This is a genomic window from Myxococcus llanfairpwllgwyngyllgogerychwyrndrobwllllantysiliogogogochensis, assembly GCF_006636215.1.
Taxonomy (GTDB): domain Bacteria; phylum Myxococcota; class Myxococcia; order Myxococcales; family Myxococcaceae; genus Myxococcus; species Myxococcus llanfairpwllgwyngyllgogerychwyrndrobwllllantysiliogogogochensis.
In genome coordinates, this window is sequence record NZ_VIFM01000028.1 from 1 (window position 1) to 56,461 (window position 56,461).

The 56,461-nt window shown below is 69.4% G+C and carries 51 protein-coding genes (1 of these 51 cut by a window edge); 26 read left to right on the plus strand and 25 right to left on the minus strand.

Annotated elements, in window-relative coordinates:
* Positions 1-62: 62 nt before the first annotated feature.
* Positions 63-2,132 carry a sensor histidine kinase gene (locus FJV41_RS09575; RefSeq protein ID WP_181790525.1) on the minus strand — a complete coding sequence of 690 codons (2,070 nt, stop codon included), beginning with the start codon at positions 2,130-2,132 and terminating at the stop codon, positions 63-65.
* Between the two features lie 142 nt (positions 2,133-2,274).
* Here FJV41_RS09575 and FJV41_RS09580 point away from each other — a divergent pair, with 142 nt between their 5' ends.
* The 3 genes from FJV41_RS09580 to FJV41_RS09590 all read left to right on the plus strand — a co-directional run bounded on the left by FJV41_RS09580 (position 2,275) and on the right by FJV41_RS09590 (position 6,853).
* A complete protein-coding gene (locus FJV41_RS09580) occupies positions 2,275-2,814 on the plus strand; it encodes a hypothetical protein (protein WP_141642132.1) in 540 nt (179 codons plus the stop codon).
* A gap of 103 nt (positions 2,815-2,917) precedes the next feature.
* Positions 2,918-5,470 (plus strand): M1 family metallopeptidase, encoded by a 2,553-nt coding sequence (locus FJV41_RS09585; RefSeq protein WP_141642133.1) that lies wholly within the window; start codon positions 2,918-2,920, stop codon positions 5,468-5,470.
* Between the two features lie 24 nt (positions 5,471-5,494).
* Entirely contained in the window at positions 5,495-6,853 is a 1,359-nt protein-coding gene (locus FJV41_RS09590; protein WP_141642134.1) for a DUF6986 family protein, read from the plus strand.
* 30 nt (positions 6,854-6,883) lie between these two features.
* On the opposite strand, the gene FJV41_RS09595 is transcribed toward FJV41_RS09590, so the two are convergent.
* Positions 6,884-7,999 carry a zinc ribbon domain-containing protein gene (locus FJV41_RS09595; protein ID WP_181790527.1) on the minus strand — a complete coding sequence of 372 codons (1,116 nt, stop codon included), beginning with the start codon at positions 7,997-7,999 and terminating at the stop codon, positions 6,884-6,886.
* A gap of 59 nt (positions 8,000-8,058) precedes the next feature.
* Positions 8,059-8,688 carry a hypothetical protein gene (locus tag FJV41_RS09600; protein ID WP_141642135.1) on the minus strand — a complete coding sequence of 210 codons (630 nt, stop codon included), beginning with the start codon at positions 8,686-8,688 and terminating at the stop codon, positions 8,059-8,061.
* 448 nt (positions 8,689-9,136) lie between these two features.
* Here FJV41_RS09600 and FJV41_RS09605 point away from each other — a divergent pair, with 448 nt between their 5' ends.
* From FJV41_RS09605 to FJV41_RS09615, 3 genes are read left to right on the plus strand one after another with little or no spacing between them, the layout of a single operon-like run.
* Positions 9,137-10,819, plus strand: coding sequence for a toxin-antitoxin system YwqK family antitoxin (locus FJV41_RS09605; protein WP_220137846.1), 1,683 nt, complete (start codon positions 9,137-9,139; stop codon positions 10,817-10,819).
* Positions 10,816-12,123, plus strand: a complete 1,308-nt coding sequence (locus FJV41_RS09610; RefSeq protein WP_141642137.1) for a peptidase M16 family protein — start codon at positions 10,816-10,818, stop codon at positions 12,121-12,123. The genes FJV41_RS09605 and FJV41_RS09610 overlap by 4 nt, the downstream gene beginning before the upstream one ends.
* A gap of 2 nt (positions 12,124-12,125) precedes the next feature.
* The gene (locus FJV41_RS09615) at positions 12,126-13,412 is read left to right on the plus strand and encodes a M16 family metallopeptidase (protein WP_141642138.1); all 1,287 of its coding nucleotides are present in this window, start codon (positions 12,126-12,128) and stop codon (positions 13,410-13,412) included.
* A 3-nt stretch (positions 13,413-13,415) separates the two neighbouring features.
* On the opposite strand, the gene FJV41_RS09620 is transcribed toward FJV41_RS09615, so the two are convergent.
* From FJV41_RS09620 to FJV41_RS09635, 4 genes are all read right to left on the minus strand, one after another.
* Complete coding sequence (locus FJV41_RS09620) at positions 13,416-14,483, minus strand: DUF2804 domain-containing protein (protein ID WP_141642139.1); 1,068 nt, start codon at positions 14,481-14,483, stop codon at positions 13,416-13,418.
* A 95-nt stretch (positions 14,484-14,578) separates the two neighbouring features.
* Positions 14,579-15,748, minus strand: coding sequence for an ABC transporter permease (locus FJV41_RS09625; protein ID WP_141642140.1), 1,170 nt, complete (start codon positions 15,746-15,748; stop codon positions 14,579-14,581).
* Positions 15,745-16,479: an ABC transporter ATP-binding protein gene (locus tag FJV41_RS09630; RefSeq protein WP_141642141.1), complete on the minus strand. Its 735-nt coding sequence runs from the start codon at positions 16,477-16,479 to the stop codon at positions 15,745-15,747. The genes FJV41_RS09625 and FJV41_RS09630 overlap by 4 nt, the downstream gene beginning before the upstream one ends.
* Before the next feature lie 13 nt (positions 16,480-16,492).
* Positions 16,493-17,938, minus strand: a complete 1,446-nt coding sequence (locus tag FJV41_RS09635; protein WP_246137114.1) for an alpha/beta hydrolase — start codon at positions 17,936-17,938, stop codon at positions 16,493-16,495.
* Positions 17,939-18,112: 174 nt separating this feature from the next.
* Here FJV41_RS09635 and FJV41_RS09640 point away from each other — a divergent pair, with 174 nt between their 5' ends.
* The 12 genes from FJV41_RS09640 to FJV41_RS09695 all read left to right on the plus strand — a co-directional run bounded on the left by FJV41_RS09640 (position 18,113) and on the right by FJV41_RS09695 (position 28,329).
* The gene (locus FJV41_RS09640) at positions 18,113-18,955 is read left to right on the plus strand and encodes an LEA/WHy family protein (protein WP_141642143.1); all 843 of its coding nucleotides are present in this window, start codon (positions 18,113-18,115) and stop codon (positions 18,953-18,955) included.
* Between the two features lie 94 nt (positions 18,956-19,049).
* Complete coding sequence (gene panD / locus FJV41_RS09645) at positions 19,050-19,442, plus strand: aspartate 1-decarboxylase (protein ID WP_141642144.1); 393 nt, start codon at positions 19,050-19,052, stop codon at positions 19,440-19,442.
* A gap of 102 nt (positions 19,443-19,544) precedes the next feature.
* The gene (locus FJV41_RS09650; RefSeq protein ID WP_141642145.1) at positions 19,545-19,988 is read left to right on the plus strand and encodes a hypothetical protein; all 444 of its coding nucleotides are present in this window, start codon (positions 19,545-19,547) and stop codon (positions 19,986-19,988) included.
* A gap of 38 nt (positions 19,989-20,026) precedes the next feature.
* The gene (locus tag FJV41_RS09655; RefSeq protein WP_141642146.1) at positions 20,027-20,656 is read left to right on the plus strand and encodes an EcsC family protein; all 630 of its coding nucleotides are present in this window, start codon (positions 20,027-20,029) and stop codon (positions 20,654-20,656) included.
* A gap of 188 nt (positions 20,657-20,844) precedes the next feature.
* The gene (locus FJV41_RS09660; RefSeq protein ID WP_141642147.1) at positions 20,845-21,414 is read left to right on the plus strand and encodes a MarR family winged helix-turn-helix transcriptional regulator; all 570 of its coding nucleotides are present in this window, start codon (positions 20,845-20,847) and stop codon (positions 21,412-21,414) included.
* Positions 21,415-21,483: 69 nt separating this feature from the next.
* A complete protein-coding gene (locus tag FJV41_RS09665) occupies positions 21,484-22,935 on the plus strand; it encodes a sulfatase family protein (RefSeq protein ID WP_141642148.1) in 1,452 nt (483 codons plus the stop codon).
* Between the two features lie 311 nt (positions 22,936-23,246).
* Entirely contained in the window at positions 23,247-23,903 is a 657-nt protein-coding gene (locus FJV41_RS09670) for a hypothetical protein (protein WP_141642149.1), read from the plus strand.
* Positions 23,904-23,954: 51 nt separating this feature from the next.
* Positions 23,955-24,560 (plus strand): hypothetical protein, encoded by a 606-nt coding sequence (locus FJV41_RS09675; RefSeq protein WP_181790529.1) that lies wholly within the window; start codon positions 23,955-23,957, stop codon positions 24,558-24,560.
* Between the two features lie 140 nt (positions 24,561-24,700).
* Positions 24,701-25,345, plus strand: coding sequence for a hypothetical protein (locus FJV41_RS09680; protein WP_141642150.1), 645 nt, complete (start codon positions 24,701-24,703; stop codon positions 25,343-25,345).
* A 155-nt stretch (positions 25,346-25,500) separates the two neighbouring features.
* Positions 25,501-26,208 carry an immunoglobulin domain-containing protein gene (locus tag FJV41_RS09685; protein WP_141642151.1) on the plus strand — a complete coding sequence of 236 codons (708 nt, stop codon included), beginning with the start codon at positions 25,501-25,503 and terminating at the stop codon, positions 26,206-26,208.
* Between the two features lie 120 nt (positions 26,209-26,328).
* Positions 26,329-27,321, plus strand: coding sequence for an Ig-like domain-containing domain (locus FJV41_RS09690; protein ID WP_141642152.1), 993 nt, complete (start codon positions 26,329-26,331; stop codon positions 27,319-27,321).
* Positions 27,322-27,360: 39 nt separating this feature from the next.
* Positions 27,361-28,329: a WD40 repeat domain-containing protein gene (locus FJV41_RS09695; protein WP_246137115.1), complete on the plus strand. Its 969-nt coding sequence runs from the start codon at positions 27,361-27,363 to the stop codon at positions 28,327-28,329.
* Between the two features lie 14 nt (positions 28,330-28,343).
* Here the strand turns inward: FJV41_RS09695 and FJV41_RS09700 are convergent, their stop codons facing one another.
* On the minus strand, positions 28,344-28,931 hold the full coding sequence (locus FJV41_RS09700) for a Crp/Fnr family transcriptional regulator (protein WP_141642153.1): 588 nt from the start codon (positions 28,929-28,931) through the stop codon (positions 28,344-28,346).
* A gap of 66 nt (positions 28,932-28,997) precedes the next feature.
* Here FJV41_RS09700 and FJV41_RS09705 point away from each other — a divergent pair, with 66 nt between their 5' ends.
* Positions 28,998-30,245 (plus strand): sterol desaturase family protein, encoded by a 1,248-nt coding sequence (locus tag FJV41_RS09705; protein WP_141642154.1) that lies wholly within the window; start codon positions 28,998-29,000, stop codon positions 30,243-30,245.
* 10 nt (positions 30,246-30,255) lie between these two features.
* Here FJV41_RS09705 and FJV41_RS09710 read toward each other — a convergent pair whose 3' ends face one another.
* Together FJV41_RS09710 and FJV41_RS09715 are read right to left on the minus strand one after the other, a co-directional pair.
* Positions 30,256-31,095 (minus strand): hypothetical protein, encoded by an 840-nt coding sequence (locus FJV41_RS09710; protein ID WP_141642155.1) that lies wholly within the window; start codon positions 31,093-31,095, stop codon positions 30,256-30,258.
* A 229-nt stretch (positions 31,096-31,324) separates the two neighbouring features.
* Entirely contained in the window at positions 31,325-33,880 is a 2,556-nt protein-coding gene (locus tag FJV41_RS09715) for a TonB family protein (protein ID WP_246137116.1), read from the minus strand.
* Positions 33,881-34,003: 123 nt separating this feature from the next.
* On the opposite strand from FJV41_RS09715, the gene FJV41_RS09720 reads away from it, so the two are divergent.
* Together FJV41_RS09720 and FJV41_RS09725 are read left to right on the plus strand one after the other, a co-directional pair.
* Positions 34,004-34,882 (plus strand): hypothetical protein, encoded by an 879-nt coding sequence (locus FJV41_RS09720; protein WP_246137117.1) that lies wholly within the window; start codon positions 34,004-34,006, stop codon positions 34,880-34,882.
* Positions 34,883-34,948: 66 nt separating this feature from the next.
* Complete coding sequence (locus FJV41_RS09725; RefSeq protein WP_141642156.1) at positions 34,949-35,542, plus strand: DUF2378 family protein; 594 nt, start codon at positions 34,949-34,951, stop codon at positions 35,540-35,542.
* A gap of 103 nt (positions 35,543-35,645) precedes the next feature.
* On the opposite strand, the gene trxA is transcribed toward FJV41_RS09725, so the two are convergent.
* The 6 genes from trxA to FJV41_RS09755 form a co-directional block, all read right to left on the minus strand.
* Complete coding sequence (trxA, locus tag FJV41_RS09730) at positions 35,646-36,026, minus strand: thioredoxin (RefSeq protein ID WP_141642157.1); 381 nt, start codon at positions 36,024-36,026, stop codon at positions 35,646-35,648.
* Between the two features lie 39 nt (positions 36,027-36,065).
* Positions 36,066-36,389 carry an FKBP-type peptidyl-prolyl cis-trans isomerase gene (locus tag FJV41_RS09735; protein ID WP_141642158.1) on the minus strand — a complete coding sequence of 108 codons (324 nt, stop codon included), beginning with the start codon at positions 36,387-36,389 and terminating at the stop codon, positions 36,066-36,068.
* 146 nt (positions 36,390-36,535) lie between these two features.
* Positions 36,536-37,705 (minus strand): outer membrane protein, encoded by a 1,170-nt coding sequence (locus FJV41_RS09740; RefSeq protein WP_141642159.1) that lies wholly within the window; start codon positions 37,703-37,705, stop codon positions 36,536-36,538.
* Positions 37,706-37,851: 146 nt separating this feature from the next.
* On the minus strand, positions 37,852-39,744 hold the full coding sequence (nadE, locus tag FJV41_RS09745) for an NAD(+) synthase (RefSeq protein WP_141642160.1): 1,893 nt from the start codon (positions 39,742-39,744) through the stop codon (positions 37,852-37,854).
* A 95-nt stretch (positions 39,745-39,839) separates the two neighbouring features.
* Complete coding sequence (locus tag FJV41_RS09750) at positions 39,840-40,499, minus strand: LON peptidase substrate-binding domain-containing protein (RefSeq protein WP_141642161.1); 660 nt, start codon at positions 40,497-40,499, stop codon at positions 39,840-39,842.
* A gap of 143 nt (positions 40,500-40,642) precedes the next feature.
* Positions 40,643-41,284 carry a TetR/AcrR family transcriptional regulator gene (locus FJV41_RS09755; protein WP_141642162.1) on the minus strand — a complete coding sequence of 214 codons (642 nt, stop codon included), beginning with the start codon at positions 41,282-41,284 and terminating at the stop codon, positions 40,643-40,645.
* 75 nt (positions 41,285-41,359) lie between these two features.
* Here FJV41_RS09755 and FJV41_RS09760 point away from each other — a divergent pair, with 75 nt between their 5' ends.
* Positions 41,360-42,646, plus strand: coding sequence for a serine hydrolase domain-containing protein (locus FJV41_RS09760; protein ID WP_141642163.1), 1,287 nt, complete (start codon positions 41,360-41,362; stop codon positions 42,644-42,646).
* Positions 42,647-42,665: 19 nt separating this feature from the next.
* On the opposite strand, the gene FJV41_RS09765 is transcribed toward FJV41_RS09760, so the two are convergent.
* Complete coding sequence (locus FJV41_RS09765; protein WP_141642164.1) at positions 42,666-43,631, minus strand: AraC family transcriptional regulator; 966 nt, start codon at positions 43,629-43,631, stop codon at positions 42,666-42,668.
* Between the two features lie 98 nt (positions 43,632-43,729).
* Between FJV41_RS09765 and FJV41_RS09770 the strand changes: the two genes are divergently transcribed.
* Both FJV41_RS09770 and FJV41_RS09775 read left to right on the plus strand, forming a co-directional pair.
* On the plus strand, positions 43,730-44,713 hold the full coding sequence (locus tag FJV41_RS09770; protein WP_141642165.1) for a quinone oxidoreductase family protein: 984 nt from the start codon (positions 43,730-43,732) through the stop codon (positions 44,711-44,713).
* Between the two features lie 129 nt (positions 44,714-44,842).
* Positions 44,843-47,134: a PKD domain-containing protein gene (locus FJV41_RS09775; RefSeq protein WP_141642166.1), complete on the plus strand. Its 2,292-nt coding sequence runs from the start codon at positions 44,843-44,845 to the stop codon at positions 47,132-47,134.
* A 25-nt stretch (positions 47,135-47,159) separates the two neighbouring features.
* Here FJV41_RS09775 and espC read toward each other — a convergent pair whose 3' ends face one another.
* Positions 47,160-49,568: a serine histidine kinase EspC gene (espC, locus tag FJV41_RS09780; RefSeq protein ID WP_141642183.1), complete on the minus strand. Its 2,409-nt coding sequence runs from the start codon at positions 49,566-49,568 to the stop codon at positions 47,160-47,162.
* A gap of 263 nt (positions 49,569-49,831) precedes the next feature.
* On the opposite strand from espC, the gene FJV41_RS09785 reads away from it, so the two are divergent.
* Positions 49,832-50,053, plus strand: coding sequence for a DUF5683 domain-containing protein (locus tag FJV41_RS09785; protein ID WP_141642167.1), 222 nt, complete (start codon positions 49,832-49,834; stop codon positions 50,051-50,053).
* Between the two features lie 64 nt (positions 50,054-50,117).
* On the opposite strand, the gene FJV41_RS09790 is transcribed toward FJV41_RS09785, so the two are convergent.
* The 7 genes from FJV41_RS09790 to FJV41_RS09820 all read right to left on the minus strand — a co-directional run bounded on the left by FJV41_RS09790 (position 50,118) and on the right by FJV41_RS09820 (position 55,266).
* A complete protein-coding gene (locus tag FJV41_RS09790) occupies positions 50,118-51,224 on the minus strand; it encodes a hypothetical protein (RefSeq protein ID WP_246137118.1) in 1,107 nt (368 codons plus the stop codon).
* Positions 51,225-51,226: 2 nt separating this feature from the next.
* The gene (locus tag FJV41_RS09795; protein ID WP_141642168.1) at positions 51,227-51,646 is read right to left on the minus strand and encodes a hypothetical protein; all 420 of its coding nucleotides are present in this window, start codon (positions 51,644-51,646) and stop codon (positions 51,227-51,229) included.
* Positions 51,647-51,790: 144 nt separating this feature from the next.
* Complete coding sequence (locus FJV41_RS09800; RefSeq protein WP_141642169.1) at positions 51,791-52,399, minus strand: putative glycolipid-binding domain-containing protein; 609 nt, start codon at positions 52,397-52,399, stop codon at positions 51,791-51,793.
* 160 nt (positions 52,400-52,559) lie between these two features.
* Positions 52,560-53,219, minus strand: a complete 660-nt coding sequence (locus FJV41_RS09805; protein WP_141642170.1) for an HAD family hydrolase — start codon at positions 53,217-53,219, stop codon at positions 52,560-52,562.
* 84 nt (positions 53,220-53,303) lie between these two features.
* Positions 53,304-53,882 carry an ExbD/TolR family protein gene (locus FJV41_RS09810; protein ID WP_141642171.1) on the minus strand — a complete coding sequence of 193 codons (579 nt, stop codon included), beginning with the start codon at positions 53,880-53,882 and terminating at the stop codon, positions 53,304-53,306.
* Between the two features lie 24 nt (positions 53,883-53,906).
* A complete protein-coding gene (locus tag FJV41_RS09815; protein ID WP_141642172.1) occupies positions 53,907-54,395 on the minus strand; it encodes an ExbD/TolR family protein in 489 nt (162 codons plus the stop codon).
* Positions 54,396-54,525: 130 nt separating this feature from the next.
* Complete coding sequence (locus FJV41_RS09820; RefSeq protein ID WP_141642173.1) at positions 54,526-55,266, minus strand: MotA/TolQ/ExbB proton channel family protein; 741 nt, start codon at positions 55,264-55,266, stop codon at positions 54,526-54,528.
* Between the two features lie 322 nt (positions 55,267-55,588).
* On the opposite strand from FJV41_RS09820, the gene FJV41_RS09825 reads away from it, so the two are divergent.
* Positions 55,589-56,461 carry the 5' portion of a GspE/PulE/PilB domain-containing protein gene (locus FJV41_RS09825; RefSeq protein ID WP_141642174.1) on the plus strand. It continues 6 nt past the right edge of the window, so the window shows 873 of its 879 coding nt (coding positions 1-873); its start codon is at positions 55,589-55,591; its stop codon lies beyond the right edge, outside the window.

Below are 56,461 nucleotides of genomic sequence, written 5' to 3' on the forward strand. Positions count from 1 at the left end.
CCCTTTCCCACCCTGTGCCGTGAAGTCGCCCCACTGGCGCCTCCGGCACCCAGCGACTCGCCTCAGGCGCCCGCGCGAGGCTGCCGCGCCGGGTCTTCGTTCAGGAGCGGAAGCGACGGCTCCACCGGCAGCTCCAGCACGAAGGAAGCGCCCGCCCCCCGGGTGCTGCTGACCTGGACGGAGCCACCATGTGCCTCCGCGATGCGGCGCGTGAGATACAGCCCCAGGCCCAGGCCTCCGTACTCCTGCGTGGAGACCGCCCGTTCGAAGGGGCCGAAGATGCGCTCCACCGCTTCGGGAGGGACGCCGATGCCCCGGTCCGTGACGACGAGCCGGGCGCGGCCTCCCACCTGACTCAGCGCCACGTCCACCTCTCCCCCCGCGCCGAACTTGATGGCGTTGGACACCAGGTTGGAGAGGGCCTGCTCCACGCGCCCCGGGTCCAACCACCCGCGCACCCGCTGGGCCGTGGCCGTCAGTCGCAGCGGTGTCCCGGCGCGCGTCGCCTCTTCCATGGAGCGCTCCAGCACGTCATCCACCAGCGCGGTGAGGTCCACCCACTCGCGCCGCAACTCCAGCCCGCCCGCCTTGAACAAGCCGACGTCCAGCACGTTCTCCACCAGGCGCGTCAACCGCCGCGACTGTCGGGCAATGGCCTCCAGTCGCTCCAGCAGGAAGCCGTTCTCGGTGCCTCCGCGCAGCAGCGCCATCAACCCCTGCACCCGCAGGGTGAGCGTGGCCAGCGGCGTGCGCAGCTCGTGCGCCGCCACGGCGATGAAGTCCTCACGCACGGCGACGGCCTCACGGGCCTCTTCCAGCAGTCGCGCGTTCTCCAGCGCCATCGCGCACCTGCGCGCCACGTCGTCCGCCAGCACATGCTCCCGTCTGCGTCGCCCTGTCCCCTCCAGGTCCATGGCCACCGCCAGCGCGCCCACCACCTGTCCGCGCACTCGCAGCGGCACCAGCACCCCTGCGCCCTCCGGGCCCGTCCATTCGCTCGCCTGCGCTGGCAACGGAGGAAACCGTCCTCGCAGCCCCACTTCGCGCGCGGGCGTCCAGCCCGCCGCCGCCACCCGCTCCACCACGCCGTCGGTGTTCTGCAACCAGATGGCGACACCTGTCGCGAGCTCGGGCACGAGCAGCCGCGCCACCCGAGGCAGCGTGACGCTCCATTCAGGGGACTCGGCGAGCACCCCGCCCACGGTGGCCAACACGCGCTGCGCCGCCTCCGCGCGCCGCCGTTCCGCCACCACGGCCGCCACCGTCAGCGCCGTCAGGCTGAGCACGGACATGAACACCTGCACGGACAGGACGCGCTCCGACGCGGACACGGACAGCGCCCCGAAGGGCCCTATGTCCAGGCGCGTGTACTCCACCGCCACCGCGCTCATCACCGCGGACGCGCTCGCCGCCCCCCGAGGCCCCAGCCGCAGCGCCGCGGCGATGACCAGGGGAAACGCCGCGTAGGGCAGCGTGGTGGAGAGCGCCGCGGACCCCGTCGTGCCCTCGACACTGAAGACCAGGACGCCGACGAGCGCCACCACCGCTATCATGAAGACGGACTCCACCAGTCGTCTCGGCGGAGAGGTCGCGCGCGCCACGGGCCACCACGTCAGCAGCAGCGGCGCGACGAGCACCGTGCCCAGCGCGTCACTCAGCCACCAGACAATCCATTCGCTCGCGAACGACGCGGAGCCCAACCACCTCGTCGCGCCGAGCGCGCCCAGCGTGGCGCTCGGCAGCGCCCCCACCACCGCCCCGAGCACCAGCAGCCCCGTGACATCTCGCACGCGATGGAAGCGGACGATTCCACCCAGCAAGCGACGCATCAGCGCCGCCCCCAGCCAGGTGCGCAGCACGTTGCCCAGCCCCCACGTCGCGGCAAGCCCCCAGGGCAGGCCCTGGGACAGCACCGAGCCCAGCTCCGCGGCGAACACGGCGGCCAGCAGGGCGGGCCACATGCGCGTGGGCGAGCGCATGAGGAACGCCAGCGTCAGCCCCGCGGGCAGCCAGAGGATGGCGCTGCTCAGGGGCGGAAACACGAAGTGGGAGCTGACGACCTTCAGGACCTCGAAGGACACCGCGAGCAGTACCGCTCGCTCCCAGGCGGCGCGCCCCAGCGTGAGTGCCATTCCGACCCCCATCGCAAGGTAAACAGCCAGGGCGGGGAAGCGCGGCCGGGCCAAAGGAGCAGGAGGGCCCCCGTCCGCCCAGGCCGGCCTGGAGTCGGAGGCAGGCACTCACGCGCCGTGCTCGCTAGAGTGCCGCCGCCCCGTGCCCTTCGCCTACTACGAGAGCCTCAATCCCGAGCAGCGACGCACCTATCGGATGAGCGATGGAGTGACGGCCCTCCGGGTGAGGGAGCCCACCGCCCTGCATCCCCTGGTGGACGAGGTCCGGGAGGCGCTGGCCATGGGTGAACGCGGCCCGCTGGAGCGCGCCACGACGCGGCTGGGCAAGGCGCTGTGCGAGCGGCTGGATGTCCCCGGCGTCCGGGTGGAGGTGCTGGACGTGCGCCCCTCTTCCGAGGAGGGCGAGCTGCACGGCCTCTACACCTGGGAGCCGGGACGCCGGCCGCGACTCCAGGTCTGGATGCGCACCGCGAAGCAGGCGCGCGTGGTGGCCTTCCGCACGTACCTGCGCACCTTCCTCCACGAGCTGTGTCACCACCTGGACTTCCTGCTGCTGGAGCTGCCCCACTCGTTCCACACGGACGGCTTCTTCCAGCGGGAGTCCAGCCTCTTCCAGCAGCTCGTCCCGGGCCGTGGCCCTCGCGGACGGAGGGCGGGCCCGGACGGGGAGCCGGGGCGGTAAGGGTGTGGCGGACGACACCCCACCCGGCGGACGACAGGTTTCTTGCACCCGCGTGACAGAAGTGGGAACGCGCGCCGCGAGCGAGGCTAGATTCCGCCTCCCTATGGCGCATCCGACCGAAGACAAGAACTTCCGGCTCCCCACCGCCGTTCGCCCCCACCGCTACGCGGCCACGCTGACCCTGGACCTGGACGCGAAGTCCTTCTCCGGACAGCAGACCATCGAAGTGGAGCTGGCCGAGCCCACGCGCGAAATCATCCTCCACGCCATCGCCCTGAAGCTGGGCGAGGTGTCCTTCCGCTCGGGCAACGCGCGGCACCAGCCCACGTCCATCCGGCCCGTGGAGGTGAGCGAGACGGTGGTGTTGAGCTTCGACGCCCCGCTGCCCAAGGGGCCCGCCACGCTGGAGCTCGGGTGGACGGGGTCCTTCACGGACGGCCTGCGCGGCCTGTACCTGGCGGGCAAGGTGGCCGCCACCCAGTTCGAGGCCGCCGACGCGCGCCGCGTCTTCCCCTGTTTCGACGAGCCCGCCTTCAAGGCGAAATGGTCGCTCAGCGTGCGCGTGCCCGAAGGGCTCGCCGTGCTGGGCAACGGCCCCATCGTCAAGGAGGAGAAGGACGGCGCGCTGACGAAGGTGACGTTCCAGGAGACGGAGGTGCTCAGCAGCTACCTCGTCGCGCTGGTGGTGGGCCCCTTGGTGGGCACGCCGGCGCAGCTGGTGGGGGGCGTGCCGGTGCGCACCTGGTCGCTGAAGGAGAAGGAGCACCTGACGCGCTTTGGCCAGGACGTGGCGCTGGCGGTGCTGCCCCTGCTCCAGGACTACTTCGGCCTGCCGTATGCCTTCACCAAGCTGGACCAGGTGGGCATCCCGGACTTCGAGGCGGGCGCGATGGAGAACGCCGGCCTGATTACCTATCGCGAGGTCACCCTGCTGCTGGACCCGGCCACCGCGCCCCTGTCGGTGCAGAAGCGCGTGGCGGAAGTCGTGACGCACGAGCTGGCGCACCAGTGGTTCGGCAACTGGGTCACCATGGTGTGGTGGGACGACCTCTGGCTCAACGAGGCGTTCGCCACGTGGATGGCCTTCAAGATTGTCGACCAGTGGCGCCCCGAGTGGCGCATGTGGCTGGACTTCGACTCGCACCGCACCAGCGCGCTGTACCTGGACGCACTCAAGTCGACGCACCCCATCCACGGCGAGGTGCGCAACGCGGGCGAGGCCGGTGAGAGCTTCGACGCGATTACGTACGAGAAGGGCGGCGCGGTGCTGCGGATGATTGAGGGCTTCCTCGGGGAAGGCCCCTTCCGCGATGGCATCCGCCTGTACATGCGCAAGCACGCGCGCGCCAACGCGGTGAAGGAAGACCTGTGGAACGCGCTGGGCGCGGCCGCGAAGCAGCCGGTGGAGGAGCTGGCCACCGCGTGGGTGGGCCAGAGCGGCTTCCCGCTGGTGACGGCGCATGTGGAGGGACGCGAGGTGGCGCTGTCGCAGCAGCGCTTCTATTCGGAGCCGGGCGTGGAGAGCGGCGAGAAGTGGCCGGTGCCCATGGTGCTGCGCTACGAGGACGCCTCCGGCGTGCGGGAGCAGCGCGTGCTGTTCCGCGACAAGCAGGCCACCGTGAAGCTGGAGGGCACTGGCGCGGTGAAGTGGCTGTGCGCCAACGCGGGCTCCACCGGCTTCTACCGCATGGCCTACGACAAGGCGTCGCTCGCGGCCCTGGCGTCGAACCTCCAGGTTCTGGCGCCCTCGGAGCGCATCGCCCTGCTGGAGGACCAGTGGGCGCTGGTGCGCTCGGGCCGGGGCTCGGTGGCGGACCTGTTGGACCTGGCGGCGCGCTTCGGGAACGAGGAGGACGACTCCGTCCTGGACGAGCTGGTGGGCAGGCTCGCGTACGTGGAGAACCGGCTGGTGGATGGCGAGGACCAGGCGCGCGTGCGTGCGTGGGTGGAGAAGCTGTTGAGCCCGGGGCTCAAGAAGCTGGGCTGGCAGGCGGCATCCGGTGAGTCGGACCGGGTGAAGCTGCGCCGCTCCGCGCTGGTGCGCGCGGTGGGAGGCCTGGCTCGCAGCCCGGAGGCGCTCGCGGAGGCCCGCCCGCGCGTGGCGCGCATGCTCCAGGGAGAGCGTGACGCGTTGGAGCCCAACCTGCTCGACGTGGCGGTGGCCATGGTGGCGCGCGCGGGAGACTCGGCCCTCTTCGACACGTTCCTCCAGAAGGTGCCGAAGGAGCCGGACCCGGCCACGCAGCGCCGCTACCTGATGGCGCTCACCGCCTTCGAGGACCCGGCGCTGGCCGAGCGCGCGCAGGGGCTGCTCTTCTCGGAGACGGTGAAGACGCAGGACGTGGCCAGCTTCGTGACGGGGCTTTTGGCCAACCGCACCGGCCGCGACGCGTGGTGGGCGCAGATGCGCAAGCAGTGGAAGGACGTCGTCGCGCGCACGGGCGGCGCGCCCATGCTGGTGCGGCGCATCGTGGAATCGCTGGGCATGCTGCGCACGCGCGAGCACCTGGAGGCGGTGAAGGCGCTGCTGCGAGACAACCCGGTGAGCGACGCGAACCAGGCCACCGCGCAGACGCTGGAGCGGCTGTCGCAGGACGTGGAGCTGCGCGAGCGCTGCGGCCCGGAGGTCTCCGCGTGGCTGAAGCGCCAGCCCTGACGCACCCCTCTTGAGAGGCTCCCGATGAAGACCACCCTGACGCCCGCAAGCCTCTCCAGCGCGCGCGAGTCCCTCCGGCGGGCCAACGCCGAGCTCGCGCGCGAGTACCCGGGGGAGTCCCCCCGTCGCCAGCCGGTGCACGTCGTGTACGGCGGCGCCCACCTCTTCCGCGCGGAGGCGGCGCGGAAGCTGGGGGACCTCGCCCTGGGGGCCATGAAGACCTACGCGCCGGACGCGGCGGAGCTGGCCCACGGCTTGGGCCTTCCCCAGCGCGGGCGCTTCGCCCAGCGCGTCTACGAGCGGGTGTTGGACAAGCTCGGAAGCGAGCCGGTGGAGGACTATCGCATCGACTTCGAGGACGGCTATGGCCACCGTCCCGACGAGGAGGAGGACTCGCACGCCGTCGCCGCCGCCCAGGAGATGGCGCGGGGACTGGCCCAGGGCTCGCTGCCGCCGTACGTGGGCATCCGGGTGAAGTCCTTCACCGAGGAGCTGTTCGAGCGGGCCTCTCGCACCCTGGACCTCTTCGTCACCACGCTCCTGGAGCACAGCGGCGGAAAGCTGCCGCCGTCGTTCGTCGTCACCCTGCCCAAGGTCTCCGTGCCCGAGCAGGTGGCGGCGCTCGCCCGCATCCTGGAAGTGCTGGAGACGGAGCACGGCCTGACGCGCGGCGCGCTCGGGCTGGAGCTGATGGTGGAGACGCCCCAGGCCCTCTTCAACAAAGAAGGGAGCCTGCACCTGCCCGCGCTGGTGGCCGCGGGTGAGGGGCGCTGCTCCAGCGTGCACCTGGGGCTGTATGACTACACCGCCGCGCTCAGCGTCAGCGCCCACGTGCAGAGCATGCTGCACCCCGCCTGCGACTTCCTGCGGGATTTGGTGCAGGTCTGCCTCGCGGGCACCGGCATCCAGCTGGCCGACGGCGCGACGAACGTGATGCCCGTGCCGCCGAACAAGAAGCAGGGCGACCTGCCGCTGCTGCCCACGCAACTGCGTGAGAACAGCGAGGCGGTGCAGCGGGTGTGGCAGCTGTCCTATCGCCACATCCGTCACTCGCTGGAGCGTGGGTGGTATCAGGGCTGGGACTTGCACCCCGCGCAGCTGCCCGTACGCTACGCGGCCGTGTATGCCTTCTTCCTGGAGGGCCTGGACACCGCCACCCGGCGCCTCAAGGCCTTCATGGAGAAGGCGGCCCAGGCGACGCTGGTGGGTGACGTGTTCGACGACGCGGCGACGGGCCAGGGCCTGCTCAACTTCTTCCTCCGGGGCCTGAGCTGCGGCGCGCTCAGCCAGGACGAAGCGCTGGCCACCGGCCTCACGCTGGAGGAGCTGCGAAGCCGCTCCTTCCGCGCCATCGTCGAGTCACGTCGCGCCCGAGTCTCGTAGCCGGGCGAGCCCTTTTCCGCCGAGGGCGACTCAGCTCTCGGCGGAACCCGGGCCCGGCGGCGCATCCTCGCCCCCCGGAGGTGCGTCGCCTGCTCCGCTGCTCGCCGCGCGGTGCGCGCGCACCAGGGCCACGTCGATGGCCACCGCGCCGAGTAGGAAGAGGAGCGGGCCCGCGTGCAATCCCAGGCCGAGCAGTCCCCACAAGGTGACGACGCCGGCCAGGAGGTACGGGAGCATGGGCGGCACGGCGTCGCGGGCACGCGGCACGGCGGCCAGCAGCCCCAGGGACATGAGGGCCAGGACGACGAGCGGCGCACCGGGCCGGGCGCGTCCCGACTTCGCGAAGAAGGAGGACGTGTTGGTGAGGCCGGGCTTCCACGTGTACCTGCTGTCCGTATACGTGTGGCCCGTGGAGCGGCCGGTGTTGTCCACCTCGTACACGAGCTTGTCGTCGTAGCCGTAGCCGCCCAGGGACGTGGACGAGCGCATCCCCGTGCCCCAGGAGAACAGCATCGACACCGCGCACACGGCGGCGCCCGCGCACACCCAGAGCTTCAGTCGCGAGGCCTCCGGTGAAGGCCGCAGCTCGGGTGCCGAGGCGGAGGACGCCTGGAACACGCGCCACTGCACGTATCCCAGCACGACGGCGGCCCCCACCCAGACGAGCGGCACCAATCCGAAGCCCAGGGACAGGAACGCGAAGGTGACGGCCAGCGCGGTGAAGAGCGGCAGGAAGGCGGCGTGCGAGGCCACCTGGGCGAGCTTCTCCAGTGGCGGGGGAACGGGGCGGCCGGCGGCGCTCCACTCACGGGCACCGAGCAGGATGCTGCCCGCGAGCATCGTCACGGACCACGGCAGGCCAATGCTCCCGCCGATGATGGGAAGGCCCGGCAGGAGCACGGCGGCGGCGACCAGCCCCGAGCCGAGCAGCGGCAGCGAGCCGCCCGGCAGCCGCTCACGCAGACGAGGGTCCTCCAGAATCGACTGCACGGCGCGGCCCGCGGACTCGGCGGTGCGCCGGGCGGACTCGGCGGTGTCCTCGGAGAACAGCGGCTTGTCGAAGGAAGGCTTCACGTCCCGGCCACAGTGGGGACACGCGGCGATGCGCGCTTCGGGAAGTGGCTGACCGCAGTGCGGGCAGGACATGGGCTCACTCCTGACGACAGGATGGACCCAGGCAGCCTACCTCCGGCACGCGCCCGACGTCACAGCAGCTCGACGGAGAACACCAGGTCACAGGTGGAATAGGAGTCCTTGGACCGGGAGACCTCCAGCGTCATCCGCGTGGCCTCTTCATCCGTCGCGCTCGTCATCCGCCGAGGGTCATACGTGTCGTAGATGCTCAGTCGCGAGTCCCGCCAGTTCCATCGCGGAGCACAGGTCTCCATCAGGTACGAGGAATAGAGATGGAACCGGTCCTGCAAAGGCTTGCACTCCATGTTGCCTTGCACGCAGTAGATATAATCCCCCAGCGCGCGCGTGCTGTAGACAGTGCAGCGGAAGTCCTGGATGCCCTTCCTCGACTCCCAGACGGAGACGTCTTCCGAGTAGCTCTTCAACGGCGCGCCACGCAGGGATTGGAAGCCCTGACCGGCTCCGCGCAGCACCGCCTTCACTTCCTTGCAGAAGGCCGCGCGGTTGGGGAGCGCCGCGCCCTCGACGGCGCTGTCGACAGTCGTCACACCGACCTTGGAGTCGCGCGGAGGCAGTTGCTTGAAGGGCACCGTGCTCCGCGGACGATATCCCGACGTGGAGTACTGCGCGTGCGCGCCCCCACTCACCACCGTGAGGACGAGAGCAAGCCACGGCGATACACCAGCAGGTCGATGAAACATGGGTCCATTCCCCCTCTGAATGACTGAAGCCTCGGCGGACGCCGCCGTATACGCGACCTGACAGGCGCGTCAATCCCATGCCAATTCACGCACCGTGGGACACACCACGATTGTCAGAGTTTGATGACAGACCAGCTCATTCGGCTAGAGTGCGCACCGCTCGCCGTCGAGGGGGGAAATGTCCTCACCATCCGCAGCAAATCCAGAAACCCTGGACATTCCCAAGCAATCCCTGACAACCCGGCTTCTCAAACCAGACTTTCTGCTGAAGTCCTTGGCTTGCGTAGGATTTGTCTTTCTCGTCGCGCGGCTGGTTCAGCTCGCGGTCCCTGGGTCATTTCCACACGCGCTCCAGGCCTGGGTCCTCTGGCCAGTGCTCTGGGACGCGCCGCTCGAGCCGTGGCGGCCCTCGACGCTGGCATCTCTGCTCCCCGCGCTGTGTTGGGGCGTGCTGCTCCTGCTGTGGCGGGAGCTGTCCTGGGTGGCGCGCGGGCAGCAGGCGTGCTCGCGACTCCAGGTGCTCGCGCTGGCCTTCGTCCCAGGCTATTCGCTCGTGGGGCTGCCGCGCTTCTTCGCCACGCTGGTGGAGCCCCGCGCCCGCAGGGCCATCACGCCGTGGGCCATCCTGGTGGGGCTCGTCGGCCCTCACCTCCTGCTCATCGGCGCGCTCGTGGCGGAGGCCTGGACCTCCACGAGCGGGTGGACGCTGGCGGTGCCCCTGTTCGATGGGGCGCTGCTGCTCGCGCAGACGGTGCTGCTGCTCGGCGCCTATCGCGTCTTGAGTCAGCGCGCGTCCACGCCGCCCGCTCCGGAACCCCGGGCCGAGGAGGAGCTCGCCCCCGAAGCCCCGCCGGAGCCTCCGCCCACCGAGGACACGGGCCTCGACTGTCCCGAGTGCGTCTGGGCCGCCCGCCTGTACCGGGCCCCCGGACGCATCGGCGCGCACTGCCTGGGCTGCGAGGGGGACCTGCTGTCGCCCATGGAGCAGGCCCGCTGGCTTCCGGAGCTGGGCGCCACGGGCACTCCCCTCGAGGAGACGGGACGGCAGGTCCGCTGTGTCTCGTGCGAGGCGTACGTCACCACCGTGATGCTGCCTGGAGGCGCGGTGTCACCCTGCACCGCGTGCGGTGTGGTGTGGATGCGCGCGGGAATGCTGCACCGGCTCACCCAGGGACAGCAGGGCCGTCCCCGGGCGCGCCGTCCGGTCCCCGCGCCCGCTCGCGAACCCTGGATGCCGCCCCTGCTCTCTCCGCTCGCCAGCGGCGTGGTGGTGGCGGTGTGCGTGTTCGGAGGCGCTGCCTTCGTGACGATGCGTGCCCGGCCTCCCGTCTGTGACCCGGGCACCACGCTCCAGCGCGAGGAGCGCGAGGACGGCTGGGTGCTTCGCCAGTGCGTGAACGAGACGGGACAGCGGGATGGCGCCGCGTGGCTGCGAGACACGCGAGGAAGACTGCGCGAGAAGACCGCGTGGACGAAGGGGCGACGCTCGGGAGCGCATCACGCCTGGGACGCGACGGGGCAGTTGCGGACCGAGGGGCTGTATCAGGACGACCTGCCTCTCGGGGAGTGGAGCCGCTACACGGAGGAAGGGATGCGCTTCTCCCGAGCCTCCTGGTCGAAGGGCCTCCTGCATGGCGAGGTGGTGGACGTGGCCGACAGTGGCTTGCCCCACGAGCGCCGGAACTATTCGCAGGGCGTGCTCGACGGTCCCTACACGCTCTACTTCACGGGGGGCGGTCGGAAGGTGGAGGGGACGTATGCGCGGGGCCTGCGGCATGGAAGCTGGACGCGCTACGGGACGACGGGGGCGCCCCTCGAGTCGGTGCTGTGGAACCAGGGCGAACCCACGCTGGTGCTGGAGGATGAGCCAGGCACCTCGCTCGCGTCGCGGGGCGGCGCGCGGCGGGGGCCCGACGAGCTGCTCTACGGGGGACGTTCCCTGGACTGGTGGAACCGTCGGCTGCGACAGCTGTGGCCCCGGCGCGAGGAATCGGACCGGGCCGCGCGGTACTCGCTCACGGTGCACCGCGCGGGCCTCAACGGCCTGAAGGTGCAGGAGACGACCGCGGGGCCCAGGGTGCTGGTCGCCACGCCCGACCTGGAAACCCCTGTCTCGGTGGACACACCATGAAGTCACGTCAGCGCTGTTGGGCCCTGCTCCCCCTGCTGTGGGCGGGAATCTCCGTGGCCGCGCCCTTCGAGGTCCTCCGCTCACAAGAGTCCAGCGAGCACCCGCGGCTCGTGCTGGCTCCGCGTGAGGGCGCGAGGACGGCCACCCTCGTGGTGCTCTTCTCCACCGGACGCTTCGACGAGGGCGGCGACACCGGCCTCACGCGGCTCTCCCAGCACGCGCTGCTGGAGGCCAACCTGCGCGGCGACTACGGCAAGCTGACGCGGGAACTCTTCGGCGCGGACGCGTCTCTGGAGCTGTTCACCGGGCTGCGCCAGAGCGGCTTCGTCCTCGAGTCGAACTCCGGGGACTTCGACCGGCTCGCGCGCCAATTGCTCGAGACGCTGCTGGCCCCCAAGCTCATCCCCTCCAGACTGGAGGCGACCGCCGAGCGCACCACCCAGGACCCGGGACTGACGTCCTCGGAGGACTTCCTGGAGACGCGCCTCGCCATCGCGCTCTCGGACGACCCTCGCTATGCGGCCGCGCCGCCTGGCAACCCCAGCAGCGCGCAGAGCATCTCCCCGGAGACGGTGGAGCGGCACCTCGCGGGCGCCTTCTCTCCACGCAACGCCACCGTCATCGCGGCGGGGACCTTCGACGCCGTCGCGCTGCGCCGCACGCTGGCGCGCTTCAAGGGGGGAATCCCCTCGCCCGTGGCGAGACTGCAGATTCAGCTCCCGGTGAAGCGGCAGCTGCCGGCGCACAGCGACGTCAACGTCCTGGCCTTTCCGGTGAAGCTCACCACCGCGTCGGAGTCAGCGGCCTTGCGCGTCGTGGGGCCCATGCTGCGCCGGCGCATGGAGCAGCGCTTCCGCACCATGGGCGTGGGATATGCACAGGATGCGTCGCCCCTGCTGACACCGTGGATGGACGCGCTGGTGCTGACGCTTCCGGCGAGCGACCCTTCCGCGTTGGACCTGGGCCCCTATCTCCTCCAGGAAGTCGCGGAGGTGCGCGAGGGCCGGGTGACCGCCGACGAGTTCGCGGCGGCCCAGGGCGCGGCCCTCACGCGACTGCGCCTGGAAGACCAGCACCCGCGCGCGGTGGCCCTGACACTCGCCGGCAGCCTCCAGACGCCCGCGTGGTACTCGGCGGAGGTGGAGCACTCGCTCTCCTCGCTGTCGCCGGAGGGCCTCGCGCGACTGGTCGAACCCTGGTTGCGCGAGGACCGCCTCGTACACCTGCTCTTCAGTCCCCGGGCGCTCTCCCCTCCCCCTCGCAAGACCTTCAACAACGCGGGCACCCGCTCGCGGCGACGCTAGCCATGTCCTCCCTTCGCTCCTGGCTCCTGCTGTGCTGCGCTCTCGGGTCCACCCTGGCGCTCGCCGCCGCTCCCATCGCCCCCCTCTTCCATGCCGAGCTGCTCCAGGACGGCACGGAGCTGGTGGTGCTGTCCCGTCCCGAGTCCGCCACGGCCTCGCTGCGCCTGGTGGTGCGCTCGGGCTCGTCGAGAGACCCCAGCGGCAAGGAGGGCCTGGCGCACCTGCTCGAGCACCTCGTCTTCCAGGGCAGTCAGGACGTGCCGGGCAAGACACTGCGCGCGAGCATCGACACGGCCGGGGGCACGCTCAACGCCTTCACGTCGGCCCGGTCCACGGTGTACGCACTGGACACGCCCGGGACGGGCTTCCTTCCGCTCGCGAGGGATGTGCTGCGGATGGTGACCAGTCCCACGCTCCCCGGCGGCAAGCGACTGGAGCGGGAGCTGGGCATCATCACCACCGAGGGCCGCTATCACTTCTCGCGGCAGAGCCTGGCAAGCCAGGTGGAGGAGGCGATGTTCCAGGACATCACCCTCGAAGGCGCCCTCATCGGCACGCCCGCCACCCGAGCGCGCATCACCCGTGAGGACCTCCAGGAGTACTACGCGCGCAACTACGTCACCTCCAACGTGTCACTCGTCTTCACCGGGGCGGTGAGCGTCGAGCAGGCACGAGCCCTCGTGGAGGAGGCCTACCGCCTGCCGCCCGCGCTCCCGGAGGAGGCCGTCGCGCCCGCCATGCAGAGCGCGCAGTACCCCGTGGTGCAACAGACGCGGGCACACGTCACCTTCGTCACGCTGGGCTATCCCGTCCCCCGCGAGGAGCGGGCCACCTGTCGCGCGGTGGCGTCCCTGCTCCAGCTCCGGCTGTTGCAGCAGGTGCATGTGGAGGAGCCCATCGTCTCCGCGATGCGCGTGCTCTGCCTCAACCTGCGCGGCAATGACCTGCTGCTCGCCTTCGCATATACGCGCTCCATCGAGGGCTCGCGGTTGCCCTACCTCATGCAGGAGACCTTCGACGCGCTCGCCAAGAAGCCTCCCAGCGCGGCCGAGCGGAAGCTCCTGGAGAAGCGCGGCCAGCGCACCTCGGAGCGCTGGCGGGAGGCGGGGCCGGAGGTCGCGGACGCGGTCGCCTCACAGGCGGCGGAGCCCCGGCTGGAGTCCCTCACGGACCTGGGCTTCCTTCAGCCTCCGCCCATCCCCACGAGCGCCCAACTGAAGGACTTCGCGCGCCGCCACTTCGTGGAGGAGCAGGCGGTGCGCATCACCAGCTCGCCGCTGGAGGGGTGAGCTTCACCACAGCATGTCCTGGTCCTCGGTGACGCCGGGGACGTTGGAGAGCTGGAGCGTCTGGCCGCCCACCGTCACCGTGCCCTCGAAGAAGCCCACGGGCTGGGCGAAGTGGCTGATGATGAGGCGCAGGTTGCGCTCCTCGCGGTGGACGTAGAAGGGCTGGAAGCGCAGGTCCACCGCGCCGTCCACCGTCGTCAGCCGCCACGGCGCGAGCAGGTCCTTCGTGTCGTATTCGAAGCGCGCGCGGGCCAGCGGGTACAGCCGGTCCCCCAGCCACAGCGCGTTCTCATTGGCCTCGGTGTTGCTCTCGTTGAAGCCCTCGACGAGGTTGAGTCCCACGGGCGTGCCATCCGCCAGCCGGCCCGCGGCGAAGGCCCAGCGCCACGCCGTATGCCGCGCCAGATAGCCCTGCGTGTAGTCGATGCCGCCCACGCCCCCGTCCAGTCGGAAGCGCTTGCCGCCCGCCTCCAGGCTGCCAAAGGACAACAGGCCGTTGCGCTTCATCGTGACATTCACGAGCCCGTCACCCTGCACGGGCGCAATCACCGTCAGCGCGGGAGGGCCACCCGCGACGAGCAGCTCGCCGGCCCACTGGAAGGTGTTGAGGCTGCCGGTGCGCACGCGGCTGACGTCCACCTCCACCTGGTAGCGCTCGTCCGTCTCGCCCCGGCGGATGGCCAGCTTGCCGCCCAGCGTCCTGAAGGAAGCGGACAGTCCCGCGCCGGGCTTGTCTCCCAGCGACAACATGGGCCCCGGCGCGCCCAGGAAGCTCACGTCACACAAGGGCTTGCGCGCGGCCAGGTCGAGCGCCACCGCGAAGGCACTGGACGAGTAGCCCAGGTCCACCACCGCGAAGAGCGCGGCCACCTCCGGCGTCGCCACGAAGGTGTAGTGCCACCGCTTGCGCTTGAGCAGCCGGGTGGCGCGGGCCGGAGCCCACCGTCCCAGCAGCTTGGGCAGGTCCACTTCGGGCAACTCACCCTGGTACGTGCCAAATCGGGGCTCACCTTGCGAGGTGGCCACGGAGGCCGGCGCCAGGGGCAGGAGGGCTTCTCTCTCGGGCGTCATCCGCGCCCATTGGAAGCCAACCGCCGGCCGAAGTCACCCAGGCTCGACGACCCGAGGCGCCAACCGACGCCTCGGCGACACTGTCGGTGGGCCTCTCAGCTCCGGCCGAAGACGATGCGCTCCTGGGAGAGCAGCCCCGTGGTGACACGCAGGGACACCAGCGTCACCGCGACACAGGAGGCCGCGGCGATGAGGAAGGGCATTGGCCCCAGCACCTCGCCGCGAAGGACTTCGCCCGCCAGCAGCTGCTGGCCCACCACCGGCACGGCGAACATCCACAACTTCGTCTGCATGGGCGACAGCATCAACATCATGCCCGGCAACATGGGCACCACCATCAGCATGGACTGGTACATCTGTGCTTCCTTGAAGGAGCGCGCATAGGTGGCCACCCACATCTGCAGGGCGGAGACGGCCAGCGCCAGCGGCAGGATGGCCGCGACCATGCCCAGGGTGGCGGCGGCGTCGAAGCGGGCTCTCACGCCCAGGTCCTCCAGCGGGACATGTCGCACCACCACGATAAAGCACGCCAGCGACCCCAACACGGTGACCCCCGCCATGGCGACGGTGGCGAGCCACTTGCCAGTGACCAGGGCACCGTGCGGCACGGGGTTGAGCAGCAAGGGCTCCAGCGAGCCCCGCTCGCGCTCACCCGCCATGGTGTCACTCGCCAGCTGCATGCCTCCTCCGAAGGCGGCCATCACCAGGAAGAAGGGCAGCATGTTGAGCACCATGGCGGCGGTGCGCTCCGGCGTGGACAGGTCCAGCTCCTCCACGCGCACCGGCATCGCCAGCTCCGGCGCCATGCCGCGCGCATACAACCGCTGGTCGCCCACGTGCCGCGAGTACCCCTGCAGCAGCCGCTGCGCCCGCTGCACCGACCGCTGGGCGGACTGGCGCGAGCTGTCCATGATGAGATTCACATCCGCGGTGCGCCCGGAGGAGAAGTCCCGGCCGTAGTCCTGGGGCACCAACAGCACCACGTCCAGCGAGCCCGCGCGGATGCGCTCCTCGTAGTCCTCCGGGGCGTCCTTGAGCGTCACACCCAGGCGACTCAGGAAGGCCATCAGGCTGGGGGCATGCTCGCGCCCCACCACGGGCAGCTCCAGCGGCTTGTCCTTCCTCCAGGAGGCCATCACGTTGATCAACACCAGGAAGAGGAGCGGAGCCAGCAACGCCCACAGCAGGGAGGTGGAGGCCGTCCTCCGGTCCCGCAGGTAGTCCCTCAGCTCCTTGCGAAAGACAGTGCCAATCAGGCGCCTCATTGCATCAACCCCTGCTCACTGCCGATGGTCGCGACGAAGGCCTCTTCCAGGCTGTCCTTGCCGGTGCTCGCGCGCAGGGCATCCGGCGTCCCCTCCGCCACCACGCGGCCATGCGCCACCACGACGATGCGCTCACACAGCGCGGCGACCTCCTGCATGATGTGACTGGAGAAGACGACGCAGCGCCCCTCGTCCTTCAGTCGCCGCAACAGCGTGCGCACCGCGCGGGTGCTCATGACGTCCAGGCCGTTGGTCGGCTCGTCCAGCAGCACGTTGCGAGGCCCATGCACCAGCGCACGCGCCAGCGCCACCTTCACCCGCTCGCCCTGGCTGAAGCCCTCCGCGCGCCGGTCCGCGAGTTCCTTCATGTCCAGCAGGTCCACCAGCTCGTCCACGCACTTGTCCAACGCGGCGCCAGACAGCCCATGCAGCTCGCCGTAGTAGCGCGCGTGCTCGCGGGCGGTGAGGCGCGGATAGAGGCCCCGCGCATCCGGCAGCACCCCCAGCACACGCCGGGCGTCCTCTGGGCGGGCCGTCACGTCCACGCCGTCCACCGTCGCGGTTCCCCGGTCCGGGCGCACCAGCGTGTAGAGCATGCGCAGCGTCGTCGTCTTCCCTGCGCCGTTGGGACCCAGGAGGCCGGTAATCATCCCGTCCTCGGCGGTGAAGGACACGTCCTCCACGGCCGTCACCTTCCCGAAGCGCTTGTGCAGGTTCGTGGCTCGTATCATCGACGCTGCGTCCTCAGGGCACGGGGCCGGCGAAAGAGGTGAAGAAGGGGGGCCGCGAGAGGCTCCCGCCGCACGAGGGCTTCAGGCCCTCCCCGCTGCCCTTGGCCACGAACTCCACCATCAGCGAGCGGGCACAGTCGGCGACCAGCGCGTTGTGGCCCACCCCGGGCACCACGACGTGGAGACCGTTCTTCAACGTGCGCTTCGCCTCCTCCCCCCAGGCAGGCGGCGTCACCGGATCCAGCTCTCCGGACAACAGCAGCGTGGGCACGTCCGACACCACCGCGTCGCGGTAGCCCGAAGGCAGCGTCGCGCGGGGCCAGCCCTCGCACGCGGCCATCATCTCCAGGCCCATCAGCGCGCCGAACCAGGTGCCTTTCGCCTCGCGCTCCACATCCTCCTGGGTGAAGAAGGGCGCGTCCTCCGCGCAGATGACGGCGAACTGGAGTCCCCGGCTCATCGTCCGGTCCAGGGTGTCGCCGCCCCCCAGGCTCAGCGCGACGAAGGGCGCCCAGTCCTCCCGCGTCACCCGGTCCAACATCAGCGGCACCAGCGAGCCTCCCTCCGCGGAGTAGAGCTGCATCAGCAGCGCCCCCAGGAAGGCCTGTTGCGTCAGGACGACGTCCTCCTGCACACCGGTGCGCGGATGCGGCACCCGCACACGCACCGGGGCCTCCGCCAGCTTCGCCAGCAACGCCTCCGTGCGGGCGCGCAGCTTGGGAAAGGTCTTCTCGCAGACCGCGTCCTGCTCGCAGTGGGACAGCAACAGCTCCAGCGCGCGCTGACCGTCGCGCGGCATGTACAAAGGCAGGTACAGCCCCATGGGCGCCACGCCGTCGAGGATGGCCGTGCGCACCCGCTCCGGAAACTGGCGCATGTACACCAGCGCCGCGCGCGTCCCGTAGGAGACGCCCCAGAGGTTGACCTTTTCGTAGCCCAGCGCCGCGCGCACCTCGTCCAGGTCCGCCATCGCGATGGGCGTGGTGTACTGGCGCACGTCCGCCTCCCACCGCTCGCGACACGCGTGGAGGCGTCGCGGGACGTCGCCTTCGTCGAAGAGCGCCGACAGCCCCTCCTCCTTCTGACGGAGCTCGCAGTCGAGCGGGCTCGAGTCGCCCGTGCCCCGCTGGTCCACCAGCACGATGTCGCGGTGGCGGCGGATGCGCTCCACGGCCAACAGCATCTCCGCCGTCCGCGTGGCCGACTGCCCGGGGCCGCCCGCCAGGTACACCAGGGGGTCTGGCTGGGGCTGGGCCGCCAGGGCGGGCACCACGGCGACCCGCAGGGACAGCTTGCGGCCCGACTTCGCCTCGCGGTTCTCGAAGACCTCGTACGTCCCGCATTGGGCCTGGAGCGACAGGCCCTCCAGCCGGCAGGGCTTCAGCTCCAGCTTGCGCCCCTGGGAGGGTGAGCTTCCCTGCGAGCAGGCGGCCAACGCCACCATCGCGAACCCGAGCATCCAGGCGCGCCAGGCTCCACGCCAGACAAGGGAGGGAATGTGGGTCCAGACACCAGGCACAGGCGTCTCCATGTATGGTGCGGCGGCCCCACGCATAGCACCCGTGCTGTTCGCGGTACACCCCTCGCCAACGCCGTGAATGCCCGCCGCGAGGGGCCGTCTGGTGATACGCCCATGCCCACGATGAAACGCGCCGTCCTCGTCCTGGCCGCTCTTGCCCTCACCACGTTCAGCGGCTGCGCCTCTCTGCAGAAGACGCTGAAGGGGGTCTTCAAGAAACCCACCCTCACCTTCAAGACGGCGCGGCTCTCCAGCGCGTCGCTCTCCGACGCCACCGTCGACCTCGTCTACGAGGTGAACAACCCCAACGGCTTCGGACTGGAGCTGGCGAGCATCGACTACTCCTTCTTCGTCGAGGGCAAGCAGGTGGTGGCCGGCAAGCCCAAGAAGGGCCTGGACCTCAAGGCCAACGGCAGGAGCGAGCTGGTCTTCCCCGCCAACGTGAGGTTCGCGGACATCGCCCCCGTCGTCGAAACCTTCCTCAACAAGGACCGCGCCGCCTACAAGGCCCAGGGCAGCGTCGGCGTGCAGACGCCCATCGGCGTGCTGAACTTCCCGCTCGAAAAGGAAGGCACCTTCGACGTGCCCAAGATTCCGCAGGTGTCCTTCCAGCCGCCCCGCATCACCAACATCGGCCTCACCAGCGCCACGGTGGAGTTCCCGCTCTCCATCACCAACCGCAACAGCTTCCCCCTGCCCGTCGCCGGCATCACCGGTGCGCTCAAGGTCGCCGGGGCGGATGTGGGCACGCTGTCCACCGGCAACCTGGGCATGCTCGACGGCAGCGGGACGAAGCAGGTGACGTTGCCGCTCACCATCCACTTCGCGCGGGCGGCCTCCGCGGCCATGGCCCTGCGCTCGGGCGGCAACGCCAAGCTGAGCCTGGATGGCAAGTTGACCTCGGACGCCCAGTCCGTGCCGCTCAACCTGAGCCAGCTCGTCAACATCGTGAAATAACGCCCGTCCGGGCAGCAAGCGGGCGGGAGGCAACCTCGTGGTTGTCCCAGGGCGCCCTTGCCGTTACGGTTGGGCGCCCTTTGGGACACACGCCATGCGCCGCATCCTCTTCAAGTCCAAGATTCACCGCGCGACGGTGACGCAGGCCGACCTGGATTACGAAGGCTCGGTCACCATCGACCAGAACCTGCTCCGCGCGGCGGACATCATCGCCAACGAGAAGGTCGCCATCTGGAACGTCACCCAGGGCACGCGTCTGGAGACGTATGCCCTGGAGGGCGAGCCCGGCAGCGGAGTCATCTGCATCAACGGCGCCGCGGCCCACCTCAACAAGCCGGGGGACCTGGTCATCATCGCCACCTTCGCGGAGGTGGAGGAGTCCGAGGCCCGCGCCTGGAAGCCCACCGTCGTCTTCGTCGATGCGAAGAACCGCATCGTCCCCGGACAGACGGAAGAGATTCCGGGGCCGGCTCGCCGCCTCGCCTGAACCGGCGGTCCAGGCCCTCCGCCGGCTTTCCCCTCCGCGCGCCTTTTGCCATGCTCCGCCCACCTTTAGAGGGGGGCCCATGGCCCCGGAGGAATCACCACGATGAGGCGGATGTGGGTGGGAGCCAGCGTGCTCGCGCTGGGACTCTCCGGTTGTTCCGCAGTGGGCTCTTTCCGGCCCAACCCCAATGATGAGGATCCGCTCTACGGAGCCATCCCCGTCGTCAAGGCGCCCCTCCAGGCGCGCTGTGTGGCGCACGGGAAGTCCTCGGTGCGCTCCAGCTGCGACGAGGCGCTCTACCTGGCCACGGAGTACACCCGGCGACTGTCCGTGGGTGACGAAGTCTGCCTGGAGGGTGGCTACGGCGAGGAGCCGGGTTATGCCTGCAAGGCGCGCGCGGCCGTCATCGACACGTCCCCCAACCAGATAAAGCTCGAGGTGCGAGGAGCCAAGCCGGACTCGCGCTGGTTCAACGTGGAGATGCGGCACGCCTGGTACGAAGAAGGCGCGCTGGTGGACCTCTACCTCGCCGAGCGGGGTTATTAGAGGACGCGGGAAACCCACCCCCTGGAGGAGCGTCGACAATGGGCTTCTACGACAGCGTGGCCGAGCGGCTGGCCTTCATGAAGAAGCTGACCCCGGCGGAGCTCAAGAAGCTCGGCTCGGCTCGGCTGTCGGACATCGTCCTCCAGGAGACGAAGCGTGCCCGGGTGCGGGTGGCGGAGCTGGAGAAGCGCTACCCCCGCGCGGAAGTGAAGGAGCTGGCGCAGCGCCTCATTGACGAGAAGAAGAACCTGGCCAGCATGGTGGGCGGAGTCAGCGGCGTCTTCGGACTCGTCGCCCTGCCAGCGGACCTGCTGTTCATGGCGTATCTGCAGATCATCCTGCTCACCGACCTGGCCACGCTCTACAAGGTCAACCTCAAGACGGAGCGCGCGCGCGGGGAGATGCTCGACCTGTTCGGCTACGCCAACGGATTGGGGCCCATCCAACGCTCCAGCCCCAAGGTGTTGGGGAAGCTCGCCGCGCTGATGTTGGAGAAGGGCGGCCTGCACACGCTGGGGCGCGCCATGCCGCTGGTGGCCGCGCCGATTACGGCCTACTTCAACAACCAGCACATCCAGCGCGTGGGGGAGCAGGCCGTGCGCTTCTACGAGGGCTTCGACAAGGCCCACGCCAAGGCCAAGGCCCACCGCCACCAACAGGCGGGCTGACGGCCACACGCGGTGAGGATCCACGGGGGCCTGGCGACGGGCGCCCCGATTAATTCAACGGGTCCGATATGCCCTTTTCACCCCTTCGTTCCCGTTCCCAGGCGGGGCGAAAGCCCCCATCCATGGCGGGCGACCGATGAACCCCCAAGGCCGGACGGGGGCGGCGCCCGAAAGGCGGAGGCACGAAGATGTCCGAGCTTTCGGCGGAAGTGCGTGTGCAGGTGGCGCGGTTGCGGAACCTGGTCATCGACGTGGCGCGCTGCGGCGCCCTCAGCAGCCCTCTGGGCGCCCTGCCTCACCAGGAGCTGGACCCCATGGAGGTACAGGCCATCTGGTGGCTGAAGGCGGAGAGCCTGCTGCCCGTCAACGTGCTCGCCGACCGCCTGGGTGGTATCGCCCTGCCCCGTCTGAGCCGGCTGTTGGACCGCCTGGAGGACGCCAAGCTCGTCCAGCGTGAGCGCTCGGTGCGGCATGATCGCCGCCGCGTGCGCGTGCGCCTCACCGAGCAGGGCCGCGCCCTGGCGGAGCGCGCGGACACGGTGGTGCAGGAGCGCATGGCGCGCCTCCTGATGCCGCTGGGTGGAGAGCAGCGCAGCGCGCTGATGGACCTGCTCGAGGGCTGGGTGGAAGCGCTGGGCTGCTGGAACCGCGCGGAGGAGATTGCCGCCGAGGAGACCGACGCGGACGGCACGCGCGCCACGCCTCACCCCCGGCTCACCGCCGTGGAGGACGTAGGCGTCACCGCCAACGCGGCATGACGGTTCTCATCCCGGCGTGGAGGAACATCGCGGAGTACGCTGGAGGCCCTCGTCGTCCTGGAGTGGCCCATGCGACTCGGCAACGCCTCCACGCCGCCCAACCTGCTCATCATCCTGACGGACCAGCAGCGCCAGTTCCGTCACTGGCCCAAGGGCTGGGCGGAGCAGCACCTGCCCTCGTTCCAGCGCCTCGCGAGCACCGGGCTGAGCTTCGAGCGGGCCTTCACCAACACCTGCATGTGTTCGCCCAGTCGGGCGACGCTGTGGACGAGCCTCTTCCCCGCGCAAACCGGCGTCGTCGACACGGGTGAGCAGTCCCTGCCTCCCGACATCACCACCCTGGCCCAGGTGATGGCGAAGGCGGGCTACCAGGTGGGCTACCGGGGCAAGTGGCACCTGGGCAATCCTCCTCCGACGCACGGCTTCGGGCCCTGGGACGGGCCGGACGCGGGCACGTCCCTGCAAGCCGGGAGCACGCAGGGCGCGGGCGGCTACAACAACGACGCGCGCTACCTGGGCACCGTCACCGGCGCCTCGGAGAATCCTCCGGGCACTCCACTCGACGGGCCCAGCATGCTCGACTTCCTGGAGCGCGTGGACCCGAGCGTGCCGTTCTGCCTCGTCGCCTCGTTCGTCAATCCACATGACGTCTACGTCGCGCCCTTCAACTACGAGGCCGCGGGCTACAACCCCACCGACTGGGCGTCACTGCCCCAGCAGCCCCCGGCGTCGTGGAACGAGGACCTGTCCACGAAGCCCTCGGTGCAGGGCTGGTTTCAGTCGAGCGGGAAGAACTGGAACGTCCCCACCTGGAGCGACGCCGAACGGACGAGCTACGCGCGCTTCTACGCGTACCTCCAGACGCTCGTCGACCAGGACATCACGACGCTGCTCCAGGCGCTGGAGCGCCGCGGCCTCACCGACAACACCCTCGTCGTCCGACTCGCCGACCACGGGGAGATGGGGCTGTCCCACGGGCTCGTCGAGAAGACCTTCAACGCCTACGACGAAACCATCAACGTCCCGCTCATCATCTCCAACCCCGTGCTGTTCCCCTCGGGCATGGTGACGAAGGAGCTGGTCAGCCACATCGACCTGCTGCCCACGCTGGCCTCGGTGGCCGGCGTGCTGGGGGACTTCCAGGGCCAGTTCAAGGGCATCGACCTGTCGCCGCTGTTCACCGCGCCCACGACATCCCTCCAGGACTCCATCCACTTCACCTTCGATGACACGGCGCTGGCCCAGGGCATGCCCGCGACGACGCCCGGCCACATTCGCGCGCTGCGCACGAAGCAGTGGTTGTACGCCGCGTACTTCACGCAGGACGGCTCCGCTTTCGAGTACGAGCTGTATGACCTGGACGCGGACCCCGAGGAACTGACGAACCTCGCCAACCCTCGGAACATCACCCCGGACAGCAAGCGCGAGCTCCTGAAGCTGAATGCGCACCTCATCCGGGTGATGAAGACGAACGGCACCACGCCTGCCGGCTTCACCTGGCCCAAGCAGCCCGTCGTCTGACACGGAAGTGATGTGACTCCGGGCTTCGGATAAGCCCGTCGAGTCGACTCCGGACCGAGCGCTCTTCCGCGACGAAGGGCGCCCTCCGCCACGCCATCCGAGTGAGGCCGACGTCGCGACGTGCGCCCGCCCCCCGGACGCATCGCACCGGACCCATGGGCGCAGCCGACCTCGGGAAGGCGCGAGGACCGACCCGTAAATGCAACTTGATTACTTTTAGATATCAGTTGCATATTTGCGGGGCTCGACGACGAACCGGGGTCGGGCGCGACATCGCGTTACCCGTCAGCCACCGAGCAGGAGCGGCTTTCATGAACAGATTCATCTGGAGCGTGGGCGTGACGGGACTCGCGCTCGCGGGCCTCACGTCCGTGCTCCTTCGCCGCCCCGTGGAGCCTTCCTTCACGGAGGCAGCCACCGCGCCGGCACCGCGCCGTTCCGAAGCAGGCCCGCCTCTGAGCCCCATGCATGCGGCGGAGCCCACGGAAATCCCCGACGCCGACCCGCCTTCCACACTCGCGGCATCCGGGATGGCGGAGCCCCGCGTCCCCTCGCCTCCTGTCCGAGCGCGTCGGCCAACTTCGGAGTCACGCCTTCGCCTCGTCCAGGCACTGCGCGGTGCGCCCTCCGAACCGGGCGCGCGCCGCGAGGCCGTGCTCGCCTCGCTGGTCGCCTCGGGAGAGAGCCAGGCGCCCTGGACGCATCAGGCTCGCGAGGCCCTGGACCGCTGGCGCCAGCAGGTGACGACGAGCGTGCTGCCCGTCCAGGCCCAGGCGGCGCGCTGCTTCGTCGCGGGCTGCGTGACGCGCGTCACCTTCCCGGACGCAGCCTCCTTCGACGTGGCCTTTGGCCTCACACCCGAGCTGCGGCTCCCTGGTGGAAGCGCGCACCTCCAACTCCCCGCCGAACACCTCGCCTCGGGCGAGGTCTCCGCCGCCTGGGTCGTCCTGCCTCCAGACGCCCCCTGAACCCCTTCGCCACGGATTCACCCCAGCAGTCCCACAAGGAGAAGTCCCTCGATGAAGCCCCAGTCCCTGTTCCAGAAGTCCCTGCTCGCCACCAGTGTCGCGCTCCTGCTCACCGGCTGCGGAACCACCGCCGCCGAGGAGGAGGTCACCCAGTCCGAGCTGTCCACCGACGAGTCCGCGCTGCTCGGCATGCTGCCCTCCTGCGAGGAGCCCGAGGAGCTGGCCGAGGTCGTCGAGCACGCCTGCATCCACGCGGAGCTGGGCCCCTTCGAGCCCGTCACCGCCGCCGCCCTGGGCGCGCCCGTGCTGGTGGACGTCAGCACGCCCCACACCGCGTACAACATCACCCTCCCGTCGAGCGCCACCTCGTGGGGCTGGGCGGGCCGCGTGTCCTTCCTCCCCGACGAGTCCGGTGAGTTCGCCTTCCTGCTGTCACGCCACCGCGGCCTGCGCATCTACGACGCGGCGACGGGCCTTGAGGTCGCACGCGAGTGCCGCTACCAGGTTCCCACCGAAGTATGCGGCGCGCTGAAGACGGCCATCGTCGTGGACCTCGAAGCCGACACCGAGTACCACCTGGAGTTCCGCTCCATCCTGAGCCGCAACGCCGCCTTCTCGCTCGTCATCGAGGAGGCCGCGCACCACCCCGAGGAATAGCGCTCCTCGTCTCTCCACCCACGCGGGTGCCCGGAAACGCTCCGGGCATTCCGCCCCACGCCGCGTCGTCCACGCCACTCCTGGCACACCCATGTCTCTCAATGACGTCCTCCCCTCGCCTCCCCATGGAGCGCTCCCGCATGCGATTGAACCTCCGTGCCCTTCTGGCCTCGTGCGCCGTGGCGGCTTCCGCCTGCGGTGGTGGCGAGACGCCCCCGAGCGTCGAGCCCGAACCTCACGCCGAAGACCCGTGCGCTCCCAATGGCCACATCCACCGTGAGGCCGAAGGCGACTGGTGCCACTGCAACAAGGGCCACGTCGCCGCGCCCCAGGGCCTCGCCTGTGAAGTGGACCCCGACTACGTCCCCAGCGAGGGCTTCGACTTCGGCGACGACGGGGAACATGCGTGCTGGCACGTCGCGCACGGCCCCTATGTCACCGTGACGGCCACCACCAGCCGCAACCCTCGCGTGGACGACTTCCACACGCACTACACCGTGAAGCTCCGCGAGGAGAACGGCCAGTACACGGGCACCTTCAGCTACAAGGCCTTCGCCAGCGGCGACTTCGTCGTCTACCTCAGCACCCCCGACGTGCCCGTCACCCTGGTGGAGACCGCCATCCAGACGCAGCTCACGCCGGCGGGAACGAAGCCCACGGGCGACTTCTGCTCGGGCCTTCGACACATGGTCGGCTACGAGCTGACAGACCGCGTCCAGTACACCCTCACGCTCGGCCCCACCTCGCTCCCCGAGGTCGGCATGGTCATCGAACACCTCCAATAGCCATGCACGCCAGGCCACACCCGACCGTGGAAAACGTCCGCCCCGTTATTGCAACTCAATTACATTTACGTCATGAGTAACCGCGCCGTGGAGTGGCGGTGGAAGCCCGCTTCGGTGCCCGCGCGTCGCGCCCGGCGTTTGAAAGGAACCCCACAATGAAGATGCTGAAGCAGACCCTTTGCGGTGCGTTGCTCGGGCTGTCCGTGGCGGCCTGCGGCCCCATGGACGAGGCGGAGCTGGAGTCGGTGGGCCAGTTGGAGGCGCCGCTGGAGGCTGGGTGCGTGTCGGTGGACGACACGCTGATGACGACCCATGCCTGCACCCACGCGAGCAACAGCGCGGACAACGTGACAGTGACGACGAGCGCCACGCGCATCGCCACCGCGCCGGACATCAGCGCGCGGCACAAGCACTACACGCTGAACCTGCCGCCCGGAGCCGAGGGCTCGGTGACGTTCACCCCCGTCGCCGTGACGTCGGGCACCTCCACGGTGGAGTCCATCTCGTTCTACCTGTCGCAGAACGTGGCCTTCACGGTGGTGGACACCACCACCAGCGCCACCGTGTCGGCGCTCATCAGCGAGGCCGTGTCGGAAGTCGCCTGCTCGCTGACGCAGGCCCGTGTGTATGACCTCGTCGTGGGCCGCGAGTACATCCTCGCCACGGGCCCCGCGACGGGGAACCAGGTCGGCCTCGTCCCCGAGTACCTCTACGACAACCGGGACCGTTTCTACCGGGACCAGGATGGCGACGGGTACGGCACCAACACGCCCGTGTACCGCTACGCCTGTGAGGCGCCCGCTGGCTACGTGAAGCAGCGGTTCGACTGCGACGACACGAACCCCGCCATCTTCAACTGCTGAGCCTCGTCCCACCGTAGCCCCAGGCCCACCGTGGCCCCTCCAGCGGGGCGTCCTCTGTGTTCGAGGGCGCCCCGCGCTTCACCCGTTCGCTCCGCTCACTTCGCAAGGAAACACCCGAACATGCGTCTGACCCACGTCGCCGCCCTGCTCACCACCTGCGCTGTCCTGACCCTGACGGGCTGTGACAACGATGACCCCATCACCCCGAGCTCCGATGCGGGCACTCCGACGGATGCGGGCCCGGACGCGGGGCCTCCACCAGACGCGGGGCCTTCACCGGATGCGGGCCCCGACGCGGGAGGTGACACCACGAAGCCCCACGTCACCGCGTCCAGCCCCGAGGAAGGCGCGACGAACGTGCTGCCCGTGCAGACCTACAAGGTGGACACGACGAACACGAGCCTGCGGCGGCTCGTCACCGTCTCCTTCAGCGAGCCCATGGACTCCACCGCCGCGCAGGTGACGTTGTTGGACGTGAGCACGCCCGCCAACGCCCCGCGAGTCCTCACCGGCACCTGGTCCGAGGACGCGCTGACCTTGTCGCTCTCCATTCCGCGTCCAGAGTCGGACCTTCCCCCGCTGGAGGAGGACAACCGCTACTCACTGGACCTCACGTCGCTGCGGGATATCGCGGGCAACGCGCTGGACACAGTGCACGCGGGACTCGGCGATGGTCGGCTGGACTTCACCACGGGCGAGCGGGACCGCGTCACGGAGCACGCTTGCGGGCACGCGCTGCTGGAGGCCCCCGTGGCCGTGAGGGCGGGTGCGTCTCCGACGACGATGTATCCCGCGACGGACTCGCCCCACGAGTTCTACGAGCTGACGCTGCCGACGAGCGGGACGTCATTCCTCGGCTACTCGGAGGTCGTCTCCGCGGAGCGCGACGAGCCGGTCATCATGTACCTGAGCCACGAGGTCCCCGTGGTGGTGCACGACGTGACGGAAGGCGAGACGGTGATTGCCTCCGCCGTGACGCCGGCACCCGCCGTGTGCCTCCCCGCGATTTCCCATACGCTGAAGTTCACCGCGCCCGCCGGAGACCGCTTCCTTCGCCTCACCTACGGCCCGACTCCTCTGGAGAAGTTCACCTTCGTCTTCGAGCGATACTGAGCAGGTTCATCTCCGCGGCGAACGCCCTATGCTGCGGAGATGTTGCGCCGTTTCCGCCAGAGGCCCGACCCGGACGACGCTCCCGACTTCGAGCCTCATCAGCCGCTCGGCGCGCCGATGCCCTGGCCCGACGGTCGTCACGTCGCCGCCAATGCCGGCAAGCACATCTTCCTCTGGGACCTCGCGACTGGAGAGTGCTCGCGGGTGCTCGAAACCAGCGCCATCCACCAGCCACCGATGTTCCGTCTGGCGTGCGAGCCGGTGCTCGGGCGCGTGCTCGGAAGCCACAAGCTTCGAGAGTTCGCCCTGTGGGACTCGACGGACTGGCGCCGCCTCCAGGCTTTCGCGGGGCACGGTGAGCCGGTGCGGGCCGCCGAGGTCATCGCTGAAGACCGGGTGCTCTCCGTCAGCGGCGATGGCTTCGCGCTGCTGTGGGATGCGTGGACGGGTGAGCTCCTGCGCAGGTTCGAGACTTCGCCGCTCTACGCGCTCGCCCAGAGCCCGGCGCACGGCCTCGTCGCCGTCGGCGGTGGCAAAGGCGCCATCACCTTGCTCGACGGCCCCACGCTCGAGGTCCGCGCCAGCTTCCAACTGCCCATGGCGACCGCGCGACACGCGCCGCTCAGCGAAGAGCGCCAGCGTCAGCTTGGAATCGTGTGGAACCGCCCGTCCAACACCATCGAGGCATTGACCTGGCATCCCGATGGCGAGCACCTGATTTGTGGAAGCTGGGACTTCATCGCCAGGATGGTGCACAGCCACACCGGACACGTCGTGCGCGAGTGGCACGGCCATGCGCACTGGGTCGAATCCGTCGCCGTCGACCCGCGACGCGGACTCTTGTGCACCAGCAGCTCCGACGGCACCGTGCGTTTCTGGTCGCTCGACTCGACCGAGTGCCTCGCGGTCCATGACGTCGGGCACGCCGACCTCGGTGGCCTGTGCCTGATTGGGGACTCCCTCTATGTGACGGTGCGCAGCGAGCTCGTGGTGATTCCCCTGCCGTAACCGCCCGCTGAAGCTCACTCCGTGCGCTTGCGCCTGCGCGACATGATGCGACTCAAGGCCACCTCGGTGATGCCGAGGTAGGCCGCCACGTCTCGCTGCGGTACGCGCCCTCGCAGATGCGGGTGCTCCGCCCAGAAGGTGTCCAGCCGCTCCTCGGCGGACAGCTCCAGGAACTCCTGCTCCCGTCGCTCCTTGAGCAGGAAGTGCCGCTCGGCGACGCGGCGCGCCACACGCACCCAGCACCCATGGCCCTCTTCCAACGTCTGGAAGTCCTGCGTCCGGAACACCAACACCCGTGCGGGCTCCAGCGCTTCGATGGCCGTCATTGACGGCATGCGTTGGAGCATCTCCGCGTACGCGCCCAGCAGTTCACCCTCGGCGCGAAACGCCTTCACTGACTCGCCGCCTCGCGCCGACACGCGCACCAGCCGGAACACCCCTTGAAGCACGACCGCGAAGCGGTCCGCCGCGTCTCCGGGGCGCAGGAAGTGGGCCTTGCGCTCGACCGACTGCTCCCTGGCGAGCGACTCGGCCCTCTCCCACTCACTCTCGGGAATGGGACCGAGCGGGGACAGCTGCTCGTAGAGCTTCGGGAATCTCACGGGGACAAGGACGGAGGTTAACCCAGGTTAAGGCGGCAATCGAGCCGGGCGCCGTACACCGGGGACATGTCCATCAACGTCTACGCGATTGCCACACCCTTCGTCATCGCCCTGGCGCTGGGCGAGTTCGTCTACTGCGTGGCGAAGCGCAACGGGTACTACAGCTTCCAGGACTCCATCGCGAGCGTGGGCACCGCCGTCCTCAATCAGTGCGTCAACGTGGCGGTGGCGCTGCTGATGCTGCCCCTCTTCACCCTGCTGGGACAGCTCGCGCCCTGGAAGATTGACGTCGCGTCACCCTGGGCGCTGCTCGGCCTCTTCCTGGGAGTTGACTTCCTCTTCTACTGGTTCCACCGCTTCGGGCATCGCACCAACATCGGCTGGGCGGCGCACTCGCCGCACCACTCCACCGAGGAGCTGAACTACGCGGTGGCCCTGCGGGCCAGCGTCACGCAGCGCATCTTCTCGTTCCTCTTCTACTGGCCGCTCGTCGTCATCGGCTTCTCGCCCGAGGCCGTGCTGGCCATGGTGGCCTTCCACCTGGTGCTCCAGTTCATCCCCCACACGCGCGTCATCCCCAAGCTGCCCCGGTGGATTGAGTCGTGGCTCAACACGCCCTCACACCACCGCGTGCACCACGCGCGCAATGACCTCTACATCGACAAGAACTACGCGGGCTTCCTCATCATCTGGGACAAGATGTTCGGCACCTACGCCGACGAGACGGAGGAGTGCTCCTACGGCGTCACCTCTCCGCCGAACACCTGGGACCCCACCGTCATCAACTTCCAGTTCTGGGGGAAGCTCTTCAGTGACGCGGTGAAGACTCGCAGTGGGTGGGACCGGTTGCGCCTGTGGGTCATGCCCACCGGCTGGCGCCCCTCGGACCTGCCGGCACGCGAGTCGACCCCGTGGAAGCGAGATGGCGTGGAGGTGAAGTTCCAGTCCACCGAGCTGCCCAACATCCGCGGCTACCTCGTCTTCCAGATGATTGCGTCGATGCCCTTCATGCTCCTGGTCAGCCACCACGCCTCGCCGCTCGTGGGCTGGCAGAAGCTGATGCTCAGCGTCCTCTTCTGGGGCATGGCGACCGCGTGGGGCGGGATGATGGAGTCCAAGCGCTGGGGCCTCCCGCTGGAGATGGCTCGCGTGTTCGCCATGGGCGGCGCCGTGACGCTGTGGCTCGTCCAGGCGGGCGCTCCGCTGTCGTGGCGGGCGCTCACCGTGGGGTGGCTCGCCGTCACCCTCGTGTGGATCAGCGTCGCGCGCGCGAGCAGCCGGAGTCCCTCGCCCGTGGCTCGCGGCATGAGCTGAGCCGCGCTGCTCACCCGACCTTCTCGGGTTCCCATGCACCCGAGAAGGCCGTGAAGCGCCGCACGTTGACGGACAGCGCTCGGTGCACCTGCGTCTCCGGTGTGATGTCCACCGGACTTCCGTCGGCGGGCAGCGTCAGCCGGTCGAAGTGCGCGCCCTCGAACCATTGATGCGGCCGGGCCTCCACGACGAAGAGTCCGTCGTCGTCCAGGTCCGCATCAATCGGCACGAAGTCCACGCGCTGGAGTTCCACGGGCGGCGGGAAGTCGAGCGCCACCCGGAAGGGCACCCGCGCCTCTCCTCGGAAGGCCGTACCCGCCAGGAGCATCGAGTGTCCCTGGAGGGACGCCGCTTCCTCTCCGAGTGCCCGTGAAGGAGGCTGGAGCAGCAGCGAGAAGGACCTGGCCCGACCCGCGATGCCCGGTGAGCGCCCCAGGACCTGGGCCTCACCGCCGGCGAGCAGGTCGAACACCACCTCGCGGTCCCACTCCCCGAGCACCGTCCCTCCCGAGAAGAAGTCCCCGTCATGCGCATGCGCCGTGGGCACGAGCGCGTTCAGCAGCGACTTGAGGACGCCGCGCGCCTGAGCCTGGAGTGGAGAGGGATTCTCGAAGAGGTAGATGGGCCCGAGCACCATCCGCGCGGAGGTGAGCCGCACGCTCCAACCGGTATCGGTGGTGAGCTCGCCCACCTGAGCCGCTCCGGGCGCGAGCGCGGTGCGCAGGCCCATGCGGAACACGATGCCTCGCCCGCCGGTACCGGACAGTCCACACGCCGAGCCACCACCAACGAGCGCCGCGCCCATGAACAACATGAAGGCGCGACGGGAGCCAAGAAGCACACGAGTCATAGGGCCTTCTCCTGAGGGCGCGGACGCAGCAAGGCCTCGCCTCGTGGAAGAGAGCCCTCATGTCTCCTGGTGCCCTTCCCGGGGTCCCGACTCAACGAGGTGTCGTGTCGTGGAATGGAGAGCGCGGAGTGCTGGGGGCCCTCCGCGAGCCCTCGGCTCAGCGCGGCGGTGTGTCGCGCCAGGACTGCCCGCGACGAAGCGGGCCTCTCGGGCGACTGGGACAGGTGCCTCATGGAGCGTCCTCCTCGAAGTCCAGGTACAGCGTGAAGGTGCCTCGGAAGGTGCGCGGTGCTCCGGCGGAGAAGTGGCGCGTGGCTAGCAGTGACGCGGGGGCATCGGGTCCCCGGAAGTTGGAGACGTAGTTCAGCTCCGTCTCGCGCCAGCGCGCGTCCAGCACGTTCTCCACGGATACGCCCAGCTCCATCCAGTCCCAGCGCGCGCGAGTCCCCACGTCGAAGAGGAACACGGGGTCGCTGTAGCGATTCAGCGGCAGCGGCCTGGGCCCCACCGCGCTGTGCCCCAGGGCCACGTTCCATCCGAGCCGCTCGCCCGCCACGGTGACATGCCCTCGCACCGAGGCATCCACCCGCCCCAGCAGCGCCGGGATGTAGGGCATCACCGCGCCGTCCCACAGCTTCCACGCGGATGCACCGGGCGCGGGCAGCGTCGCGCGAGCCCCCGCGACGGAGGCCTGCGTGTCGAGCCAGTCTTCCCATTGCAGTCGACCCGTGGCGAAGGCCCCCAGTCGCTGCGAGGCGCCGATGGGCTGGTTGCGTCCCAGTCGCTCGTCGAAGACGAAGTCCTGGGACACACGCGTGGCGAAGACCGCGCCGCGTGCTTCCAGCGAATACGGCCGTGACGCGCCCTCCAGCCTCCAACCCAATCCCGTCTCACCCGAGGCGACGCGTGCATACGGCGCCAGCTCCGCATCAGACAGCGCGGCGGCGTCGCTGGAGCGCGCGCCCAGTCCCGCGCTGGTCAGCCACGTGAGTCGAGGTGACAGCTTCACCTCGGCGCTGGCCCGGGGGCTGGCGAAGAAGCCATAGGCATCCAGGGACTCCTCCGGGATGCGCGGCCCATCGCGGTCCACGGCGGGACGGTTCAGGTCCTCCACGCCGAACAGGAACGTATCCAGCCGCACACCGACACGCAGGGCCAGCCAGTCGAGCGGCTGCACGCGCAGGGACGCGTATCCACCCAGGTTGGTGGTGCGCACCTGATTGTCGAACAGGGTGGAGTATGGCGCGCCACCGCTGTCCCTCAGCCGACGCGAGCGCGTGCGGACGTCGTCGTAGCGGGCCACATAGCCCAGCTCCAGCGGGCGCGACTGCCCCAGTAGAGTGAGCCCTGGCGTGTAGCGCCCGCGCAGGCCCAGGGTGCTTCCCCGGTAGTAGCCCTCCGTACCGTCACCGCGCTGCGCGTCCTCGCCGGGAGGCGTGTCCTGGATGAAGCCGGTGAAGTTGTCGCGGATGCGCGTCTGGCGCAGCACCACGTAGCCCTGCTGCACCAGCCGTCCGCCGCGCTTGAGCCGCGACTGGAGCTCCGCGGAGACGAGATGGCGTTGGCTCGCGCCTCCCTGGTTCTCGTCATAGAAACAGAAGAACTGCGAGTCCGCGTCCGCCGCGCACGGCAACCGTGCGTCCACCACGTCCGTCTCCCGCACCACGCCCGCCGAGGCGAACCGCGCGCCGTAGCTGGCACCGAGCAGTCGCAGTCGCGTGTCATCTCCCAGTCGCAGCTCCACCTGCGCCATGGCGGTCGCATTGGCGAAGGAGCGATTCGGTCCGAAGCCCTCGCCCTGTCGCAACAACAGGCCCACGAAGGTGGCCTCGCTGGACTCGGGTGGGCCCCACACCAGCGCGAGCCGACGTGAGGCGAAGCTGCCGTAACTGGCCGAAGCAGTGAGCCCTCGACGCGCGAGGCCGAGCTGGTACTCCACCGTCCCCGCCACGCCGAAGTCACCTTGCGAGGCGTCATAGGGCCCCTCGGTGACTCGCAGCGAGTCCACCAGCTCCGGGATGATGAAGTACGTGTCCGCGTAACCGTGGCCGTGGGCGTGGGAGACCTCGTTGAGAGGCACGCCGTTGAGGCGCATTTCCACGTCCTTGCCCTCGCCCGCGTCGAAGCCTCGGATGAACACCGTCTCCGCGTGACCCTCGCCTCCGTGGTTGGCGAGCATCACTCCGGGCGCGAGCAACATCAGGTCGGAGGCGGAATTGCGCGGGACGTCCGCGAGCTGTCCCACCTCGATGTGAAAGTCTCCGACAGCCACGGGCGGTGGTGCCTCGGCCACTCCTCGGACCGTGGTGGAGAAGCCCGGCGACGAAGACCTGGAGGCCGCCTTCTCCTCCTCGGATGAGGCGCCCGACGACGTCGAATCGTCCACGGCGAGTTCCGTCATCACGGGTGGCGCCGGTGTTGTCCCCGTAGCCCCGTGCGGCGTCTCCGCGACGGCCTCGCGCGCCCGCATAGGAGCGAAGTGGACCGGGACGTCCACCTGCACCTCGAGCGGCACTCCGCTCCGACGCGCCGGCTCGAACTTCCAGCGCACCGCCGCGCCCATCGCGGCCCTGTCAAACACGGCTCCCGCCGACTCGCGCACCTCCACCCGCGACACCGCGCCCACCTCATCAATCGTGAGGCGCAGCACCACCGTCGCCGTGTCCTGCAACACCGGCGCGTCACCGGGCGTCACCGGCGCCGCCACCTCCACCGGAACCGGCGGCGAAATGGGCGCCTCCTCCAGCGCCCCCACCGCACACAACACCAGCATCGCAATCCACACGGCGAGGACCTCACTCCTGGGTTCGGCGGCACCCGGGACACCTCGCCACCGGAACGTCGACCGCCCGGAGATACAACACGGACCTCTTGAATTGCAACTTGGTTACATATACATCCGCGAAACATGAATTCGAAATCGAGCGGACCTGGCCTCCTCGCGGTGCTCGCGCTGATACTGGTGCTCCCGGCCTGCGACTCCGTGCCGCCCGGAGACGTGCGCGTGACGATGAGCGGCGGTGACGGCACCCAGCGGGGTCTTCCGGACACGCTCTTCCAGGACGGTTGGTCCGTGCAGTTCACCAAGTACCTCGTCTCGCTCGGAGACTTCACCCTGACCTCCGCGTCGGGCGAGGCGCGTGAGAGCCGCCGCCACGTGCTGGTGGACGTGCAGAAAGGAGACATCCCGCTGACGGAGCTGACGGGCCTGCCGGCGGGCCGCTGGGACGTGGGCTTCCGAGTCAGCCCCCCCCGCGACGACACGGAGCTTGCGGACGGCCAGGTCTCCACCGAGGACCTCGCGATGATGCGCGAGCGCGGCTTCAGCTACTGGGTGGAGGGCCGCGCGGTGAAGGCGGGCGTGGGCATCTTCGACTTCCGGATGGGCTTCCCCGTCGATGCGCGCATGGTGGACTGCATCAACGGGGTGGATGGCACCCAGGGCATCATCGTCCCGGAGGGCTCCCGGGCGGACGTGGAGGTCACCATCCACGCCGAACACATGTTCTACGACAGGCTCGGCACCCACAGAGGCGTGCAGTTGCGCTTCGACGCCATCGCCGCGACGGCCACCTCGGACCACCTCATCACCCCAGAGGGGCTTGCCTCACAGCAACTCACCGACTTGAAGGATGCCCAAGGTCGGGAGCTTCGCGACGCAGCGGGTCAGCCCGTGGTGTACCTGCCCGGAGCGCATGATGTGCGCACGCTCCAGCAATTCGTCACCCAGAGCATTGTCGACCAGGCCCACCTCAACGGTGGAGGTGTTTGCACGGTCGCCAAATGACAGGTGGACCCGCGGGCACCCCACCCCCGCTGGACTTGGCCCGCCCCGCGCCGCTAGGAAAGTCACATGGACTCTCCTCTGCACCTGCAAGCCCGCATGGCCCTCTGCCGTCCCGAGCACATGGTGCTCGATTTGTTCGTGCAGAGCCTCCGCGAGAGCATCGCCCAGCGGATGGGTCGGAACCTGGCCCGGGCCGCCGGAGCGCCCATCGCCAGCGTCCCCGTGCGGGGCGCCCCCTCGCACCGCTCCGCCCGCGAGTACCTGGAGTTGCTCCACGAAGGCGCGAGCACCGTGGAGCAAACCCTGGGAGAGGACTACTCCCACGCCGTGGAGCAGCTGTCCTTCACCGCCGCGAGCCACGTCTTCTCCGCGCCCGTGGGCGCCATGGTGATGGCCATCACCGGCGAGGACCCGCACCGCGGCCTGTCCGTGGGCTCGGGGCTCGCGGGCGCCACCAGTACCTTCGGCGAGCGGGAGTACGAGCGCGTCTCCGACACCACCGCGCGCGTGCGCTTCAAGGACGAGTTCTTCGGCCCCGCGTGGTGCAGCGGCCTGGTCCGCAGCGGCCTGCTCCAGACGAACCCGGAGCGGCGCTTCCGCGTGGAGCTGGAGACCGGCGAGCCGCCCTTCAAGGACTTCTCGCTGCTCATCCACTGGTAGCCCCCCTCTCCGCGAGGGGACCGCCGACCGGCCGGAAGCACCATGAGACGCTTCCGGCCAGCGGCGCGGACAGGCACGAAGCCCGCCCGGCAGGCGCACCGACTCAGGCCTTGGGGGCTTCCTTGCTCCGGCGCTCCTCGACTTCCTTCTTCACCTGCTCCATGTCGAGCGCGCGCACCTGACGGACCAGGTCCTCCAGCGCGGCGGCGGGAAGCGCACCAGCCTGCTCGAAGAGCAGGATGCCGTCACGAAACACCATCAGCGTGGGGATGGAGCGAATCTCGAACGCTCCGGACAGCTCCGACTGCGCCTCGGTATCAATCTTTCCGAAGACGATGTCCGCGTGCTTGCCGGACGCCGCCTCGAAAGTGGGCGCGAAGATGCGGCACGGACCGCACCACGACGCCCACCAGTCCAGGATGACGATGCCGTTCTTGCCGACCGTATCCTTGAAGTTGTCCTTGGTGATTTCCACCGTCGCCATGACGGCCCTCGTTTCTCCCCGCCTGCGCGGAGCGTGACTTCAGCGGACTTCCAACAGCTCCACCTCGAACAGCAGGGTGGCGTTGGGGGGGATGACACCACCGGCGCCGCGCGCGCCGTAGCCCAGGTCGGGAGGAATGGTGAGCTTGCGCACGCCGCCAATCTTCATCCCGGCGACGCCGTCGTCCCAACCCTTGATGACCTGACCCGCACCCAGACGGAAGGTGAAGCCCTCGCCCCGGTCCCGGCTGCTGTCGAACTTCTTGCCGCTCGTCAGCGTCCCCACGTAGTGCACGGTGACCGTCTTGCCGGCGGTGGCCTCCGTGCCAGTGCCGACCTTCACGTCTTCGATACCCAGGCTCATTCCCTCTCCTGTTGCAGTGGAAGGTTCCACCTTAACTCGCCAACCCCGCTGGCGCCGCACTGGAAAGCACAGTGGCGCGGGCCCGTTGGCTACCGGGCACCGCGCCACCGACTCACGCCGTGCGTGAAGACTTCAAGACGCCCGCGTCAGAACGTACCACCCACGCTGACGACGCCCTGGTAGCTACCCCCGTTGTCGAAGTCGCCGCCGCCGGACTCGATGCCGGGGGCGAACTCCTTGTCGAAGAGGAAGTTGTAGTTGGCGCGCGCGTCCACCGTGAAGTGACCCACGTGGCCCCGCAGGCCCACGCCCGCCGGGACACTGCCCACGGTGTCATCCCGGTAGCCCAGCGACTGGCCGCCCCGGAAGTTGTAATCGTTGATACCAATGCCGCCCAGCACGTACGGCTGCCACGCGGAGGGGAACAGACCCAGCGTCGCCACGGCCGTGCCACCGTTGCGCACGAGGTCAGGACCGTCCACGCTCACCTCGCCACGCTTGGAATCGATGTCGTTGATGGCGCCGGTATAGCCCAGCTCGATGCCGAACACCTTGGACGGCCGGATGGCCGCCGTCACGCCCGCGGTGGGGCCCGGGTTGAGCTGCGGTGCCAACGCGCCGGTGTAACCCTCCACACCGCCGCCCAGCATCACGCTCAGACCCTTCATGTCGTTCTTGTCCTTCTTCTTCACCTCGAGCGGCTCGACAGGCTCCGCGGCTTCAGCCGAGGGACGAAAGTCCGAGGGCGGAGGCGCGGTGATGCCGCTGCCACCCGTGGCGTCGTCCTGGGGCAGCGCCGGGTATGACTCGGAGCGGGGCTCCGCCGCGGGCGCGGCCTCGGGACGAGGCTGGGGCGAGGACTGCGGCGGCGGGGCCTGCAGGCCCTGGATGTCGTCCTGCTGTCCGCTGGAGCCACTGCCACCGGTCCCCTGCTGCTGCTGGGAGTCCTGGTTCGACGGCTCGCAGCGCAGCGGCATGTTCAGGTACACCTCACCCTGCGCGGGTGGAGCGGCCTGGCTGCCTCCGATGGCGGACGAGTTCGAGGACGAGGAGTCATCCTGCCCGCTCTGTCCACTGCCGCCGACTCCCGAGTCGTCCTCCGTCCCCATGGAATCGGGCACGGGCTCCGTCTCGATGATGATGTCTTCCTCCTGAAGCGAGTCACCAGAAGAGGTGTCCTGCGATTGAGCCAGCAGCACTCCCTGTCCCGGGTTCCCCGCGCTCGCCCGTGGTGGTGGGCAATCGCCGTCCGAGGCCAGTGCCGAGGTGCCGTAAAAGAGCGCCCCGATGGCGCCTGCCAGAATTTTCGCTTTCATCCAACCCTCCGTCGTCGAGTGGCTGACATGAAGGTTGTTTGCGAAGACACATCCGGCAAGGCACGCCCGGGTAGCGTTTCCCGCGTGGCTGGCCGCTGAGCAGCCAGCCGGGCGTGGAGCCCGGGCAACACGGTTGCACGAGCAGGCTACGTTTCGCGCATCCACTCCGAGCCGGTGACGACGGGCAGTTGCAGGGCGCGCTCGCGGTCCAGGTCCAGGTTGCCGACGTGCAGCGACAGGGGCGACTGCACCCACTTGTAGATGGACTGCGTGAAGAGGCGGACGAACTTGTCCACGTAGCCGCCGAGCCGTGCCGCCTCCACCTCCGGGAACATGGGCGTCAGCGCCTGGAGCATCTCCGAGGGCGTGAGCTTCTCGCTCGCGAACAGGTAGAAGCACGCATCGAGGATGGGGAAGGGCATCAGCTCCTCCTCACCCACCTGGTTGTGCGCCAGCTCCGGGCCCGCGGGCTTGGCGAGCACCTTGCGGATGCCCTCGTAGCCCGTCACCTCCTGGAGGTAGTCCAAGAGGTACATCACCACCGTCTTGGGCAGGTTGGAGATGACGGCGAGCGCGCCCATCAGGTCTCCACCGATGGTGGTGTAGCCCACGGACTTCTCGCTCATGTTGCCCGTCTGGAGGAACAGGCCGCCGCAGGAGTTGCTCCAGTTCCACATGCGCTGGGCGCGCAGGCGGGCCTGGATGTTCTGCTCGGTAATCGGCGTGACGGGGACACCGCCCAGCATCCGCGCGGCCACGTCGCGCTCGCGCTCGAAGGCCTCGTCGATGGAGACCACCTGGAAGGCCACGCCCAGCTCGCGGGCAATCGTCTCCGCCGCGTCGCGGGTGGAGTCGCTGGAGAAGCGACTGGGCATGTAGAACGCCTGGATGAGCGAGCCGGGGTTCTCCGGCCGCGCGCGCTTCGCGTAGCGGTGGGCGATGAGCAGCGTCAACAGCGAGTCACGGCCGCCGGACAGGGCGATGCCCAGCACCTTGAAGGCGCGCGTCTTCTCGAAGTAGTCGCCCACGCCCAGCGACAGCGCGTCCAGGATGTCTTCGCACAGCGCCTCGCGCGCGGGCCTTCGCTTGTCCGGGGTCGGCAGGAAGAAGCTGCGGTGCGCGGGCACGGGGTACGTCAGGGACTCGCGCCGGGTGCGCACCGCGTCGGTGCAGTCCAGCACCGCGGTGCCCTGGCCGCCGGTGGTCAGCCACGCCTCGCGGTCCACGCGCCACGTGGTGGCCTCGCCGCGCAGGCGCAGGGTGCGGTCCAGGTCCACGACGGCGGCGGCGAAGCCCTCCTGGAAGCGCGGCGTCTCCATGACGTGGCGGCCGTTCTGGTTGAGGAAGCCGCCTCCGTCGAAGATGAGGCCGTCGTTGCTGCCCACCGCGTTGCAGTAGGCGATGGTGCATTGGTGGTCGGCGGCGCGGGTGGCGATGAGCTCGCGGCGCGTCTCCACGAAGCCCAGCCGGAAGGGCGAGGCGGAGATGTTCACCACCAGCTCCGCGCCGGAGTACGTGCGCCGGCGCATGGGGCCGTCCGCGCTCCAGATGTCCTCGCAGACCTCCGGCGCGACGAGGCCGAAGTCGAACTGGAAGAGGTAGTCGCCCAGCGGCACGCCCCGGTAGCGCTCCTTCATGCCGGGCTGGCCGCGGCCGAACGTCCGCGCCTCATAGAAGACGCTGTAGGTCGGCAGCTTCTCCTTGGGGACGAGGCCCAGCACGCGGCCTCCGGCGACCACCGCCGCGCAGTTGAGGCGCTGTCCCTGGAGGGCCACGCCCACGCCGACGACGAAGACGGTGGAAAGCGCGGCCGTCTCGCGCGCGAAGCGCTCCAGCTCCGGCCACTGTCGGTCGATGAAGCCCTGCCACTGGACCATGTCCTCGGCGGGGTAGCCGGCGAGGAGCTGCTCCTGGAAGACGCCCACGGTGACGCCGTCCTCGGACATCCGCTTCGCCAGGACGAGGGCCCGGTCCGTGTTGCGAACGAAGGCTCCGACGGTGGTGTTGACGCTGGCGATGCCGACTTTCACGAGCCGCATGATTCTCCCGCTCCCCTTTCGCTTCCGACGCGGGGCTCAGCAATGCTCGGAGCGACGCACAAGGCAAGCCCCAAGCCCCGGGGCGCACGGGTGGGTCAGTTCAGCGGGCCCAGGGGCCGCACGGGCTGGAGCCGGGCGATGAGCTCGCCCACGTCCTCCAGCACCGCCTCCAGCCTGCGCTTCACGTCCAGCTCCGCGAGGAGCTGTTGGCGCCGCTCGGCCTCCGGGCTGATGGCGGAGGCCACCACGTCCGCGAGCTTTCCGCCCGCCGCACGGGCCGTCACGGGCAGCAGGTTCTCCGCGAACGTCGGCGGCACGCGCCCGGCCAGCTCGAAGACGGCCTGACGCAGCCGCTCCTCCTCCGGCCCCTGATACGGCAGGTCCGGCAGCGACAGCGCCTGCACCTCTCGGTACGCCTTGTCCGTGGTCAGCTCGGTGACCATGCGGATGCGGCTGACGCCTTGGAGGAGGATGTTGTAGCGCCCCTCCTCCACCTCCTCGTCCCAGACGATGACGCCGGCGCACATGATGGACTGCATCGGCGGCCGGCCCTCGTACTTGCCCTCCCAGCCGTCCTCCAACTGGGCCAGCGCCACCACGCGGTCCGTCGCGAGCGCGTCCTTCACCATGGCCCGGTAGCGCGGCTCGAAGATGTGAAGGGGGATGACGGTATGGGGGAAGAGCACCGCCGACGGCAGCGGGAAGACCTTCAGCGCACTGGCGGCGGCGCGCTCGACGCGTTCTTGGGCGGTCATGTCGGGCATCCTTACCCGTGTTGATAAGCCTCTCGGGCGCCCGTCGCACCGCAAACCCGCGTCCCACCGCGGCCCGCACCGGAGGGGCGGGGCACAACCCACTGGATTCGCAGGGACTTTCCGTCGGGACGCCCCTTCGACGACTACCGTGCGCGCGGGCGGCCAGCCCCTCCATTCCAGGCCCGCATCGCCACCTCCACCAGGCCGAGCAGCTCCGCCTCGCTCGCGCCGTCCTGCGCCTGGATGGACATGCCCTGGACGACGGCGCCGAAATACCGCGCCAGGGCCCCCGCGTCCGTCTCCAGGGGCAGCTCCCCGGCGGCGATTCCCCGGGCAATACGCTCGCGAACCAGCTTCACCGCGTTCGAACGGAGGCCCGCGACGAGGTCGGCGACGGGCTGGTGGGCCTCCGCGCACCGGAGGACACCCGTCGAAATCATGCACCCGGGCGGCTGCTTGCGGCGGGTGAAGGCCCGGGCCGACTCCCGGAGCACCCGCTCGATGGCGCCCCGCGCGGTCGGCTCCTCGGTGAGCGCCAGCCACGTGTGGGCCCCGGGGCCCTGCTGGTAGCGCTCCAGCACGCGCCGGTAGAGGCCCTCCTTGGAGCCGAAGGCCGCGTAGAGGCTGGGCGCGGTGATGCCCATGGCGCCAGTGAGGTCCGCCACCGACGCGCCCTCGTAACCCAGCCGCCAGAACACCTCCACGGCCAGGTCCAGGGCCTTCGTCTCATCGAACTCGCGGGGCCTTCCGCGCGGCCGGGGCCGAGGGGCGATGTCGCTTTTCATAACGCTCACTATTGAAATCAGGAAATGGGCTTCCTATTTATAAAACACTCGCTACATAAATAGGAGTTCCGCCCGATGCATTCCGCCATCGCCACCTTCCTGGTGGCCGCAGGTCTTGGTGTCTCTCCCGCAACGTCCGTGAAGCCGGAGCCGCGCGCCGTCGAGGCGAGCGCCCGGCCGAGCGCTGTCGTCGTGAGTCCTGAATCGAGCGCCCTCGCGGCGAGCCTGGACCCGGTCATCGACAAGGCGCTCGCGGACCAGCGCATCGTCGGGGCCGTCGTCATCGTCGCGAAGGACGGGGAGGTCATCTACCGGCGCGCCGCGGGCTTCGAGGACCGCGAGGCGAAGAAGCCCCTGCGAGAGGACGCGGTGTTCCGACTGGCGTCCATGACGAAGCCGCTCGTCTCCGTCGCGGCGCTCGCCCTCATCGACCAGGGCAAGCTGTCCCTGGAGGACCCTGTCACGAAGTGGCTGCCCACGTTCCGCCCCAGGCTTCCGGATGGACGTGAGCCCGTCATCACCGTGCGGCACCTGCTCACGCACACGGCGGGACTGACCTACGGCTTCAACCAGCCAGCGCAGGGGGCCTATCAAAAGGCCCAGGTCTCCGACGGGCTCGACAACCCTCCCGGGCTCACGCTGGAGGAGAACCTGCGTCGCCTCGCCACCGCCCCACTGGCCTCGGAGCCTGGGGAGAAGTGGGCCTACTCGTTGGCCACGGACGTCCTGGGCGCCGTCGTCGCGAGCGCGGGAGGCGCGCCGCTGCCCCAGGTCGTCTCACGGCTCGTCACGCAGCCGCTCGGATTGAAGGACACGGGCTTCCGCGTCAGTGACGTCTCGCGGCTCGCGACGCCGTATGCGGACGGAAAGCCTGTCCCCGTGCGCATGGGCAAGACCTTCGACATCCCCTTTGGCGCGGGCGTGGTCCACTACACCCCGAGCCGGGCCCTGGACGCGCGGGCCTTCCCGTCCGGGGGCGCGGGCATGGTGGGGACGGCGAGCGACTACGTGAAGTTCCTGGAGGCCCTGCGCAAGGGCGGGGCGCCGGTGTTGAAGCAGACCACCGTCGAGCAACTGGGCTCCATCCACGTGGGCCCGGAGTCGCAACCGCAGGGACCGGGCTGGGGCTGGGGACTCGCCTCGGCGGTGCTCATCGACCCGGCCCCGACCCACAGCCCCCAGTCGGCGGGGACGTGGCAGTGGGGTGGCGCGTACGGACACAACTGGTTCGTCGACCCGCAGCGGGGACTCACCGTGGTGGCGCTGACCAACACCGCGCTGGAGGGCATGTCGGGCGGGTTCCCCGGCGCCGTTCGTGATGCGGTGTACGCAGCCGACAAGGCTCCCGCGAAGAAACCCTGAGTTGGGGACGGACGCTCCTTCAGGCCTGTCGGCGAAACGCGCCCGGTGTCATGCCCACCCAGCGTCGGAACGCCTTGCCGAAGGAGCTCTCCGTCTCGTAGCCCACGGCACGAGCCACCTCCGCCATCGCGACGTCCCGGCCGCGCATCAGCACCATGGCCCGGTGCATGCGCCACCGGCCGATGTACGCCAGCGGCGCTTCACCCACGAGCGACTTGAAGCGCTCCGCGAACACCGAGCGCGACATGCCAGCGAGCCGGGCGAGCCCCTCCAGCGTCCACGGGGCCTCGGGATTCTCGTGGACGCGCTGGAGCACCGCGCCGATGCGCGGGTCGACGAGCGCTCGCAGCCAGCCGCCCTCCCCAGAGGACGACTCCAGGTGCGCGCGCAGGGCCTGCACGAAGAGGACATCCGCGAGTCGGCTCACCACCGTCTCATGTCCAGGCTGCCTGGCCTCGATTTCGGAGGCCACGAAGCGCAGCGTCGACTCCAGCCATCTCGGGGACTTGGGGTCATCCGCCCGGACGTGGAGCAGCGTCGGCAGGTGCCTTACCAACGGGCTGAGTGTCTCGCCCTCGAAGGTGAAGGAGCCCACCACCAGCGTCACCGCCTCGCCACCTCCGCCGTAGTGCAACAGGCCTCCGCAGCGAATGGGCGTTCGCGTCGCATAGACCTCCGCGATGGGCAGCACGCGCGTGCCACGGCGGTCCTTCAAGGTGAACTTCACGTTGGCGGGGACGAAGACGAAGTCTCCGCCCGCGAGTGACAGCTCCCGCTCGTCCGTGGACAGCAGGCAGCTGCCGCGCATCACCGCGTAGAAGAGCGGGAGCGGAGAGCCGTCGATGCGCATGCCCCACGGAGCCGTCAGCTCGTAGCGCGCGTGCACACGGCTGCGCAGGTGCACGCCCTGGAGCACGTCCGCGAGGACATCGAGCCCGGGCTTTTCGCCGGACGGTTGGACGAGAGAAACGGACTTCTGGCGCATGTTCGTCCTTTCACCCAGGACTATAGGTCCACTCACGCGGCGGGCGGGGAAGCGCGAGCCTCCCTACCCCACGGCCCGCCGTCCAGGAGACAGACCTCATGAGAGCCATTCGCCTGCACAAGTTCGGAGGACCCGAGGAGTTGCGCCTCGACGACGTGCCCACCCCCACCCCCGGAGAGGGCGAGGTGCGCATCCGCGTGCACGCCGCGGGACTCAACTTCACCGACATGGGCCAGCGGGAGGGCCGCATGCCCGGCACGCCGCCGCTGCCCTTCGTCCCGGGCCTGGAGGCCGCTGGAGTCGTGGATGCCGTGGGACCTGGCGTCCAGGGCCTCACGAAAGGAACGCGCGTCGTCGCGGTCCTCCCCAATCAAGGCGCCTTCGCGGGATACGCCATCGCGCCGACGGCGACCGTGCTCGCCCTTCCCGACGCGGTCTCCTTCGAACAGGCGGTCTGCCTGCCCGCGCAGGCCCCCACCGCGCTGCTCGGACTGAGGGAGGGTGCGCGACTGCGTGAGGGCGAGTCCGTCTACATCCCGTCGGCCGCGGGAGGAGTGGGGACGTTCCTCGTGCAGTTCGCGAAGCGGATGGGAGCGGCACGCATCATCGGTGGCGTGAGCCAGGACGCCAAGCGGGACGTCGTCCTGCGCCTGGGCGCGGATGCCGTCGTGGACACGTCCCAGCCGGACTGGCCCGCCCGGGTCCGCGAGGCCACGGGTGGACTCGGCGCGGACATCGTCTTCGTGGCGGGCGGCGGAGAGCTTCCCGGCAGGAGCCTTCAGGCCCTCGCCTTCCGGGGACGGCTGGTGCTGTTCGGCGCGGAGAGCATGTTCGACACGCAGTGGAGCCGGGAGCAGATGACCGGAATGCTGGCCCAGAACCAGGCCATCATCGGCTTCGCCACCTTCACCCTGCCCTTCGAACTGAGGCAGGCGGCGCTCCGTGAAGCGCTCTCGCTCGTCGAGCGAGGTCAGCTCCAGGCGGTCATCGGACAGACCTTCCCGCTCGAAGCAGTCGCCCAGGCACATCGGGCGATGGCGGAGCGGAGCACCACCGGCAAGGTCGTCATCCGCATCGACTGAGCGTCCAGGCCCGCACCAGGGCCCGACTCAATACGGTATCACAGAAACTAGAACATCGCGGCTGCCAGTGTACCTCGCACTCACTCCTGGATTAAACAGGATTTGTATTCCTGTCTGGGAGGTCTCACCTTGAACAAGAAGTTCATCATGTGGGGGAGCTGTGTCGGCGCCCTGGTGCTGTCGGCTTGCGGCGAAGCACCGGGTGCGGCCGAGGTGTCCTCGAGGGCCTCGGCGCTGGACGATGGGCTCGTCAATGTCACCTTGAACAAGCCCACGACGGCGTCCCATACCCAGTTGGACCCTCAGCATTTCCTTCCACAGTACGCGGTGGATGGAAACATCACGTCGGACGACTCGCGGTGGTGCACGGGTGAGTACATCTACGCGCCGCGATATCTCGACATCGACCTGCAGGGGACGTTCGACCTGCACCGCGCGGAGGTCTACACGGGCTACCAGAGCACGAAGCCCATCGCGAACTTCGACCTGCTCTACCATGACGGGACGTCCTGGCAGCCCATCCCTGGCGCGGCCAGGACGGGCAACACCAGCGTGGCGGTCTCCACGACGTTCACCCAGGTGGTGCGCGGTCAGAAGGTCCGCTTCCTCTGCAACGAGCCCGGCACCTCGAACTGCCGCGTGAAGGAGGTCTGGGTCTTCGGTGCGCCCGCCACCCCTGGCGCCAATCAAGCGCCCGTGGCCAACGCGGGCGCGGACCGGAGCCTGGTGCTTCCCACGTCCAGCCTCACGCTCACCGGAACCGGTACGGATGCGGATGGCACCATCGCTTCCTACGCGTGGACCCAGGTCAGCGGCACCACCGCGACCCTGAGCGGCGCGAGCACCGCCACGCTGGCCATCAGTGGGCTTTCGGCGGGGGCCTTCATCTTCCGCCTCACCGTCACCGACGACGACGGAGCAACCCACTCCGACGACGTGACCGTAACCGTCACCAATGCCCCACCGAACCAGGCGCCCGTGGCCAACGCGGGTACGGACCGCACCGTGGTGCTGCCCAACGCGGGCATCACCCTCACGGGCTCGGGCACGGACTCGGATGGCAACATCGTGTCCTATTCGTGGACCCAGGTGAGCGGCCCCACGGCCTCACTGAGTGGCGCGAACACCCCGTCACTCTCCGTCAGCGGGCTCGCCGTCGGCACGCTGGTCTTCCGCCTCACCGTCACCGATGACGATGGCGCGACTCACGCGGACAACGCGACGGTGACCGTCACGAACGCCAGCACCCTCACCAACGTGGCGCGACTCAAGCCGGCTGTCGCCATGCACACCAGCGGCTCGAACGTCGCGGCGCGCGCCACCGATGACAACCTCTCCACCCGCTGGGAGTCCGTCTACGCCAACAAGCCAGGCACCTATCTCGACGTCGACCTCCAGGGTGCCTACGAAATCCACAGCGCGGAGGTGCATCTGTCCTTCTCCACGGACTCCTCCGCCGCGATGACGAACTTCGACCTCCAGGCATGGGACGGTGGCTGCTGGAAGACCATTCCCGGCTCCTCCGTGCGGAACAATCCGGGGGCCACCACCCTCAAGAACGTGACCTTCACCGCACCCGTCATCGCCAGCAAGGTTCGCCTGCTCTGCCTGGACAGCGATGGGGACGAAAACGAGCCCTGCCTCGTGCGGGAACTGAAGGTCATGGGCAAGCCCGCCACCACGTCTACGGGCCCCCTCGCCTGCACCGCCGGAGAGCAGATCGCCGTGCGCGACTCGCGCTACTCGTACGCGCTGTTCCTCCCCTCTGGCTACAACGCGGACCGGAACGCTCGCTGGCCCCTCATCATTTCGCTCCCTGGGACCGGCGGCGTGATGCTCACGAATGACCACCTGTCGGTGTCCAGCAACGCGGAGGGCCTCGCCTGGAATCTGAACTCCAGCACCTATCGCGCGAGCTTCGGCGCCATCGCCGTGTCCCTCCACTACTGGAAGGCCGGCCGCAGTGGGGATGCCTACTTCACCGTGAGCACCGTCATGGCGATGCTCGAGGACCTGAAGCGGGACTACCTGGTGGACACGGACCGCGTGTACTTCACCGGCTTCAGCGGCGGCGCCAACGTCCTCTACGACTCCGCCGGCCTTCCCGTCTACATGTCGAAGGTCGCCGCCTTCGTCCCCATCGCCGTCACGAGCACGCCCACGAACGTCGCCAACATCTGCAACCTGCGCACCCTGCCCACCTGGCCCTTCCATGGGGGCTCGGACTCCCAGGGTGGAGCGGACAAGTCGACGGGCCTGAAGACGATGCTGGAGACGCAGTGCGGAGGCACCACCAGCGCGATGCTCAGCCCCACCGTCTATCCCGGCGTGGGCCACTCGAACACGCTGTGGCAGAACGCCTACGCGACGCCCGCCCTCTGGACCTGGCTCTTCCAGCAGCGCATCAGCAACCGGCAGTAACCGCTTCCGCCGGGTGGCGCCGCCCTCAGTGGCGTGCGCCGCCCGCGCGGGCGACCACGGGCCCGTCTTCCTCGTCTTGAGCGGCGAGCGTATCCAGCGCCGCGTCCACCGAGGCCATCAGCACCTCCGGCCGCACGGGCTTCTCCAGCACGAGGTTCGGCACCGTCTCGATGAAGTCTCGCGTCTCCGCCGTGTACGCCCCGCCGGAGATGAACACCATCCGCCGAGTCAGCTCCGGCGCCACCACGCCCAGCCGTCGGTAGAGCGTGGCGCCATCGACCTCCGGCATCTGCAAGTCACACAGGATGACGTCGTAGCGATGCCCCGCCGACACCAGCGCCAGGGCCTCGCTGCCTCGCGTCGTCATCACGACGTCGTGGTACGGCTCGAGCAACAGTCGCATCGACTGCGCCAGCCGGGGCTCGTCATCCACCACCAGCACGCGCCCACGTCGGCCCGTGGAGGGCACCGCGGGCTTTCCACGCGCCACCGGCCGGGGTGGCACCTCCATCTGCACCGGCGCCGCGGGCAGCAGCACGGTGAAGACGGAGCCCTTGCCCTCCTCGCTGCGCACCTCCAGCTCGCCGCCGTGCGTGCGGACAATCTGCTGACAGATGGCCAGGCCCAACCCGGTGCCTTCCCCGGTGGGCTTGGTGGTGAAGAAGGGCTCGAAGATGCGCGCCATCACCTGCGCGGAGATGCCCATGCCCGTGTCCACCACGTCCACGCGGGCCCGACCCGATGCGTCCGTGCTGGTGCGCACGCGCACCTCGTGCAGCGTCGGATTGCCCTCGGGCACCGCCTGCATCGCGTTGACGAGCAGGTTGAGCAGCACCTGCCCCAGCCGCGCCTCGCTGCCCAACACCTTCGGCACCGGGCCGAACTCCTCCACCAGCCGCGCGCGGTGGCGCAGCGCATGGCTGATGATGCGCACCGCCGGGGGCACCAGCGCGTTGAGGTCCACCAGCGTCCGGTCCTGGTCTCCCTGACGGCTGAACACCTGCAGGTCGCGGACGATGAGGCGGATGCGCTCGGCGCCCTCCAGCGCGCCGCGCACGCTCGACTGCGCGTCCCGCTGCCCCAGCATCCCGCCTTCCGACAGCGCGCGCGTGGCGGCTTCCAGGTTCAACACCAGGTAGGCCAGCGGGTTGTTGATTTCGTGCCCCACTCCGGCCGCGAGCGTCCCCACCGCGGCGACACGCTCGGCCGCCACCAGTCGCGCCTGGAGTTCCTTGGTGGCGGTGATGTCCCGGTGGGTCGCCACGAAGTGCGACACGTCTCCGCCCGTGGCGCGCACCGGCGACAGCAGCACCTCCGTCGAGACGAGGCGGCCATCCTTGCGCGGCACCGTCACCTCCACGCAGAGCGACTCGCCCGCCAGCAGCGCCGCGTTCAGGCGCTGACACAGCCGGGGGTCCTGCTCCCCATACATCTTGCACGGGTCCTGCTCCACCAGCTCTTCCGGAGGCCGGCCCAGCAGCAGGCTCAGCGCCTCGTTGGCGAACACGGTCCGCAGCCTGCCGGGGCCCTCCACCTCCGCGATGAAGACCCCCTCGTGCACACCCCTCACGGTGGTGGCGAGCAGTTGGAGCTTCTCCACCGCGCGCCGTCGCTCCTCGCTCGCCGCCGCCAGCAACTGCCCCGTCACCGCGTTGACGACGACGAAGAGCTGGAGCACGAGCAGGTCCTGCGCCACGTTGCCCGAGGAGAACGGCCCCTGCCCTCGCACCGTGCCGAAGATGGCGACCGTGGAGATGGCCAGCGTCGCAGCCGCCGCGCCCCGCGGCCCGAAGCGCAGCGCCGCCATCGCCGACATCGGGAAGAGCAGGAAGCTGGCCGCGTGCGCGAAGCCGGGCTGCGCGTTCCGGAAGAGGAAGACGCTCGCGCCCAGCACGGTGGTCAGCCCCGCCAGCGCCACCGCCTCGCCCAGCCGGTGCGGCCAGGTGGGGCGGCTCAGCAACAAGAGCGGCGGCGCCACGACGAGCACGCCCATCAAGTCCCCCACCCACCACACCCAGACCGCGCGGCCCAACAGCTCCCACGGCAGCGCGCCGCCCAACAGCAGGCACAGCGGCCCCACCAGCGAACTCACACCCGTGCAGACCGCACCCGCGCCCACGCAGAGCACGACGACGTCACGGATGCGTGACAGGTCCGAGCCCATGCGCAGCCGCCGCGTCAGCGCCGCCCCCAGCACGGTGGCCAGCGTGTTCCCGGCCGCCACCCCCAGGGCCACCGACAGCGGCACCCCCGTGGACGCGGTCGCCAGGAACGCGCCGATGAAGATGCCGGGCCACAGCAGGGGACCGCGCAGAATCAGCGCCGCCAGCGCCACCCCCGTGGGCGGCCAGACAGGGCTGACATTTCCTCCCACGGTGGACAGGGACAGGCCGAGCCGGGCGACGGCGAGATAAACGCCCGCCAGGACAAGCATCTCCAAGAGATGCCGTCCGCGAAGCGCGCGTGCGCTGGCTCGAATCAGCCCGATGATGATGACCGTCCCCCCGGTAGACCCGTCCGCCGACCCGACGGGTTCACAAAGTGGAGTGCATGGTAGCGGGCCAGGCCCGGTATTGCACCTTCCCCCCGTCGCGCAGGGCAGGCAAGCGTCCAGGAGCCGATAGGTCGGAAGCTCCGGCGGATGCAATCGCTTTGGCGGGGGTGCGTAGGGAAGAACAAGGAGGAGGTACCTAGACGATGTCGCGACCCGGAATCGCAGCCCTGCTGTCCTTTCTGATCCCCGGTGTGGGGCAGATCTACAACGGCGACATTCTGCGCGGTGTCTTCTGGCTCATCGTCACCCCGGGCTTCTGGATTGGCACCGGAGGGTGCCTGGGCTGGGTGTGCCACATCATTTCCGCCGCCACCGCGCACAACCGGGCGGAGGACAAAGAGAAATACCGCGTGACCATCGTCTAGCGACGAGGCTCGCGGGGCGCGGGGCGGCTCACAGGGGTGGTCGGCCCGCGCTTTTTTCTTCCGCTCAGCGAGAGAACAGCAGGATGAACGTGGGTATCGCGGCGACCAGCACCCCCGCGATGAGCGCGAGCACCTGCTGCACGAAGAACACGTCCTCCAGCGTCTCCACCAGCGCGCCCTCCAGCCGGTCCACGGCGAGCGTCTCCAGCCCTCGCACCGCCGTCGCGGTGTCGGGTGCGGTGAGCACCGTGCGCAGGGCGACGGCGCCCAGGACACGGTAGGACTGCTCCATGAGGAAGCGCTCCAGGCGCTCCGTGCGGGAGGGCGGCCCGGTGCGCTCCTCGGGAAGCTCGCGCAGTTGCTCGGCCACGGAGTGCTCGATGGCTTGGATCAGCTCCTTGCGACCGAGCGGCCCCGTGCTTCGCAAACGCCGGGCGACATGGAGCGCCGCGGGCTTGAGCACCGCGTAGGCGTACCCCATCCACCCTCGCTCCTGTGCCTCCTGGGCGAGCCGCGAGCCGACCCCGTTGAGCATCAGGGCGTACCCGCCCGCCAGGGCCAGCGCGAATGGCGTGAGCCCCAGGCTGAGGGCTTCCAGCCAGCCAGGTGTCGGCGGCATGCCGAGCCAGCGCGGCGCCAGGACGAAGGTCCCCGCCAGGGCGAGCCCGAAGGCGCCGAAGAGGAAGAAGCCCTTCACCGCGCCCCACAGGCCCGAGCCCAGCAACGCGGGCACCACGCCCACGAGCATCCGCAATCCCGCGCGCGCCACGTCCTTCATGACGCGGCGCTGGTTCGTGGGAGGGGCCTCGGTCATCGCGTCCGGCTCGGACGACGTCGACACCGCCATGACGCGGCGCTGGTTCGTGGGAGGGGCCTCGGTCATTGGGTCCGGCTCGGACGACGTCGACACCGCCATGACGCGGCGCTGGTTCGTGGGAGGGGCCTCGGTCATTGGGTCCGGCTCGGACGACGTCGACACCGCGTCCAGCGGCTCGGCCGTGGTGCTCACCGCCAGCATCGAATCACTGGACGGAAGCGCCGTGTCGAGCTGTCCGAAGGGACTCCGCTCCATCGACACCGCATTCACGGCGGCCTCTTCCGCGCCTGGCACTCCCGACGGTGCGGACTGCATCGTCGGAGCCTGAGAGCCCGTGTTCGTTTTCGCGGACACGCTCACGCCACACGCTCTCTCGGCGACGTGTCCGCGCTCAGCTCCGCCAGGGCCCACCGGTCCACGTCCTCCGGCGACGGAGCCGGTGGCAGTGGCACCTTCACGTCCCGCCGCCTGCGCCACCACAGCAGGAGCGCCGCGCCTCCCAGGAGAACCGCGCCCAGCATGAGCCGGGGCAACAGCCACGCCATCGTCCCGGGCCGCGGGGACTCACGCTCCGCCCACCAGGCATTCCAGCTCCCCGAGGCCGCGAGCACGGCGGGAAACAGGGCTGCTGTCACCAGCTCCTTCTGCCCGGGGCCCGGAACGAGCGCCATCAGCCCGAGCCACACCGCGGCGATCCACAGCAGCATCCGGCCGAGGCGGAACTTCGACAAACTCAGCAGGACATTCGCACCGGGCGGAGGGCCCTGGGTGTTCAAGTGATGCACCTCACGGCCCCATCGTAAGGGCCGGGGGCGAGGGGTGAAAGCCACGGCCCGTGCACACGGCTCGGGGCCCGGGACGCACCGATTCCGACGCACTCTTCCGTCCAGCCGTCGACGCAGGGCTAGAACCCAGGCGCCTCAGCACGACGTGACGGCGACGCGCTCCCATGCGGGCGGATAGCGCGTCACCAGGCCCAGCTCATCCGTCTCCAGTTCGGCGACGAAGCTGCCGCCCCGGCTCTCGTACCGGAAGCGCGTGGGCGACAGCCGCGTGTAGCGCTGCGGCAGCGGCAACAGCGCCAGGTCCGGCATGCGCACCCATGCGGCTGTCACGTCGCTCGACTGCCCCACTTCCAACGACAGCCGACGGATGGGCAACGTGTTCGTCGAGGGCGTGAAACCCAGGTCCACGTCCGTGCAGCCCCTGTACTGGGGGACCTCCTCGTCGCCGCGCCACCAGCGTCGCTGCTCGTCCGCACGGAGAACGAGCGACTGTGACGTGCCGCCCCGGCGCAGCAGGATGCGCGCCTCCCGGGTCAGCCATCGTGAGTCGCACGCGACGGAGTACTCCGCGAGGAAGGGCGCCGCCTCCTCCGCGACCACCACGGAGCCCACCAGCTCCCAGCCGCCGTCGAGCTCACGCAGCTCGCAGTACTCGCTCCCGGGCTGGTCCTGGCGCGTCCATTGCCACGCGCGGAGACACCGCCGCTTCGAGTCCGGGTTCGCATCGCCCAGGGAAGAGGTCATGAGGAGAGCTCGAGGAAGAAGAGCGTCGGCGCCTCGCCGAAGTCGAGAGGACCCTAGGCATCGACGGCCGGGTCGTCTTGCTCATTCTTGCTCTCATTGTTCGCGAGCACACCCCGCCCGTGCTGGCCGTGTCCCCGCCGCCCGAGACACGCGGCCCCGCTCAGACGCTCGCCGAGCGAAGCGCCGTCAGCAGCTCCTGGGCCGTCGTGGCCACCGCGCGCGCACCGTGCGCATGCAGCTCCTCCGCGTCCCGGAAGCCCCACGTCACGCCCACGCCGTACATGCCCGCCGCGCGCGCCGTGTCCATGTCCACGGCCGTGTCGCCCACGAAGCCGCACACGCCAGGGGCCAGCTCCAGCTCCGCCGCCATCCCCAGCACCGCCGTCGGGTCCGGCTTGCGAGGCACGCCCGGCCGCTCGCCGTACACCCGCGCGAAGGCAACACCCGGCAACAGCCGCTCCACCAGCCGCTTCACGAAGCTGTCCGACTTGTTGCTCAGCACGCCCATCACCACGCCCTCTTCCGCGAGCGTCGCCAGCAGCGCGGGGATGCCGGGGTAGGACGCCGTCCTATCGAAGAGGTGCTCGTCGTAGTACGCGCGATACGTCTCCAGCACCGGCGCGGCCAGGTCCTCGCGGCCCGCGGGCACCGCCCTGCGCGCCAGCTCCCTGACTCCCTCACCGACGAAGCGGCGATAGGCGGACTCTGGATGCGTGGGCAGGCCGTGGTGCGCCAGCGCGTGGTTCATCGCGTCGGCGATGTCCCCCAGCGAATCCACCAAGGTCCCATCGAGGTCGAAGAAGACGGCACGAAGCTGCATGAGATGAGGTCTCCGGAAAAAACAAAAACGCCCCGGCCGAAAGGGCCAGGGCGTTCAGGGCTTCGAGGCCCGTTCAGCAACCGCTCAGGGCGTGACGGCCGCGGTGGTGGCGTCGTCCGGTCCGGCGACGGTCATCACCGCGAAGTTGATGTTGTTGTAGCCGGCCGTGGCGCAGCTGAACATCACCCGCTTGATGATGGCGTACTCCACATCCTTGTGCGCCTGGATGTTGATGTCGCCCTTGAACGTGTTGGCGTCGTCGTTCGCCATCGCGTGCAGGTCCTCGAACTGCTTCTTCATGTCCCGCAGCTTCTCTTCCAGCGCGGGGATGTTGAGGTACTCGTCCTTGGAGAAGTCCTCCACGCGACCGACGATGGTGCCGGACACGCTCACCTGCTCGCCGGACACCATGACGACCGGGTGCATCTCCACTTCCTGGACGTGGACCGCCTCGGGAAGCTGGATGTCCTTGGTCATCATCAGCACCTCACCCGTCGCGGAGAAGTTCGCGATGAGGAAGAGCACGATGATGACGAACATGTCGACCAACGGGGTGATGAGCAGGTCGGCGTAGCCGTTGCGCTTCCCGTGGACGCCGTGCCCGAACACCTTGGAGTGCTGGAGGCGCTTGCCAAACCGCTTGCCTGGAACCTTGATGGCCATGACTGAGAGTGGCTCCGTGCTCGGCTAGCCCATCGCCGCGGACACCGACACCTGGGGCAACCCAGAGCCGATGCACTCGTCGATGATGCGGACCAGGTCCTCGTAGCGGACCTTGTCTTCGGGCTGAAGGGTGATGGCTGTCTGGTCCGGAAGCTGCGCCTTCAACTCCTTGAAGCGCGCCACCAGCTTGGACAGGTCCGTCTTGCCCTTGCCGTCCTTGGTGAGGGGGATGGGGTCGAACGTGCTCTGGTCCGCCGACAGCCGAAGCTCCGACGGGGTGATGAGCAGCGTCAGTTGAACCGTCTTGGTCTCCGTCGGCGGCTGCTCCTCCTCCGTGGAGGGACCTCCCGCCTGGGAAACTTGAAGTCGGCCAATCTGAGTCCAGACCGCCGTCATGATGAGGAAGCTGATGGTCACTGCCATCAGGTCGATGAATGCGGTCAGGTTGATGGCGGTATCGAGCGGCTTCTTGCCACCCTTACCACCTTGCCCTGTGTCCATTCCGCCGGCCATGGCGTTCTCCTCCTACGGCCCCGCGCGGTGAAGCGCGGCAAGAGACTGAAAGGGGCGCGCCGTTGTCCCCACGCTATGTGGGGGACAGGACAGCGCGCCCGGGTTCCGGGTTCCCTCCAGGGAGCCCGACTCAGTCGTCGTGGTGGTCCCGAGCGGCGGGGACGTTCAGGTTCTTGAACTTGTCCTTGTTCGCCACGATGAGGTTCAGCACGGAGACGCTGGTCTCGTTGATGTCGTTCACCAGCGACTGGGTGCGGCCCATCAGCACGGAGAAGGCGATGAGGCACGGAATGGCCGTCACCAGCCCGAAGCCCGTGCAGTTCATGGCTTCGGAAATACCGTTGGCGAGAATGGTCGCCTTGTCGGCCGGGTTCACGTTCGCCACGGCCTCGAAGCAGGAGATGAGACCCGACACGGTGCCGAGCAGACCGGCGAGCATGGCCGCGTTGCCGAGCATCGCCAGGTAGCCGCTGCGGGCCTCCAGGCGGGGCGTCTCACGCAGGGTGGCCTCGTCCAGCGCCGCCTGCACTTCGTCCTGGCCCTTGGGGACGTTCATCAGGCCGGCCTTGATGACGCTCGTCAGCGGCGTCGACTTCTGGCCCGCCACGTAGTTGATGGCCTTGTCCAGGTCACCCGCGTAGATGTGCTTCTTGAGTCCACGGAGGAAGGCTTCCTTGTTGATGGACGCCTTGCCGAAGAGAATGATCGTGCGCTCGACCATGATGGACAGGGCCACCACGAGACAAGCGGCGATGGGATACATACCCCACTGACCGGCCTCCCAGCGCCTGGCGACCTCTTCGAAGAAGCCCCGCTCGGGACCACCAGCGTTCGCGAGCACGGCCAGATTCGTCAAAAACCCCAGGTTCATCGCGTCTTGCCTCCACGGCGGCTTGGCCCGGCGCTCCGGACCTTCCAGAACCTGTCGCCCCCCCGGGCGTGCGCCCCAGATGTATGGGCGGCAGGAATGGATGTTGAAAACGGTGGTGCCGACTTTAGGAATGGCTGTCTGGGGTGTCAAGGCAGGGGCCCTGGCGTTAAGTGCTGAAATCTCACAGGAATTTTGCGCTGGAGTACCCCTTGCCAGCATGGACTCCAGGCAGCAGTACGGGCCTTTTGGGGGGCTTCCCAAGAAGGGGGCGTTGTGTCAGCGCGCGCTTCCGAGCCCAGGGAACGCATGCTAATGCCGGCGCATGGCGAGGAAGCGCATCGGCGAGCTGCTGCTGGAGCAGCGGGCGATCAGCGTCGCCCAGCTCGAGGCGGGGCTCGCGGCCCACCGGAAGTCAGGGCAGCGGTTGGGGGCGACACTCATCGCCCAGGGAGCGATCACCGAGGCGACGCTTTCGAGCGCGCTGAGTCAGGCGCTCGGGATGCCGCAGGTGGACCTGGCGGCGGTGACTCCGGAGTGGGCGGCGGTGCACATGCTGCGCCCCCGCTTCTGCGAGCAGCACGACCTGTTCCCCATCGCACTGGAGAGCGTGGGCGGGCGGCGGCAGCTCGTCGTCGCGATGAGTGATCCACTCAACGTACCGGCGGTGGAGGAGATCGAGTTCACCACCGGACTCAAGGTGAGCGTGCGCGTGGCGGCGCTGTCCGCCGTGCGGGGCGCCATCCTGCGCTACTACCACAAGGTCCCCGTGGCTCCGGCGAGTGGCACGGCCGCGAAGCCCGCGCCGTCCGCACGCGCGCGCCCCATCGCCGCGCCCGCGGTGAAGCCCGCTGCATCGGCCCCGCCGCCTGGCGAGGACGAGGATGAGGTCATCGTCGGCGAGGAGCTGCCGCCCGGTGAGACGACCCAGCGCACCTCGCTCGCGGAGTTGATCCGCACGCGGGAGGAGCAGCGCAAGCAGAAGCGCGAGCAGGCCGCGGCGAAGCCCAAGCCCGCGTCGGGTGGCGGGGTGCTCGACGACCTGGACTACCTCTTCGGGCAGGCCCGCGAGGACCCGGACCGCGTGGAGGAGCTGGAGCGCAAGTTCTGGGCGCTGATGCGCATCATGGCGCGCAAGGGGCTGCTGTCGAACGAGGAGTTCAGCCGCGAGCTGGACGACGAGGGCGAGGACAAGGGC

Excerpts from the sequence above, each read along its gene's own strand:
- FJV41_RS09820 (WP_141642173.1), bottom strand. The coding sequence starts at position 55,266 with ATGAACCTGGGGTTTTTGACGAATCTGGCCGTGCTCGCGAACGCTGGT.
- FJV41_RS09805 (WP_141642170.1), bottom strand. The coding sequence starts at position 53,219 with ATGCAGCTTCGTGCCGTCTTCTTCGACCTCGATGGGACCTTGGTGGAT.
- FJV41_RS09655 (WP_141642146.1), top strand. The coding sequence starts at position 20,027 with ATGGGCTTCTACGACAGCGTGGCCGAGCGGCTGGCCTTCATGAAGAAG.
- nadE (WP_141642160.1), bottom strand. The coding sequence starts at position 39,744 with ATGCGGCTCGTGAAAGTCGGCATCGCCAGCGTCAACACCACCGTCGGA.
- FJV41_RS09635 (WP_246137114.1), bottom strand. The coding sequence starts at position 17,938 with ATGCTCGGGTTCGCGATGGTGGCGTTGGCCGCCTGCTCGCAGGGAAGC.
- FJV41_RS09620 (WP_141642139.1), bottom strand. The coding sequence starts at position 14,483 with ATGACGCCCGAGAGAGAAGCCCTCCTGCCCCTGGCGCCGGCCTCCGTG.
- FJV41_RS09710 (WP_141642155.1), bottom strand. The coding sequence starts at position 31,095 with ATGACTCGTGTGCTTCTTGGCTCCCGTCGCGCCTTCATGTTGTTCATG.
- FJV41_RS09595 (WP_181790527.1), bottom strand. The coding sequence starts at position 7,999 with ATGTCCTGCCCGCACTGCGGTCAGCCACTTCCCGAAGCGCGCATCGCC.
- FJV41_RS09750 (WP_141642161.1), bottom strand. The coding sequence starts at position 40,499 with ATGACCGCCCAAGAACGCGTCGAGCGCGCCGCCGCCAGTGCGCTGAAG.
- espC (WP_141642183.1), bottom strand. The coding sequence starts at position 49,568 with ATGCTTGTCCTGGCGGGCGTTTATCTCGCCGTCGCCCGGCTCGGCCTG.
- FJV41_RS09755 (WP_141642162.1), bottom strand. The coding sequence starts at position 41,284 with ATGAAAAGCGACATCGCCCCTCGGCCCCGGCCGCGCGGAAGGCCCCGC.
- FJV41_RS09610 (WP_141642137.1), top strand. The coding sequence starts at position 10,816 with ATGAAGTCACGTCAGCGCTGTTGGGCCCTGCTCCCCCTGCTGTGGGCG.
- FJV41_RS09810 (WP_141642171.1), bottom strand. The coding sequence starts at position 53,882 with ATGGCCATCAAGGTTCCAGGCAAGCGGTTTGGCAAGCGCCTCCAGCAC.
- panD (WP_141642144.1), top strand. The coding sequence starts at position 19,050 with ATGCGCCGCATCCTCTTCAAGTCCAAGATTCACCGCGCGACGGTGACG.
- FJV41_RS09695 (WP_246137115.1), top strand. The coding sequence starts at position 27,361 with ATGTTGCGCCGTTTCCGCCAGAGGCCCGACCCGGACGACGCTCCCGAC.
- FJV41_RS09630 (WP_141642141.1), bottom strand. The coding sequence starts at position 16,479 with ATGATACGAGCCACGAACCTGCACAAGCGCTTCGGGAAGGTGACGGCC.
- FJV41_RS09735 (WP_141642158.1), bottom strand. The coding sequence starts at position 36,389 with ATGAGCCTGGGTATCGAAGACGTGAAGGTCGGCACTGGCACGGAGGCC.
- FJV41_RS09740 (WP_141642159.1), bottom strand. The coding sequence starts at position 37,705 with ATGAAAGCGAAAATTCTGGCAGGCGCCATCGGGGCGCTCTTTTACGGC.
- FJV41_RS09590 (WP_141642134.1), top strand. The coding sequence starts at position 5,495 with ATGAAGACCACCCTGACGCCCGCAAGCCTCTCCAGCGCGCGCGAGTCC.
- FJV41_RS09760 (WP_141642163.1), top strand. The coding sequence starts at position 41,360 with ATGCATTCCGCCATCGCCACCTTCCTGGTGGCCGCAGGTCTTGGTGTC.
- trxA (WP_141642157.1), bottom strand. The coding sequence starts at position 36,026 with ATGGCGACGGTGGAAATCACCAAGGACAACTTCAAGGATACGGTCGGC.
- FJV41_RS09585 (WP_141642133.1), top strand. The coding sequence starts at position 2,918 with ATGGCGCATCCGACCGAAGACAAGAACTTCCGGCTCCCCACCGCCGTT.
- FJV41_RS09770 (WP_141642165.1), top strand. The coding sequence starts at position 43,730 with ATGAGAGCCATTCGCCTGCACAAGTTCGGAGGACCCGAGGAGTTGCGC.
- FJV41_RS09640 (WP_141642143.1), top strand. The coding sequence starts at position 18,113 with ATGCCCACGATGAAACGCGCCGTCCTCGTCCTGGCCGCTCTTGCCCTC.
- FJV41_RS09785 (WP_141642167.1), top strand. The coding sequence starts at position 49,832 with ATGTCGCGACCCGGAATCGCAGCCCTGCTGTCCTTTCTGATCCCCGGT.
- FJV41_RS09690 (WP_141642152.1), top strand. The coding sequence starts at position 26,329 with ATGCGTCTGACCCACGTCGCCGCCCTGCTCACCACCTGCGCTGTCCTG.
- FJV41_RS09670 (WP_141642149.1), top strand. The coding sequence starts at position 23,247 with ATGAACAGATTCATCTGGAGCGTGGGCGTGACGGGACTCGCGCTCGCG.
- FJV41_RS09600 (WP_141642135.1), bottom strand. The coding sequence starts at position 8,688 with ATGTTTCATCGACCTGCTGGTGTATCGCCGTGGCTTGCTCTCGTCCTC.
- FJV41_RS09720 (WP_246137117.1), top strand. The coding sequence starts at position 34,004 with ATGAATTCGAAATCGAGCGGACCTGGCCTCCTCGCGGTGCTCGCGCTG.
- FJV41_RS09665 (WP_141642148.1), top strand. The coding sequence starts at position 21,484 with ATGCGACTCGGCAACGCCTCCACGCCGCCCAACCTGCTCATCATCCTG.
- FJV41_RS09725 (WP_141642156.1), top strand. The coding sequence starts at position 34,949 with ATGGACTCTCCTCTGCACCTGCAAGCCCGCATGGCCCTCTGCCGTCCC.
- FJV41_RS09650 (WP_141642145.1), top strand. The coding sequence starts at position 19,545 with ATGAGGCGGATGTGGGTGGGAGCCAGCGTGCTCGCGCTGGGACTCTCC.
- FJV41_RS09675 (WP_181790529.1), top strand. The coding sequence starts at position 23,955 with ATGAAGCCCCAGTCCCTGTTCCAGAAGTCCCTGCTCGCCACCAGTGTC.
- FJV41_RS09765 (WP_141642164.1), bottom strand. The coding sequence starts at position 43,631 with ATGCGCCAGAAGTCCGTTTCTCTCGTCCAACCGTCCGGCGAAAAGCCC.
- FJV41_RS09615 (WP_141642138.1), top strand. The coding sequence starts at position 12,126 with ATGTCCTCCCTTCGCTCCTGGCTCCTGCTGTGCTGCGCTCTCGGGTCC.
- FJV41_RS09625 (WP_141642140.1), bottom strand. The coding sequence starts at position 15,748 with ATGAGGCGCCTGATTGGCACTGTCTTTCGCAAGGAGCTGAGGGACTAC.
- FJV41_RS09575 (WP_181790525.1), bottom strand. The coding sequence starts at position 2,132 with ATGGCACTCACGCTGGGGCGCGCCGCCTGGGAGCGAGCGGTACTGCTC.
- FJV41_RS09815 (WP_141642172.1), bottom strand. The coding sequence starts at position 54,395 with ATGGCCGGCGGAATGGACACAGGGCAAGGTGGTAAGGGTGGCAAGAAG.
- FJV41_RS09680 (WP_141642150.1), top strand. The coding sequence starts at position 24,701 with ATGCGATTGAACCTCCGTGCCCTTCTGGCCTCGTGCGCCGTGGCGGCT.
- FJV41_RS09660 (WP_141642147.1), top strand. The coding sequence starts at position 20,845 with ATGTCCGAGCTTTCGGCGGAAGTGCGTGTGCAGGTGGCGCGGTTGCGG.
- FJV41_RS09800 (WP_141642169.1), bottom strand. The coding sequence starts at position 52,399 with ATGACCTCTTCCCTGGGCGATGCGAACCCGGACTCGAAGCGGCGGTGT.
- FJV41_RS09705 (WP_141642154.1), top strand. The coding sequence starts at position 28,998 with ATGTCCATCAACGTCTACGCGATTGCCACACCCTTCGTCATCGCCCTG.
- FJV41_RS09685 (WP_141642151.1), top strand. The coding sequence starts at position 25,501 with ATGAAGATGCTGAAGCAGACCCTTTGCGGTGCGTTGCTCGGGCTGTCC.